This window comes from Clostridium cavendishii DSM 21758, from assembly GCF_900141845.1.
Taxonomy (GTDB): domain Bacteria; phylum Bacillota; class Clostridia; order Clostridiales; family Clostridiaceae; genus Clostridium_AG; species Clostridium_AG cavendishii.
In genome coordinates this window covers 1-57,671 of sequence record NZ_FQZB01000024.1, presented here as the reverse complement: position 1 = coordinate 57,671, position 57,671 = coordinate 1, and the positions used below count along the sequence as shown (strand labels likewise).

The 57,671-nt window shown below is 27.7% G+C and carries 52 protein-coding genes and 1 tRNA gene (1 of these 53 running past the window's edge); 11 read left to right on the top strand and 42 right to left on the bottom strand.

The genetic code is table 11. From position 1 onward, the window contains the following. Window positions 1-985 carry the start of a sigma-54-dependent transcriptional regulator gene (locus BUB01_RS21315; protein WP_072993368.1) on the bottom strand. Its footprint begins 1,721 nt before the window's first position, so the window shows 985 of its 2,706 coding nt (coding positions 1-985); its start codon is at window positions 983-985; its stop codon lies beyond the left edge, outside the window. Window positions 986-1,345: 360 nt separating this feature from the next. Between BUB01_RS21315 and BUB01_RS21310 the strand changes: the two genes are divergently transcribed. The 3 genes from BUB01_RS21310 to BUB01_RS21300 all read left to right on the top strand — a co-directional run bounded on the left by BUB01_RS21310 (window position 1,346) and on the right by BUB01_RS21300 (window position 4,548). Then, window positions 1,346-1,984: a lactate utilization protein gene (locus BUB01_RS21310; RefSeq protein WP_072993365.1), complete on the top strand. Its 639-nt coding sequence runs from the start codon at window positions 1,346-1,348 to the stop codon at window positions 1,982-1,984. Window positions 1,985-2,083: 99 nt separating this feature from the next. Then, window positions 2,084-3,847, top strand: coding sequence for a glycoside hydrolase family 35 protein (locus tag BUB01_RS21305; RefSeq protein WP_072993361.1), 1,764 nt, complete (start codon window positions 2,084-2,086; stop codon window positions 3,845-3,847). 251 nt (window positions 3,848-4,098) lie between these two features. Further along, window positions 4,099-4,548, top strand: a complete 450-nt coding sequence (locus BUB01_RS21300; protein WP_072993358.1) for a DUF1097 domain-containing protein — start codon at window positions 4,099-4,101, stop codon at window positions 4,546-4,548. Window positions 4,549-4,743: 195 nt separating this feature from the next. Here the strand turns inward: BUB01_RS21300 and BUB01_RS21295 are convergent, their stop codons facing one another. The 4 genes from BUB01_RS21295 to BUB01_RS21280 all read right to left on the bottom strand — a co-directional run bounded on the left by BUB01_RS21295 (window position 4,744) and on the right by BUB01_RS21280 (window position 10,345). Beyond that, window positions 4,744-6,783, bottom strand: a complete 2,040-nt coding sequence (locus BUB01_RS21295) for an HD domain-containing phosphohydrolase (protein ID WP_072993355.1) — start codon at window positions 6,781-6,783, stop codon at window positions 4,744-4,746. A gap of 375 nt (window positions 6,784-7,158) precedes the next feature. Further along, window positions 7,159-8,223 (bottom strand): AI-2E family transporter, encoded by a 1,065-nt coding sequence (locus BUB01_RS21290; RefSeq protein ID WP_072993352.1) that lies wholly within the window; start codon window positions 8,221-8,223, stop codon window positions 7,159-7,161. Window positions 8,224-8,492: 269 nt separating this feature from the next. Then, window positions 8,493-9,125 (bottom strand): DUF5105 domain-containing protein, encoded by a 633-nt coding sequence (locus BUB01_RS21285; protein WP_072993349.1) that lies wholly within the window; start codon window positions 9,123-9,125, stop codon window positions 8,493-8,495. Between the two features lie 44 nt (window positions 9,126-9,169). After that, complete coding sequence (locus BUB01_RS21280) at window positions 9,170-10,345, bottom strand: M20 metallopeptidase family protein (protein WP_072993346.1); 1,176 nt, start codon at window positions 10,343-10,345, stop codon at window positions 9,170-9,172. Between the two features lie 482 nt (window positions 10,346-10,827). Here BUB01_RS21280 and BUB01_RS21275 point away from each other — a divergent pair, with 482 nt between their 5' ends. Further along, a complete protein-coding gene (locus BUB01_RS21275) occupies window positions 10,828-11,661 on the top strand; it encodes a diguanylate cyclase domain-containing protein (protein ID WP_159433288.1) in 834 nt (277 codons plus the stop codon). Between the two features lie 231 nt (window positions 11,662-11,892). Continuing rightward, window positions 11,893-12,432 carry an MORN repeat-containing protein gene (locus tag BUB01_RS21270; RefSeq protein ID WP_072993339.1) on the top strand — a complete coding sequence of 180 codons (540 nt, stop codon included), beginning with the start codon at window positions 11,893-11,895 and terminating at the stop codon, window positions 12,430-12,432. A gap of 56 nt (window positions 12,433-12,488) precedes the next feature. Here the strand turns inward: BUB01_RS21270 and BUB01_RS21265 are convergent, their stop codons facing one another. Further along, window positions 12,489-13,943 (bottom strand): aminoacyl-histidine dipeptidase, encoded by a 1,455-nt coding sequence (locus BUB01_RS21265; protein WP_072993336.1) that lies wholly within the window; start codon window positions 13,941-13,943, stop codon window positions 12,489-12,491. A gap of 158 nt (window positions 13,944-14,101) precedes the next feature. On the opposite strand from BUB01_RS21265, the gene pyk reads away from it, so the two are divergent. Continuing rightward, complete coding sequence (gene pyk, locus BUB01_RS21260; RefSeq protein WP_072993332.1) at window positions 14,102-15,520, top strand: pyruvate kinase; 1,419 nt, start codon at window positions 14,102-14,104, stop codon at window positions 15,518-15,520. A gap of 268 nt (window positions 15,521-15,788) precedes the next feature. Here the strand turns inward: pyk and rpsA are convergent, their stop codons facing one another. After that, window positions 15,789-16,958: a 30S ribosomal protein S1 gene (gene rpsA / locus BUB01_RS21255; RefSeq protein WP_072993329.1), complete on the bottom strand. Its 1,170-nt coding sequence runs from the start codon at window positions 16,956-16,958 to the stop codon at window positions 15,789-15,791. 400 nt (window positions 16,959-17,358) lie between these two features. On the opposite strand from rpsA, the gene BUB01_RS21250 reads away from it, so the two are divergent. From BUB01_RS21250 to BUB01_RS21240, 3 genes are read left to right on the top strand one after another with little or no spacing between them, the layout of a single operon-like run. Continuing rightward, window positions 17,359-18,282 carry a hypothetical protein gene (locus tag BUB01_RS21250; protein ID WP_143152549.1) on the top strand — a complete coding sequence of 308 codons (924 nt, stop codon included), beginning with the start codon at window positions 17,359-17,361 and terminating at the stop codon, window positions 18,280-18,282. 37 nt (window positions 18,283-18,319) lie between these two features. Beyond that, window positions 18,320-18,973, top strand: a complete 654-nt coding sequence (locus BUB01_RS21245; RefSeq protein ID WP_072993324.1) for a PspA/IM30 family protein — start codon at window positions 18,320-18,322, stop codon at window positions 18,971-18,973. A gap of 8 nt (window positions 18,974-18,981) precedes the next feature. Then, window positions 18,982-19,635, top strand: a complete 654-nt coding sequence (locus BUB01_RS21240) for a DUF1292 domain-containing protein (RefSeq protein ID WP_072993320.1) — start codon at window positions 18,982-18,984, stop codon at window positions 19,633-19,635. 112 nt (window positions 19,636-19,747) lie between these two features. Here the strand turns inward: BUB01_RS21240 and BUB01_RS21235 are convergent, their stop codons facing one another. The 29 genes from BUB01_RS21235 to BUB01_RS21095 all read right to left on the bottom strand — a co-directional run bounded on the left by BUB01_RS21235 (window position 19,748) and on the right by BUB01_RS21095 (window position 49,446). Beyond that, the gene (locus BUB01_RS21235) at window positions 19,748-20,206 is read right to left on the bottom strand and encodes a GNAT family N-acetyltransferase (protein WP_072993317.1); all 459 of its coding nucleotides are present in this window, start codon (window positions 20,204-20,206) and stop codon (window positions 19,748-19,750) included. 446 nt (window positions 20,207-20,652) lie between these two features. Then, window positions 20,653-20,726: transfer RNA gene (locus BUB01_RS21230), tRNA-Gly, on the bottom strand. Window positions 20,727-20,998: 272 nt separating this feature from the next. Next, complete coding sequence (locus BUB01_RS21225; RefSeq protein WP_072993314.1) at window positions 20,999-21,844, bottom strand: MurR/RpiR family transcriptional regulator; 846 nt, start codon at window positions 21,842-21,844, stop codon at window positions 20,999-21,001. A gap of 24 nt (window positions 21,845-21,868) precedes the next feature. Continuing rightward, complete coding sequence (locus tag BUB01_RS21220; RefSeq protein ID WP_072993311.1) at window positions 21,869-22,957, bottom strand: DUF871 domain-containing protein; 1,089 nt, start codon at window positions 22,955-22,957, stop codon at window positions 21,869-21,871. A gap of 14 nt (window positions 22,958-22,971) precedes the next feature. Further along, window positions 22,972-24,129, bottom strand: coding sequence for an anhydro-N-acetylmuramic acid kinase AnmK (gene anmK, locus BUB01_RS21215; RefSeq protein ID WP_072993308.1), 1,158 nt, complete (start codon window positions 24,127-24,129; stop codon window positions 22,972-22,974). Window positions 24,130-24,143: 14 nt separating this feature from the next. Continuing rightward, entirely contained in the window at window positions 24,144-25,043 is a 900-nt protein-coding gene (locus BUB01_RS21210) for a BadF/BadG/BcrA/BcrD ATPase family protein (protein WP_072993305.1), read from the bottom strand. A 32-nt stretch (window positions 25,044-25,075) separates the two neighbouring features. Beyond that, window positions 25,076-25,372, bottom strand: a complete 297-nt coding sequence (locus BUB01_RS21205) for a hypothetical protein (RefSeq protein WP_072993301.1) — start codon at window positions 25,370-25,372, stop codon at window positions 25,076-25,078. 20 nt (window positions 25,373-25,392) lie between these two features. Next, window positions 25,393-25,698, bottom strand: coding sequence for a PTS lactose/cellobiose transporter subunit IIA (locus tag BUB01_RS21200; protein WP_072993298.1), 306 nt, complete (start codon window positions 25,696-25,698; stop codon window positions 25,393-25,395). Window positions 25,699-25,730: 32 nt separating this feature from the next. After that, a complete protein-coding gene (locus BUB01_RS21195) occupies window positions 25,731-27,044 on the bottom strand; it encodes a 6-phospho-beta-glucosidase (protein WP_072993295.1) in 1,314 nt (437 codons plus the stop codon). A gap of 95 nt (window positions 27,045-27,139) precedes the next feature. Continuing rightward, on the bottom strand, window positions 27,140-28,393 hold the full coding sequence (locus BUB01_RS21190) for a PTS sugar transporter subunit IIC (RefSeq protein ID WP_072993292.1): 1,254 nt from the start codon (window positions 28,391-28,393) through the stop codon (window positions 27,140-27,142). Between the two features lie 46 nt (window positions 28,394-28,439). After that, window positions 28,440-28,748: a PTS sugar transporter subunit IIB gene (locus BUB01_RS21185; RefSeq protein WP_072993289.1), complete on the bottom strand. Its 309-nt coding sequence runs from the start codon at window positions 28,746-28,748 to the stop codon at window positions 28,440-28,442. Window positions 28,749-28,820: 72 nt separating this feature from the next. Beyond that, window positions 28,821-29,726: an N-acetylmuramic acid 6-phosphate etherase gene (murQ, locus tag BUB01_RS21180; RefSeq protein WP_072993286.1), complete on the bottom strand. Its 906-nt coding sequence runs from the start codon at window positions 29,724-29,726 to the stop codon at window positions 28,821-28,823. 184 nt (window positions 29,727-29,910) lie between these two features. Further along, on the bottom strand, window positions 29,911-31,944 hold the full coding sequence (locus BUB01_RS21175) for a methyl-accepting chemotaxis protein (RefSeq protein WP_072993283.1): 2,034 nt from the start codon (window positions 31,942-31,944) through the stop codon (window positions 29,911-29,913). 283 nt (window positions 31,945-32,227) lie between these two features. Beyond that, window positions 32,228-33,643, bottom strand: a complete 1,416-nt coding sequence (locus tag BUB01_RS21170) for a sensor histidine kinase (RefSeq protein WP_072993280.1) — start codon at window positions 33,641-33,643, stop codon at window positions 32,228-32,230. Beyond that, complete coding sequence (locus BUB01_RS21165) at window positions 33,633-34,325, bottom strand: response regulator transcription factor (RefSeq protein ID WP_072993277.1); 693 nt, start codon at window positions 34,323-34,325, stop codon at window positions 33,633-33,635. The genes BUB01_RS21170 and BUB01_RS21165 overlap by 11 nt, the downstream gene beginning before the upstream one ends. A gap of 382 nt (window positions 34,326-34,707) precedes the next feature. After that, window positions 34,708-35,031, bottom strand: coding sequence for a DMT family transporter (locus BUB01_RS21160; protein ID WP_143152548.1), 324 nt, complete (start codon window positions 35,029-35,031; stop codon window positions 34,708-34,710). After that, the gene (locus tag BUB01_RS21155; protein WP_072993273.1) at window positions 35,021-35,344 is read right to left on the bottom strand and encodes an EamA family transporter; all 324 of its coding nucleotides are present in this window, start codon (window positions 35,342-35,344) and stop codon (window positions 35,021-35,023) included. Before BUB01_RS21155 ends, BUB01_RS21160 begins: the two co-directional genes overlap by 11 nt. Then, window positions 35,338-35,955 carry an HAD-IB family hydrolase gene (locus tag BUB01_RS21150; protein ID WP_072993270.1) on the bottom strand — a complete coding sequence of 206 codons (618 nt, stop codon included), beginning with the start codon at window positions 35,953-35,955 and terminating at the stop codon, window positions 35,338-35,340. The genes BUB01_RS21155 and BUB01_RS21150 overlap by 7 nt, the downstream gene beginning before the upstream one ends. A 9-nt stretch (window positions 35,956-35,964) precedes the next feature. Then, entirely contained in the window at window positions 35,965-36,828 is an 864-nt protein-coding gene (locus BUB01_RS21145; RefSeq protein ID WP_072993267.1) for a decaprenyl-phosphate phosphoribosyltransferase, read from the bottom strand. Further along, window positions 36,818-38,320 carry a glycosyltransferase family 39 protein gene (locus BUB01_RS21140; RefSeq protein ID WP_242958460.1) on the bottom strand — a complete coding sequence of 501 codons (1,503 nt, stop codon included), beginning with the start codon at window positions 38,318-38,320 and terminating at the stop codon, window positions 36,818-36,820. The genes BUB01_RS21145 and BUB01_RS21140 overlap by 11 nt, the downstream gene beginning before the upstream one ends. A gap of 473 nt (window positions 38,321-38,793) precedes the next feature. Continuing rightward, window positions 38,794-39,618 carry a UbiA prenyltransferase family protein gene (locus BUB01_RS21135; protein ID WP_242958459.1) on the bottom strand — a complete coding sequence of 275 codons (825 nt, stop codon included), beginning with the start codon at window positions 39,616-39,618 and terminating at the stop codon, window positions 38,794-38,796. Beyond that, entirely contained in the window at window positions 39,608-41,110 is a 1,503-nt protein-coding gene (locus BUB01_RS21130; protein WP_242958458.1) for a glycosyltransferase family 39 protein, read from the bottom strand. Before BUB01_RS21130 ends, BUB01_RS21135 begins: the two co-directional genes overlap by 11 nt. 416 nt (window positions 41,111-41,526) lie before the next feature. After that, the gene (locus BUB01_RS21125) at window positions 41,527-43,962 is read right to left on the bottom strand and encodes a heavy metal translocating P-type ATPase (RefSeq protein ID WP_278337165.1); all 2,436 of its coding nucleotides are present in this window, start codon (window positions 43,960-43,962) and stop codon (window positions 41,527-41,529) included. 217 nt (window positions 43,963-44,179) lie between these two features. After that, complete coding sequence (gene yaaA / locus BUB01_RS21120) at window positions 44,180-44,938, bottom strand: peroxide stress protein YaaA (RefSeq protein WP_072993262.1); 759 nt, start codon at window positions 44,936-44,938, stop codon at window positions 44,180-44,182. Window positions 44,939-45,168: 230 nt separating this feature from the next. Next, window positions 45,169-45,351: a hypothetical protein gene (locus BUB01_RS21115; RefSeq protein WP_072993259.1), complete on the bottom strand. Its 183-nt coding sequence runs from the start codon at window positions 45,349-45,351 to the stop codon at window positions 45,169-45,171. Between the two features lie 386 nt (window positions 45,352-45,737). Next, window positions 45,738-46,673 (bottom strand): siderophore ABC transporter substrate-binding protein, encoded by a 936-nt coding sequence (locus tag BUB01_RS21110; RefSeq protein ID WP_072993256.1) that lies wholly within the window; start codon window positions 46,671-46,673, stop codon window positions 45,738-45,740. Window positions 46,674-46,800: 127 nt separating this feature from the next. Continuing rightward, window positions 46,801-47,556 (bottom strand): iron ABC transporter ATP-binding protein, encoded by a 756-nt coding sequence (locus BUB01_RS21105; protein WP_072993253.1) that lies wholly within the window; start codon window positions 47,554-47,556, stop codon window positions 46,801-46,803. Continuing rightward, window positions 47,553-48,503 (bottom strand): iron chelate uptake ABC transporter family permease subunit, encoded by a 951-nt coding sequence (locus BUB01_RS21100; protein WP_072993250.1) that lies wholly within the window; start codon window positions 48,501-48,503, stop codon window positions 47,553-47,555. Before BUB01_RS21100 ends, BUB01_RS21105 begins: the two co-directional genes overlap by 4 nt. Beyond that, the gene (locus tag BUB01_RS21095) at window positions 48,493-49,446 is read right to left on the bottom strand and encodes an ABC transporter permease (RefSeq protein ID WP_072993247.1); all 954 of its coding nucleotides are present in this window, start codon (window positions 49,444-49,446) and stop codon (window positions 48,493-48,495) included. The genes BUB01_RS21100 and BUB01_RS21095 overlap by 11 nt, the downstream gene beginning before the upstream one ends. 178 nt (window positions 49,447-49,624) lie before the next feature. Here BUB01_RS21095 and BUB01_RS21090 point away from each other — a divergent pair, with 178 nt between their 5' ends. Together BUB01_RS21090 and BUB01_RS21085 are read left to right on the top strand one after the other, a co-directional pair. Beyond that, window positions 49,625-50,374, top strand: a complete 750-nt coding sequence (locus BUB01_RS21090) for a helix-turn-helix transcriptional regulator (protein ID WP_072993244.1) — start codon at window positions 49,625-49,627, stop codon at window positions 50,372-50,374. A gap of 252 nt (window positions 50,375-50,626) precedes the next feature. Further along, window positions 50,627-51,973 carry an MATE family efflux transporter gene (locus BUB01_RS21085; protein WP_072993241.1) on the top strand — a complete coding sequence of 449 codons (1,347 nt, stop codon included), beginning with the start codon at window positions 50,627-50,629 and terminating at the stop codon, window positions 51,971-51,973. Window positions 51,974-52,028: 55 nt separating this feature from the next. On the opposite strand, the gene BUB01_RS21080 is transcribed toward BUB01_RS21085, so the two are convergent. From BUB01_RS21080 to BUB01_RS21055, 6 genes are read right to left on the bottom strand one after another with little or no spacing between them, the layout of a single operon-like run. After that, window positions 52,029-52,964 carry a thiamine pyrophosphate-dependent enzyme gene (locus BUB01_RS21080; RefSeq protein WP_072993238.1) on the bottom strand — a complete coding sequence of 312 codons (936 nt, stop codon included), beginning with the start codon at window positions 52,962-52,964 and terminating at the stop codon, window positions 52,029-52,031. Then, on the bottom strand, window positions 52,964-54,145 hold the full coding sequence (locus BUB01_RS21075) for a transketolase C-terminal domain-containing protein (RefSeq protein WP_072993235.1): 1,182 nt from the start codon (window positions 54,143-54,145) through the stop codon (window positions 52,964-52,966). Before BUB01_RS21075 ends, BUB01_RS21080 begins: the two co-directional genes overlap by 1 nt. Window positions 54,146-54,148: 3 nt before the next feature. Continuing rightward, window positions 54,149-54,445 carry a 4Fe-4S binding protein gene (locus BUB01_RS21070; RefSeq protein WP_072993231.1) on the bottom strand — a complete coding sequence of 99 codons (297 nt, stop codon included), beginning with the start codon at window positions 54,443-54,445 and terminating at the stop codon, window positions 54,149-54,151. Further along, on the bottom strand, window positions 54,438-54,986 hold the full coding sequence (locus BUB01_RS21065) for a 2-oxoacid:acceptor oxidoreductase family protein (RefSeq protein ID WP_072993228.1): 549 nt from the start codon (window positions 54,984-54,986) through the stop codon (window positions 54,438-54,440). Before BUB01_RS21065 ends, BUB01_RS21070 begins: the two co-directional genes overlap by 8 nt. Beyond that, a complete protein-coding gene (locus BUB01_RS21060) occupies window positions 54,983-56,155 on the bottom strand; it encodes a pyridoxal phosphate-dependent aminotransferase (protein ID WP_072993225.1) in 1,173 nt (390 codons plus the stop codon). The genes BUB01_RS21065 and BUB01_RS21060 overlap by 4 nt, the downstream gene beginning before the upstream one ends. 13 nt (window positions 56,156-56,168) lie before the next feature. Beyond that, window positions 56,169-57,479: a phenylacetate--CoA ligase family protein gene (locus BUB01_RS21055; RefSeq protein WP_072993222.1), complete on the bottom strand. Its 1,311-nt coding sequence runs from the start codon at window positions 57,477-57,479 to the stop codon at window positions 56,169-56,171. Window positions 57,480-57,671: the final 192 nt, after the last annotated feature.

The window sequence follows — 57,671 nt, the reverse complement described above, 5'->3', positions numbered from 1 at the left end:
TTCTATAAGCGTTAGCACAACTTGCTATTATTATATTTTTAAGTAATCCTATATTACCATTTCCCTTTATAGATAAAAGTGTGTTTATAACATTTTTACTTATTACCAAATCTTTATCTATTTTCTTAGCTTCATTTAAATAAAAAGAATGAACCATATGAACTCTTTCATTTATTCTTCTTTTTTCTAAGCTTGGTATTTCTACAAATATAGGTATTCTTCTTCTAAATGTATCTAACAGTACCTTATCTAAATCCTCTGTTGTTGCAAATATAAACCTTACCTTTGATTTTCTCCAACTTCCAGTTTCTCCAATTCTTCTAAACTCCCCCTTATCTAAAAATAAAAATAGTTTTTCTTGCCCTTCTGGACTTAATCTATGCACCTCATCTAAAAATAGATATCCTCCATTAGCTTCTTCTATTATTCCTATAGTATCTTTTTCAGCTCCAGTAAAGGCTCCTTTTTTATATCCAAAAAGATTAGCTGATAAAAGTTCAGGATTATTCGCATAATCTGCACAGTTAAAAGTCACAAAAGGAGCATCTTTTTCTATACAACCTTTTTCCACAGCATATTCATATATAAGGTTTGCTATAAAACTCTTACCAACTCCACTATTCCCTGTTAGTGTAATAGGTAAACCAGTAATAGGATAAACAGCTGCAGCTTTACACTGTTCCACTTGCTCTTTAAGACTTCCATTATACCCTATCAACTTTGTAAATGGATCATTACTACTTTTTACCTCTTGTCCATCTTTCTTCTTTTTAATATTTATATCTAAAAAATAAACTGGACGTGTATTAGTTTTATATGCTAGGCCTTCTCTTGCTAGCTCATTTAAATAGTGACTAATTACATTTCTTTGAAGCTTTAAAATCTCAGAAATTTCAATAGCTGTTACACCTTGATTAGTGTCATCTAATTCGACTTTTTTACTTAAAAGAATTAATTGTTCGTAAACTTTTTCCTTATTCGTCATATTTTTTATCCCCCAAATTTTTTTATCAAATGTTTCTTTAATTAAAGTAAACGTTTCATGAACTAATTATAATTTATTTCTACAATAAATTCTAATTTATTTATCTTTTTTGCAAAATAAATATTTTTTATATATATTAATGATAAATTTAAATTTTTTAAGAGCTTAAATTAACTTACTATTAATTTAGTGTAATAAATTTATTTAAAAAAACTATTACACTAATTATTTCCCCCTTAATTTTTGCAACCAAATTTACATTTAACACATTTTTTTCAAAAGATTTATGACACTAACTATTGGCATAAATATTGCTACTATATAAATATAACTAAATAAATTAATGAAAGGATAATTAATATGAATGATATAAAAAAATGGAAACTTCAATGTGATGGCAAAGAAATAGTCGATATATTAAATAACAAGAATTATAATGCTATTTATGTGAATACTTTAGATGAAGCAAAGGAAACTTTACTTTCTATGATACCAAATGGTTCAAGTATAGCTTTAGGAGGTTCTGTCACACTAAATGAAATGGATATAATTCCTCACTTTAGAGATGGAGACTATAAGCTATATGACAGATATCAAAACCTACCTTTTCCAGAAATAGTTGAAATAATGAGACAGTCAATGATTGCAGATTTTTTAATAACTAGTACAAATGCTATTACAAAAAAAGGTGAATTAGTAAATATGGACTGCTCAGGAAATAGAGCTGCTGGAATTATATTTGGCCCTAAAAAAGTAATCATTGTAACTGGCGCCAACAAAGTAGTTAAAGATTTAGATGCAGCTATGGAAAGAATTGAAAATGTTGCTATTATGAATGCTAAAAGAATAAGACACAAAACACCTTGTGCAAATACTGGCATATGTGAAGACTGTAATGTTAAGGATAGAGTTTGTAACTATGTATCAATAGTTAAACAAGGTGGTAAATTTGATGGTAGAATAACTGTAATAGTCATCGGAGATGAAATAGGCTATTGATAAATATACAAGAGACAATCGTAGAAAACAGATATGATTGACTAGAAAAAAACAGTACATCTTGTACTGACAAAATATAATGAAATGAGGTATTTAAATATGGGTAAATTTGAAATTAAAGATGATTTTTACATTAATGAAGATAAAATCAAAATAATTTCCGGAGCACTACATTACTTTAGGGTAGTTCCTGAATATTGGAGAGATAGACTCGAAAAGCTTAAAACTTTAGGTTGTAATACAGTTGAAACTTATATTCCTTGGAACATACATGAACCTAAAAAAGGAGAATTTGATTTTACCGGTTCTAAAGATGTTGTAAAATTCGTTAAGCTTGCTGAAGAATTAGGTTTTTTAGTAATTCTTAGACCATCTCCATATATTTGCGCAGAATGGGAATTTGGAGGACTTCCAGCTTGGCTTTTAAAAGATGACACTATGAGAGTTAGAAGTAATCATGAAGGTTATTTAAAGGCTGTAGATGATTACTACGCAGAATTATTTAAGCATATAGCTCCACTTCAAATAACTAATGGTGGACCAGTGATTATGATGCAGGTTGAAAATGAATATGGCTCTTTTGGCAATTCAAAAACATATCTTAAGACAATTAAAGATCTAATGATCAAACATGGTACTACAGTCCCTCTATTCACATCTGATGGAGCTTGGGAAGAAGCTTTAGAAGCAGGAACTATAATGAATGAGGGAGTATTCCCTACAGCAAATTTTGGATCTCGTTCGATAGAACAAATGGGAAACCTTAAAGAGTTTATAAAAAAAGGTCCTCTTATGTGTATGGAATTCTGGATAGGTTGGTTTGATAACTGGGGCGGAGAACATAAAAGAAGAGATCCCGAAGATGCTACTAAAGAATTTGATGATTTATTAAAACTAGGACATGCTAATGTATATATGTATCATGGCGGAACTAACTTCGGATTTATGAATGGCTGCAGCTTACACGGAGAAATAGATCCACAAACTACTTCTTATGATTATGATGCTTTACTTACTGAATGGGGAGATATAACTTCAAAATATGAAGGTTTTAAAAGTGTTATTTCTAAATATAGAGAAATTCCTGAAGTTCAATTCTCAACAACTATTAAAAAAGTGAATTTAGGGGAAGTTAAACTTACTAGAAAAGTTTCCTTATTTAATACCCTTGATACTTTATCTAAACCTGTTTATTCAGAAAACACTTTAAACATGGAAAAACTTGATCAAAATTATGGTTATATTTTATATAGATCTAACCTAGGTAAAAAGAGGGATTTAGAAAAATTCAAAATAGTCTCTGCTGATGATAGAGTTCAACTTTTTGTAAACCAAAATCATATAACTACTCAATATCAAACTACACTTGGAGAAAATATTCCTATTTCCCTAGATAAAGAAAATGATAACATAGTTGACATATTAGTTGAAAATGTAGGAAGAATAAACTACGGAGCAAAACTTGTATCAACTTCACAAAGAAAAGGAATTAAAGATGGCGTTATGGTAGATATTCACTATCATAGCGGATGGAATCATTATTCCTTAGAACTTAATAATATAGAAAATATTGATTTTTCTTTAGGCTATAAAGAAAATACACCTGCTTTTTATGAATATACTTTTAATATTTCTGAAGATAATATGGGTGATACCTTCCTTAACTTAGAAGGCTTTGGTAAAGGCTCAGCATTTATAAACAACTTTAACTTAGGTCGTTTTTGGGAAATAGGACCTGTTAATTATCTTTATATACCAGCACCTTTACTAAAGAAAGGTGAAAATAAAATAATTATATTTGAAACTGAAGGTAAATATGCAGATATTATTAAGCTTCAAGACACACCTTCATACTCCAAATAAAAAAACAGCAAAACTATAGGTATGTATCTTTTATATGCCTATAGTTTTTATTTTATTTAAACAATATATATAGGTTCTAATAAATAATCTACATTCAAAACTTTTAGAGCAGTCTACAATTTTGAATAATCTAAATGTATAAAGTTAATTAGAACTTATATATCTAAAAAATACTATTGAAATACCATTTGTAAACCTTTAAAATATCTATATACAATAACACGATAAATTTTAAAAAGGAGACTTACACAATGGACTTATTTACGTTAATTGCTATTTCAGTTGGTATTTATTCTGGCTTATGGGGATTTTTAAGTGTTAAAATTGGACTTATAACTTGGGTAGGCTTTATAGGTTGTACAAGCTACTTTGCTTCTGGAGGAAAAAGAATTGGTTTTAAAAAAAGTTTATTTGCAAATATAACTGGAGTCTTTTGGGCTGTATGTATAATATTCTTTTCTACGAAAGCGCTACCATTTAATATAGGTTATATATTTACAGGAATATTTTCTTTTGTTATGTGCTATCAAGCAAGGTTCAAAGCTCTTGATTTTATACCAGGAGCATTTCTAGGTGCCTGTTCTACCTTCGGAGTTAATGGAGACTTTAAAATAGTTATTCCTTCACTTATATGTGGAGCTATTATAGGCTTCGCTTCTGACTATACTGGAGAATTCATATATAAAACTATAAAAAAATAACTTTATAGTTCTCCTTTACAAAAGCAATATCCGTAGGTTTTAATTTTTAACCTACGGATATTATTTTAATGTCCTAAAAGCCCGCCACTCATTCTACATTTTTTTAATAACTACAAATATAAAGTCCTTCCTTAAAATTTTTTCTATATCTCTGAAATTTATATTAAAGTTAGACTTTATTGCTTAACTAATATACTAAATAAAGTTTTCTTCAATTAGAAGATCAATAAATACCTTTACAAGCGCTGGATCAAACTGTGTTCCTGAACATCTTTTTAATTCTTCAATAGCATTTTCAATGGTAGTAGCTTTTTTATAACATCTATTATTTGTCATAACATCGAAAGAATCTACAATATTTATAATCCTGGATAGAAGAGGTATTTCTTCTCCTTTAAGCCCCTTAGTATACCCTGTTCCATCGAACCTTTCATGATGACAAAGTATTTCATCAGCAACATGGGCAAGTCTTGGTGCTGCTTTAGCAATTCTATATCCGATTGCAGTATGCTCCTTCATTATCTCCCATTCTTCTTCCGTCAACTTTCCCTTTTTCATTAATATATTTCCAGGGATTCCTATTTTTCCAATATCATGAAGTATACTTAATAACTCTAATTCATCTAATTTATCTTGTGATAAACCAAGTTTTTTACCTAATTTTAAACTTAGTTTTTTAATTCTTTGAGTATGTTCTTCAGTTTCACTATGATTTTCATTTAAAGTCTTTAACAAAGAACTAATAGTAGAGTTACTTGCACTTCGTGTTTCAATAAGTTTATTTCTATACATTCTCTCTTCTGCTAATCCCAATGCTACTTCTATACTTGAATCTTTAACTTCACTTTTTTCTACACTTCCTAATGCTATACTAAGGTTAAACGTAAAATCATCAACTTTTAAACATTCATTCTTAATATTTTCAATTAAATTTGTTACATATGAAGAATCTTTATTTACAATTAATATCATAAATTCATCTCCTCCCCATCTAGCAACAATATCATCTTCTGAGCAAGTTCTCTTAAATATATTTGCCATTGTATAAAGTAGCCTATCACCTTCAATATGCCCAAAAGTATCATTCGTAAACTTTAATCCATTTAAATCTCCCATTATTATTGCATAATTAATATTATTTTCAGCATCTAGCTCGTTAAAGCATTTTTCAATATACGCTCTATTTCTCAAGCCAGTTAATTTATCTGAGTAACTCAAAAACAAAATTTCTTTATAAAGAGAATCTAATTCTGCTAACATTTTATTCGTAACATTACCTATCTCATAAATTTCATCTTTACCAGATATTTCTACACGAGCAGTTGTATCCTTTGTTATTGCAACATCATCAATAAATTCATAAAGTCTTCTAAGACGTTTTAATATTAGTTTATCCTTAATAAAAACCTCCATAGCTATAACCACAGTTACCGTTAATGAAAATATAATTATAAAAACTTTAAAATAATATAGTTTTTCAAAATTTGTATCCCGTTTTATAGAAAGTACTGAAAGTATATTACAATCCCCTATTATATCTTCTAATGGTTTACTTGCTATGATGTAACTATTATTCTTATTAACTGATATAAAAGTATTAGTTTGTTTTGAATCTATTATTTCTTGAAAACTAAGCTGAGCTTTAGTAACTTTATTAATATAATCTAATAATTCCTTATCCACCTGTTTTGCAATTATTAATATTCCATTATTCTTTAATTTTGTGTTAGATGTTGTTATTGGAGCGGCTGTAACAATTAATAATTTTTTATCAATAAGCACTATACCAGAATATATTTGAGAATTATTTTTAAACTCTCCTAATTTTCTTATATATTCATTCAATTTTTTTGTTAATAAATTTATTTTTTCATTTGGTAAATCATAATTTTCGCTATAAACTATATCACCTTTAGTATCTGTAAATATCATAAAATTCAAGTTAAGTTCTTTAATAGTATTATTGTTAAAATTATTTTTTATAAAATTACTATTTTTATCTGCCAAAAAATTATAAGTTTCATCCCATTGAGCCCAATCAATGGCTATTTTCCCCATATTATTTTCTTCTTTATTTATTATAGAATTTAATATTTCAAAAGAATCTTCTATATTATTATTTTCTAATTTATCGATATATCCTGAAATAATAAAATTAAATATACTAGAAGTCAAAACTATTATTAATATACAACTTATAAAAGATATCAATATGATTTTTATCTTAACACTCATAAGCACCACCTTATTATGAATACAAATTATTTTAAACTATATATTAATTATCGTTAATTCGACTTTTTTCTCTATATTATTTTTATTTTTTCAACATATTTATAATTAAACTTTTTTATTTTTAAATAATTAATACAAAAATAACTATAAAAAAATATATTTTTCAAAAACTTGTTTATGTATACTATATTTCTAAAATTTTAATTATTTATATATATTTTTTAAAATTTAAAATCTACATTTATACTAATACATGTGTTAAACACAAAATAAATATAATATGTATTTTGTAAAAAGCATATTAGGACATACATATATAAAATTGTATATAAAAAGAGTTCTTACAACCAAACTTTGCAAGAACTCTTATACAAATTAAGATTCTTCATCTTTTTCTTTATTAACCTTTTTTTTAAAATCACTAGAGGTAAATTTTACCCCAAGAAAATCTAATATAAATATGAATAGTGGAATCCCTATTAAAAGTCCCCATACTCCTAAAAGTTGCTCTGAAACTATAAGCACAATAAATGTAAGAAATATAGGCAATTCTGTTTTATCTGACATGAACTTAGGATTTAAAACATAACTTTCAAATCCATGAAGAACTATTACAAGTCCAATTACCCAGACTATATCTCTTACTCCACCTATCTGATACCCTATTAAAGATAATGGTATAAGTGATATTATAACTCCTGCAACTGGTATTAAACTTAATACAAATATCATCGCCCAAAGTGCTACCAATTGAGGGAAGCCCATAAACCATAATATTATAATTGATAATATGCTATTTACAAAGGCTATCAATATTTGAGCTTGCATAACCTTTCCAAAAGAATTTAAAAAACTATTTCCAAACTCTCTTACATAAACCCACATACCACTTATTTTACTTTCTTTAAATTTATCAGCAAAAATTTTAATTTTACGTTTTTCAAGCATAAAAAACATGCTTAACATGAATGCCATAAATACATTGATACTACCCTTTCCTACATGTGTTGCGAATGTTAATAGTGTATTTAGACTATCCTTAGTATAACCTTTTATATCTATTTGTCCTATAACTCTCTGCATATGATTTAATAAAGGATCATCTGTACGATCTATATTTATTTTTATGTTTGATACTTTGCTTAGCATTTCTATACTTTGAGAAACTAATAATGGTATATATCTATATATCAAAAACGCAAGAAAGAAAAACATTAAAATATATAAAACCAAAGTTAATATCTGATCTTTGATTTTAATATATTTAGATGTTTTATTTATTATAAAATTTTCTATTGTGTTACTTATATATATAAATATAAAAGTTAAAAGCAACATATTTATAACTGGTTTTAGAAACCAAATAATTATTCCTAGAACTACAAAAACGACTATTCTTTTCATAAAATCTTTTTTAAACAAGTTAATTAAATACTCCATATATTCTCCTCCAAGCTACCATCTTACACTTATAATAATTTAAAGAAATCCTTTTTTCAACAAAATATAAAATATATAAGATATATTTAAGAATAGTTGTTTAAAAATTAAGATTTTCTTAATAAACAAATCTTTCTATTTAAAACTTGTATTTAATAAATAAAGCTTTAATTTTGCCAATTTATCTACTAATAATTCACTTTTAAAAAACAAGAAAATAAAAAATAGGCAAACTAAACTTTATAAATTTAGTTTACCCATCTATTTAATTAATTAGCCATATCAATTGCATCTGCTAATATTTTATCTGCATTAGTTATTTCCCAATATTTAGAGTTTTGTTTGAATTCTAATGTTTTTGTGACTTTTTTAGTTGCTAATGGTGCCTTAGCTATTTCGTCAGCATATAAACTCATAAACATATTCATACCTTCTTCTTCAGTTTTTGGTGGATTTGTAGTTGCTTTTTCTAAATATACTTTTTCAGTTTCAGCTAGAACTTTTTCCATATTTAATTGTGTAAATTCTATATTAACTTCTGCAGTTTTATCTGTTATCTTCTCATCTTTAACTGTATATTCTACCTTAGCTAAAGCTTTTTTAAAAGAATCATTTAACTTATCAACTTCTTCTTTATTTACATTTACCCCACCTTTAGAAACTTCATTACTAAATGAACTTTTAAACTCTTTATCATAAGCTTCATTGAATTTTTTAATATCTTCATCTGTTATTCCAACTTTACTTACTTTAGCTTTATCTCCCTTTAAAATAAAGTCTAATGTAATTTGAGCAGTCTCTGTTGGCGTAGCTTCTATTTTCTCTTTGCAAGCTACCATACTTCCCCCCAATAAAAATGTTACCCCAAGTACTAATAATAATTTTTTCCTTCTGACCTTCATTTTTTATCCCCCCTAAAAATATTTAGTCAGTTATATAATAGCATTTAATGAATTATTTGTAAATTACTTTTCAATATTTTTTTCACAAATTCTACATATAAATTGGCTCCCATGTTTAAAACTTTTTCATCTACGACAAATTTATCACTATGATTGGGATATTTTCCTATATTTTTACTTCCACATCCCAAAAAACCATATATACTCCTAATATTTTCAGCATAAAATGCAAAATCCTCTGATGCCATTATTTTTCCCATCGTAGTAAGCTCTTCTTTTCCAAAAATATCAGTAACTATATTATTAACTAAATCTACTAATTCATTATCATTTATAAGTGGTGGTGGACAATACACATATTCTAAAGATGCTTTTGCCCCATAAGTTCTTGCTGTATTTTCAATAACATTTCTTAATCTATCTTCTACATTTTTTCTTACTTCATTTGAAAATGTTCTTACAGTCCCTTTAATCTCAACATATTTAGGAATTATATTTTCTCTATCTCCACCATTAATAGTTCCTAATGTTATGACTGCTGGCTCTACTGGAGCTATATTTCTACTTACTATAGATTGAATGTTTAATATTATAGCTGCAGCTGTAACAATTGCATCTATTCCATTTTCCGGACTAGCACCATGGCTCGCATTTCCATCTATTTTAATTGTAATAGTATCTGCTGATGCCATTACTGCACCCTTTTCAAAACTAAATTTTCCACTTTCTAATTCTCCCCATATATGCATTCCAAACATATACTTGACATCATCTAAAAACCCAGAATCAATTATAATTTTAGCTCCTAGACCTGTTTCCTCAGCTGGCTGAAACACTAATTTTATTTTACCTTTTAAACTGTGTCTAATATCAAAAATATACTTACTAGCTCCTAACAACATCGCCATATGACAATCATGCCCGCAAGCATGCATAAATTTATTTTTAGACTTATACTCAACATCTGTTTTCTCTTCTATTGGTAATGCATCCATATCTGCTCTTAAGCCTACTACATTCCCATCATTTCCTGTTTCTATAATTCCTACAACTCCAACATTTCCAATTCTTTCAGTTTTTATCCCTATATCCTTTAACTCTTTCTCTATCATTCTACTAGTGTTATACTCTTTCCACGATAATTCTGGATTCTGATGAAGATATCGTCTTACTTTTATAATATATTCCTCATACTTTTTATCTATATTATTTACTACCATCTTATCCACCCTTTCTTAAAACTAAATCTACTAAAAACTTTGAATATGCTATGCAGAGAGAGGTTTATTTATAATAACAATATATGAACTTTATATCCTTTTTGTATATTTTTAACACGCATTTTCTTTTTAATTCCTTTTATGCTATAATTAATATTAATTAAAGATTTATTACTATTAATTACTTTTTATCTACTAATATAGTACAAAGGATGGAAATTTGAATGACCTTAATAAAAAAAACTGAGCATAAAATTAAGAATATAGTATTCTTAATTAAAATAGCTTTTTTATTTTTTTCAACTGTTTGTATTTTTATATCAAAATATTATATAAATCCAAATTTATTAATATATCACATTTTACATTTAGTTTGTTTTTCCTTAATAATTTTAATGTTTGTTTATACATTTTTACGATATACTAATAAAAATAATATTTACAACAAACATTCAAAAACATTTACATTTTTTGAAGATTTAATGTTTTTTTTAATCTATATATTAACATTACTAAATTCAGGTGGACATGATAGTAATTTTAAATTGTTATTTCTATTTATTATCATAACCTCTAGTATAGAATTCAGAATGAAAACCAGCTTTTGTTATGCAATTCTATCAACAATATCACTATTAATTTTAGATTTATGGTATGGAATCAATTATCCTTTAAATATTTATTTTAAAAAAGAATTACTAATCAGTTGTTCTTTTTTCTTTAGTTCAATATTAATTGGATATTTTGTAAACTTTGCAAAATCAAACATAAATAATCTTGAAAATTTAATTGATACAGAACTTATAAGTTTTAAAAAAAATAATAAATTTTCTTTTAATGATTTAAAACTTTTACTAAACAAGAGTTTTAAAGATAATACTAATATTTGTGTAGCTTTAATAAGCGTTGATAATATTAATTTTGATGATTTTAATTCTAATAAATATAATCCATTAATAGATGATATATTTAAAATAATAAAATATCATTTGAATAATAATGATATTTTAGTTCCTTATAAAAAAAATATACTAATTCTAATTTTACCTTCAAAAAATGAAATAGATGCTTTGAATTTATGCCATAATATAGTAGCCACAGCTAACGATGCTCTTATTAGTGGTCCTATTATTAATTCAAAATACAATTTTAATTTTTCTATTGGTATATCATGTTCTAACCATACTGTATATAATGAATTCGATCTAATATCTTATGCTAGAATTGCGTTAAAACATGCTAAACTTTCAAAAAACAACAAAATAATTCCATACTCTTATATAGATGAATTTAATAAAAAGCAACAAATTTTTTAAAAAACTTGTTGTTTTTTTTATTTTAAGATAAACTAACCATGTTATGATTTATATGTATAAAAAATAATTTAGAGTAAATGGTTGAAAATCATTATTACTTTTTTTCTGAAAGCAAAAAACTTTCAGTTTTCATAATTAAACATGTCTAAAATAGCAAAGTAGTTAATTATCATAATACATAAAATTAGAGGAACACTAATTAAATAATTTATATTAAAAGGAGAAGTTATTATGTCTAAAATAAATATAAAAAATTTAAAAACTACAAATTTTAAAATATCAGAAAAAAAAGAACCTGAAGGTCATGTAACTTTTGGTAAATACGAAGGTGCTAGGCTAAATGATAAGAAACATGGATTTGGAGTATTTACATATAGCAATGGAACTCAATATATCGGCAATTGGAAAGAAAATGAAATGCACGGACAAGGTAACATGTATTGGGCTAATGGAGAAAAATATGTAGGTAGCTGGGTAAACGATGAGATGAGCGGGAATGGTTCTTACTCTTGGCCAGATGGTGAAAGTTATGTAGGTACTTGGGATAAAGGCTCAAAATCAGGATATGGTGTTTACACATGGGATAATGGAGATACTTATATAGGTAATTGGTTAAATGACGAAAGAAGCGGTTATGGTATACAAATTTTAAATGATGGTTCAAAATTTATGGGTGAATGGAAAAATGATGAAAGACACGGTCAAGGTATATTTATAGATAAAGATGGTGTTTCTCATATTGGAACCTATGAAAATGGTGTAAAACTATAAAAATATCAAATACAAAACTCCCCACAATAAATTTGTGGAGAGTTTTTGTATTTTAATTATTTAAGTTCAATTAATACTTGAACTAAGAAATCCCAAACATTCTTTACGGATGATATACTTACGTGCTCATTTGGTGTATGAACATCATACATATTAGGACCAAAGCTTATCATATCTATGTCTTTACCAAGTGTTTCACTAAATAAACCACATTCAAGACCTGCATGCATAGCTATAACTTCAGCTTCTTTTCCTGTTTGAGCTTTCATTACCTTTTGACATACTTCTCTAAGTTTTGAGTTTGGATTATATTCCCAAGCAGGGTAATCTGCATGTGTAGAGAAATTAGCTCCTATTAAGTTTGATATATTTCTAGTTCTTAATACTATTTCTTCTTTTAATGTTGCAACAGAACTTCTAGTTGCACTATCATATTCAACTGAATTTTCTGTAGTAGTTACTACTCCAAGGTTTGTTGAACTTTGTACTAAGTCCTTTATTACTCTACTCATAGTATCTACACCATTTGGTATAAGGTGTAATAACATAACTGCCTTATCAGTTGTTTCCTTTGAAAACATCTTTTTAGGCAAAGCTATATCTTCTATTTCTAACCTTACATTTTCATCTTGAACCTCTAATTCTTTTTTAAATATTCCATCAAAGTGAGCTACTATTTCTTTAACAACATCTACTTGAGAAGGTTTAACAAGAATTACAGCATCACATTCTCTTGGAATAGCATTGTTCTTAGAACCGCCATTTAATGAAGCTAGATTAAATTCTACATTATCTGCTATAGCATTTAAAACTCTTCCCATAAGCTTATTAGAATTTCCTCTTTCCTTATTTATTTCCATACCAGAATGACCACCCTTTAAGCCTCTCACTCTAATATCTAAAGCTTTTAATGTGTCATTAGCATCTTCCCATTCAATATCTAAGGCTACATTAGTTCTAACACCACCTGCACAACTAACTTGTAAGAACCCTTCTTCTTCTGAATCTATGTTAAGAAGTATTTTACCTGAAATATGTTCTTTTTTAAGAGCCATAGCTCCACCCATACCAGCTTCTTCATCTGAAGTTACAAGTAACTCTATTGGTGGATGAGCTAAATCTTTTGAAGCTAAAACAGCCATACCATAAGCTACAGCTATACCATTATCTGCTCCTAAAGTAGTTCCAGTTGCATATATATAGTCTCCTTCTATTCTAAGCTTTAATGGATCCTTTTCAAAATCATGCTCAGTATCTTTGTTTTTTTCACATACCATATCCATATGTCCTTGTATAATTACTGTAGGTGAATTCTCATATCCCTTAGTTCCTGGCTTCTTTATAATAACGTTTAAAGCTTCATCTTGAATAGCTTCAAGACCTAGTTCTTTACCAAAGTTAACTAAGTAATCACTTACTTGCTTCTCATTACCTGATCCTCTTGGTATCTGAGATAATTCCTCAAAATATTTAAATACGTCATGTGGTTGTAAATTTTGTAAAACTTTCATTTCTGTCGCATCCTTTCGAATAATTTGTGGTAGAATATATAATATAGTATTATATGTTTTCTTTATCAATATAATCTCATAATTCTTACTTTTATTCAACCTTACTGAGAAAATATGTATAAATTATATATATATTAACATTATAAAGAGGTGGTTATATGCAAAAAACAAAAATGATTTTCACAATAGGCCCAGCAAGTGAAAATGAAGAAGTATTAAGAGAATTTATCAAAATAGGTATGAGTGCTGCTAGATTAAACTTTTCACATGGTACTCATGAAACCCATAAAGAAAAAATAGAACTAATAAAAAAATTAAGAACCGAACTTAATTCTCCCACAGCTATATTATTAGACGTTAAGGGTCCTAAAATACGTACCCATAACTTTATTAATGATGGTGTTAATCTTAAAGAAGGTAATGAATTTACTTTTGTATGTGGAGAAGAGATTCTAGGTGATGAAACTAAATGCTCAATTTCCTATGATATTTTATATCAAGATATAAAAGTAGATGGTTCAATCTTAGTTGATGATGGACTTTTGGAATTTAAAGTTAAAGAAGTTAAAGGAAAAAACATAATTTGTGAAGTTATTGTAGGAGGTCTTATTAAAAATCATAAAGGTGTAAATGTACCTAATGTAGAAATTAAACTTCCTGCTATAACTGAAAAGGATATTTCTGATTTAATATTTGGCTGCGAAATGAAAGTAGACTTTGTAGCTGCTTCATTTATAAGAAAAGCCTCTGATGTTTCAGAAGTTAGAAAAGTCCTAAATAGCCACGGTGGCGAAAACATAAAAATAATTTCCAAAATAGAAAATCAAGAAGGTGTAGATAACATAGATTCAATCATTGAAGTTACTGATGGTGTTATGGTAGCTCGTGGAGACATGGGAGTTGAAATTCCTATAGAAAATGTTCCTATAATACAAAAACGTATAATTAAAAAATGTAATGAAGCTGGCAAAATAGTTATAACAGCAACTCAAATGTTAGATTCTATGATTAGAAACTCTAGACCTACAAGAGCTGAAGCTTGTGATATCTGTAATGCTATTTTTGATGGAACAGATGCTATAATGCTAAGTGGCGAAAGTGCTTCTGGTAGCTATCCTATTGAAGCAGCATCTACTATGTCTAGGATAGCTAAAGAAACTGAAGCTAATTTAGACTATGAGCATATGATAAATAATTTAAGAGAACCTAGCCTTTCAGCTTTTAGTGATGCTATAAGTTATTCTGCAGCAAAAACTGCTATAAAACTTCCAACTAAAGCAATAGTAGCAGCTACACAAAGTGGAGCTACTGCTAGGTTATTATCTAAATATAAACCTAGTTGCCCAATTATAGCTATAACTCCTTTTGATTGGGTAAGAAGAAGCCTTGCACTTAACTTTGGTGTTATGCCTGAAAAATGTGAGATGTTTAATTCTACTGATGAGATAATTTCTGAAGCTAAAAAAGTAGTTAAAAATATTGGAGTAGCTGAAACTAATGAAACAATTATAATAGCTGCTGGTATGCCAACCTCTCATATAGGTGGAACTAATATGTTTAAAATAGAAAAAGTTTAAATTTTATAATAAAGAATTGAGAGTTTATATGATTTTACTCTCAATTCTTTAATTTTAATTATACATACCACTGAAATTCATTTTATAGTACTATTCAATAATTGTAACTAACTTTATTGCTACACTAACACTTACTTTTCCAAAGCCATAATAATTATTCCTTCATTTAGTTCCTATATGTATTTGTATAAAAACTCCTAATTTTAATACAAAAAAATAGAGTGGTCCTAGTGCACCACCCTATCAAAAATAATTATAAAAATATATTCTATTCGAATTTAAAACCTTCCAATGCATTTTTAAACAAATCACCAATGGTAGCTTCTTCTTCAGTGTCATTATATTTTAAATATTCCTTTGAAGATTCTGTAGCTTCTTTTATACTTAAACTCATCTTATGAGCTTCTTCATCAATACTTAAAACTTTAACCTTAACTTCTTGGCCCATTTCTAATACATCTGAAGCCTTAGCTATGTTATCCTCTGATATTTCAGCTATATGAATAAGTCCTTCAACACCAGGTTCAACTTCTGCAAAAGCACCAAAATTTACAAATTTGACAATCTTAACTTTTATAACATCATTAACTTTATACTTTCCATTTAGTAATTGCCATGGATTTTTATTAACTTCCTTCATTGCTAAAGAAATTCTGTTTTTATCTCTATCAAATTCTTGAACATATACTGTAACTTCATCACCAACTGAAACAATTTCTGATGGATCAGTTATTCTTTTCCATGAAAGATCCGAATTATGAACTAATCCTTCTAATCCACCTATATTCACGAATGCTCCAAATTTCATAAGCTTAGTTACAGTACCAGTCCTCTTTTCTCCTTTTTTTAGAGAATTCCAAAGAACTGTTTGTTCTTTTTCTTTTATTTCTTCTTCTATTATTCTTCTTGATACAACTACTTTATTTCTATTCTTGTCAAATTCTATTATTCTTACTTCTAAACTTTTACCTATAAAAATGGTTAAATCATCTATTCTTCTAGCTGCTGATTGTGAAGCTGGCATAAATACTCTAACACCTTCAAAATATCCAACTAATCCACCTTTAACAACTTCTTTTATTATAATATTTATTTCACCATTATTTTTTGAAACTTCTTTTATTTTTTCCCATACCTTAATAGCATCTGCTCTCTTTTTAGATAAAAGTATACTCTCTTCACCCTTACCTACTCCTAAAACCATAACAAATACTTCATCATCAACTTTTAATATATCTGAAGGTTTAACATCTTTATCCTCTGAAAGTTCTTCTTTAGTTATTACTCCATCTTTATAAGAACCTATATTTATAAAAACTTCTTCCTCAGTAACATTTATTACCTTACCCTTTATTAAATCCCCTCTGTTTATTCTTTTTAAATCGTATTCTTGCATTGCATCTTCCATTGATAAAATTTCTTTTTGTTCTGTAGTCATATTAGTCATCTCCTTAAGTTTATTTCTTTCTATCATACTATTTATTTTACATAAGTATGATGATGAAAACAAGATTTTATAAAATTTTACATTCTTAAATTTATATAATAATTGTTTTATGTTATAATCTAAAATATACCGTAAGTTAATATTTTACACTCACTTACAAATACATTATTTTGCTTAAAAATTTTATTTATCCAACAAAAAGAGTTTTTAAAAACCATATATAATGGTAATAATTAAAGCAAAAAAGAGATAATATTAGCTTATAACATGAAAAATAAATATCTTTAACCATTTTTCTTTAAAAATAACCTAAAATGAGTTATTTTTAAAGTTGAAATACAGTATTTTATACTGTATAATAAACTCATGGTTAATAAATAAAGCGAGTGAGGTGAAAAAGATTCGTAAGTTTATTAAAAACCGTATTTTCGTAACATCAGTAATGGTCTTTATCTTTTCAATATCAAATCTTCTAATAGGTGGTATTGATTTAGTAAGACCACAAATTACAAATGATAATATTGCTTATGCAAGCACTATTGAAACTCCAAAGGAAGCTACAATAGATAATTTAAATATAACTGACTTGAGTAATGATAAACTTCTTGCATTAAAACCTTCTTCAGGTGGTTTTAAATCCTCTAGTGGTTTTTCAAGTGGTTCTAAGAGTTCTAACTCTTCATCAAAATCATCTTCAAGTGGTTTTAAATCTGGTAGTTTTTCAAGTGATTCTAAGAGTTCTAGCTCTTCACCAAAATCATCTTCAAGCGGATTTAAATCTGATGGTTTTTCAAGCTCTAATAGTTATAGCTCCAGTAAATCAAAAGATTCTAGCGATAATATAACTATTACAAGCTCTAAACCTTCTTCAGGTGGTTTCAAATCCTCTGGTGGTTTTTCAAGTGGTTCTAAGAGTTCTAGCTCTTCACCAAAATCGTCCTCAGGCGGTTTTAAATCTGGCGGTTTTTCAAACTCTGGAAGTTCTAGTTCTGGAAGTTCTAGTTCTAGTAACTCAAGCTCCTCTCCTAAATCCTCGTCTGGAGGTTTTAAGTCTGGTAGCTTTTCAAATTCAAAAGATACACCACCATCTAGCTCAAGTTCAAAGGATTCAAAAAGTTCAGGTGATTCAAGTAACTCTAGTGGTGGAAGTAGTAAAAGAAGCTTCATTCCAATACCTATACCATTCTTTGGAGGGGGAGGTGGACATTACTACAGTTCTCCAGCCTCTGTTATAGGCGGTATATTTAAATTAATAATATTTATAGTATTATTAGTTTTTATAATAAAATTTATTAAAAAACGTAGAAAAAAATAAAAAATATTAAAAAATAAAATTTTTGGAGGTAATACAAATGGGTGTATTTACAAGAGTATCAAACATGTTTAAGGCAAAGGTTAATAATACATTAGATGAAATGGAGAATCCAATAGAACTTTTAGATCAAAAAGTTCGAGATATGGAAGAAAACTTAAATAAAGCTAAACTAAGTTCAGCTCAAGTTTTAGGTAATGTTCATGAAACTGAAAAGAAAATGGCTGCTGCTCAAAAAGATTCAAAAGACTGGGAAGAAAAAGTAAAGCTTGCTGTAGCTAAAGGAAATGATGAATTAGCTAAGAGAGCTCTTGAAAGAAAATTAGATGCAGACAAGAGATACCAATCTCTTCAAGCTAGCTACAATGAAGCTAGTGCTAAAGCTGAAATGCTTAAGAAGAATCTTAGAAACTTAGAAGATGAAATTCAAAAGACTAGAAGTTACAGAGACGAAGCTGCTGCTAGAATGAATAACGCTGAAGCATCAAAACAAGTTAACGAAATACTTGCTAATGTTCAAACTAAAACTAACTCAATAAAAATTGATGATATTGAAAGAAAAATTCAAAGAAAAGAAGCTCTTGCTGATGGCTTAGGCGACTTAAAACAAGTTGATAGTTTAGAAAATGAATTTGAAGCTTTAGGTGCTACTAGCGACCTAGACGCTGAACTTGCAAAATATAAGAATCAATAGGTGAAAATATGAGTAGAGACTTAGACTTTATAAAGTCTGAGAAAGATAATTGGGGAAAGGTTTATGTAGACCTTAGCTACGCTATTGATAACGTAGCTCCTTTTCTTTCTGAACAGACACTTAAAATAAGAAAATATTATGGGCAAGTTGATGTTTTAAAAAAATATGTTTCTCTTTTAGATTCTGCTGAAGCAGATGTAAATAAGCAATCTAAATCATTTTTAGGTAAGTTTAAAGATAACAATTCTATTAATCTTGTTTCTTCTTACAAAAATGATAATAGAAAAACATTTAACCAATTAAATAATTGTGCGAAATGTGCTTGTCTAAATTGTCCTAAAGATTGTAACTTTAATACTTGTAGCGGTTGTAGAGAAAATTCTTTTATTAAGAAATGTGATCATGAAAAAATCAATATGACTATTCATGATAACTTTATATTAAATTTGACAAACAATAATACTGGTAGACCATCAAGATATATGGTTCTTGCCACTCTACAAGATTGTGAACTTGATAGACAATATATAATAATTGAAAATATTATGGATAAAGAAGATAAATTTGTTCTTTACTATTATCCAGGCATTAGTGAAGATAATTACGGTGAAATTTCGGATCCTAATGAATTTGATTTCATTGTAGATACTTTCCAAAACTAAAGCTATCTAAAGGCAGCCAAGTTATTTCATAATTTGGCTGTCTTTTTATTGTAAATAAAACTACAAGGTAAGAGAATAAAATTAAATAGCTTCACTTTGAATTAGATTCATTTTATAAGGTAATTTTCTTCTCAAACAGCACTACTCTAACATTCCCATCCATATATTCATCTACGATATTATATCCCATCTTTTTATAAAAATAATGATTTCTTTCCTTATCAGCAGGCGTTTCTAAAGTCCAAACAGTTGCTCTCTGGAATTGGCTCTCTATAAACTTAATGGCTTGTTGTCCAATTCCATGGTTCTCATAATCTGGTACCACACAAATACCCCCTAGAAAGTATGTGCTATCATTATTATCTTTAACAGCAATGTCACCTACTATTTGATTATTACAAATTATTTTATATGTTATTTTGTTTAGAATAATATTAGTCATACTTTCTTTAGAATGATTATATGCAGGACATTCTCCATATTTAATAAAATCAGAATAGAAGCTCTGATTTTGTACAACAATTAATTTATCAACATCATCAATTGTTGCTCTTTTAAATTCAATTTTCATTTTATAATCTCCTTTTAAAATCTATTTATAATTAGTATAAGACGTCTCTACTAAGAAATATTATATCATCTGCTGTTAACAATATTAAATTCCAAATTAGTTGGTATGATTCTTTCTAATGCATCACAATTAATATTTATTAATATAATAAATGTATCCATATAAATATTCATTATATCTTGTACATTTACTATTTTTGAGTTAAAATAAAATAAATAGTTAAAGAAGAATAATAAAAAGTTTTTAACTTTTTATTATATATCATTTTTTGAGATTTGTAAATATACTTTTTAAATTTAATTCCTATAAGATGTAATAAATCTATTACATCTGTTTTTTGTATTGAAAAAATTATGTAAAATCAATATATTTTCATATAAAATTACCTATAAACCTTTTATTTAATCAAAAATAAACCGCTAAGAATAATCTTAGCGGTTTTAATTTGGAGCGGGTGATGGGAATCGAACCCACGTAGCTAGCTTGGGAAGCTAGAACTCTACCATTGAGTTACACCCGCATATTTTATTAAATTTTAATAATTAAAATATTTTCATTTATTATTATAAACCCATTATACATATTTTTCAATATGTTTTAAAATTTATTTTTATATACTAAAAAAACCATCTTATTAATCATGAATTTTGTTCTTATAATTAAAATTATTTACAAATTTTAAAATAACTTATCTAAATAATAAAAAAATCATTTTTAATTCTGACTTCATTTAAGAAATCTTCATTAAAAAATGACCTCTTTCAATTTTAAATTTGTGTTTATATTTTTAACTTACTTTAACTTAAGATCTTCTACCATATTTCTTGTTTCTTTTAAATATTTATCAACCATAGGAAAATTATCTTTTGCTACTCCAATAAATAATATATCAATTATTGTAAGTTGTGCTATCCTAGATGATATAGCACCAACTCTTAAATCCTTTTCTACACCTGGAACTTGTATATTAATATCACCTAACGAAGCAACTGGATTATCTCCAAACTTCGTTATCGTAATACATTTTGCTCCTTTTTCTTTGGATTTGCTTAATGCATTATATACTTCTTTTGTTTTTCCTGAATAAGATATTCCAATAGCAACATCATCTTCAGACATATTAGCTGCAATTGAAATTTGTAAATGACTGTCTAAATTCATTAATGCATTTTTACGTATTCTACTTAATTTATATTGTAAGTCCATACCTATTAATGCAGATTGCCCAACACCAAAAATATATATATTTTTGGCATTTTGAATAGCCCTTACAGCTTCTTCAATTTTCTTTTCATCAAGTAAAACAACTGTATCATTTATACTCTTTATATTTTTATTACTAATTTTAACCATTACTTCTTTTATTGTATCATCAGTATTTATATATTCATAATCTACATCTTCAGTTGTTATATTATCATCTTTAGCTAAAGCAATCTTAAACTCTTGAAGCCCATCAAACCCTAGTTTCTTAGCAAATCTTACAACACTAGCAGCACTTGTTTCTGTAACCATTCCTAATTGATTTGCTGAAAATTTATAAACATCACCCGGATTATTCAATACATATTCAGCTATCTTTTTTTCTGACTCTGTCATTGATTCTTGAATTTGTTTTATTAAAAGTGAACAATTCATATAATTCTCCTTTACCTTTTATATTCATTCTCCTTCTATTAATTTGAATTTTCCCCATGGTTCTATATAATCTAATAAAAACAGTTCATCTTTATTTATCCTTCCTACTACATTTGATTTGCCTGAATTTTTCATATCACGCTTTGCTATTTGCATTTCACCTGCATAATGACCATAAAGTGAACTTTCAATTATAATATCTCCCTTTTTAATATCTGGAGTATTAAAAACTCTAAAATCATGTCCTTTATATTTAACCCTACTTTGAGTTGATCTAATTACATAATCTGACACATCGCCTCTATTAAAGTGAAATTCTTCAAGCACTATCCTTTTTTCAATCTCTGGTATTTCTTCATTTAATTCACATTTTAATGTTAAACAATATTGATCAATTTCACTTAATTGTTTTAATTCTTCTTCTGATGCAAAAGCATTTGCTATAATTATATCATCAATTAAGTTTGTTATCCATAAGTGTTTAGCTTGTACTACTATTGGAAGTTCTCTATGTACTTCAATTGTGCATAATCCTTCACTTACAGGCCAAGGTCCATATTGTGCATTAGAAGATGATATAAATGCAGCAGTTACAATACCTAACTTTTTAAATTGCTCACTAGTTTTTATAAAATGCTCATAGCTTAATCCCGTATATTTATGTGGATAAAAATTATGACATCCTAAAATATTATTTGTATTTGGCTTGTATGAAAAAATATTTTCTATATATTTTGTGCCACTACTCATATTAAATTCAATTTTTAAGTCTTCTTTATTAAATGTCATTATAGATTCTTCAATTCCAGTAAATCCTTGATCTAATCGTATTCCATAAACTCCAAGTTTTTTAAAATCCCTTAAATCTTTATAACTTATTCCTAGGTCTTTGAAAACTTTTGGACTTATGTCTGCTATAACCTCCATGCCATATTTATTTGCATGTTCTATAGTTTCCTTGAATTCTTTTAATATTATTTCTTTTTCACCTTCAACTGATAAAAGGCATGTAAACACTCTTTTAAAATTATATTTTGCTGCTAAATCTATATATTCCTTAATTTCATCAACAGAATTGTGCATAGGATAAATCGATATACCTAATTTTCTCATTTCTTCTTCCCCCTTTAATTAAACTTTTTAGGAGTTGGTGTTATATTTCCTAAAATAACATACTCTTTGGCTCCAGTAGCCGTAAGTACGTTACTAAAGCTACCATGTAATGTTTCATTAGCGAGTATAGCAAACGCAATTGCTTCTTTGCTATCTGATGAAAACCCTAAATCTTCTTGAGTTAAAACTTTACATTCTGGCATACATTCTCTAATCATATTTAATAAAGTTTTATTGTAACTTCCTCCGCCGCCAATTATAACTTCATCTATTTTCATTCTAGGCATAATAAAGTTGCGATAATTATACTCTATTGATTTTGCTGTAAACATAGTTACTGTACAAATTATATCTTCCTTACATTCACTTGAATACTGCTTTAAAATTTTATCAACAAATTGAGAACCAAATACTTCTCTTCCTGTTGATTTAGGAGGACATCTTAATATATACTCATGTTCCATAAGATCTTTTAACATAGGTTCAATTATTTTCCCTTTTAGTGATAATTGACCGCCTTTATCATAAGGCATTCCAGTCAATCTATATACAACTTCATCAATTATCATATTTCCCGGTCCTGTGTCAAAAGCAAAAACATCATTCAATTTGCACTTTTGAGGGATAATAGTAGCATTACCTATTCCTCCAATATTTTGCAAAACTCTGTTTTTACTAGACCTATATAGTATATACTCTGTAAAAGGTACTAGCGGCGCACCTTCTCCACCTGCTGCCATATCCATACTTCTAAAATTAGATACTACTTGACATCCTATTTCATATGCAATTATAGATGGTTCTCCAATTTGTAATGTAGATTTTTTCAACTCTTTTGTATCTTTAGGTATATGATATACAGTTTGACCATGACTTCCTATAAAATCAATTTTTGATAAATCAAAATTGAAATTATTGCAAGCAACTTTTACTGCATTACTAAATGCATATCCTAATTTAAAATTAAGACTACATATTAATTCTACATTTGATTTTTCTATAGACAAACTTCTTTTAATCTCCTCTCTTAAATCTTCTTCAAAAGGAATAGTTTCAAACCCAACAACATCAAGTTTTGTATTTATTCCTGAATCTTTGATTTTTACTAATGCTACATCAATTCCATCTAAAGAAGTTCCTGACATTATACCAACACTATATTTTATATCCATCTTAATCCACCATTCTATGAATTTATATATTTTATTACTTCATAATATGCGCCTATTGTCGGAGAAGCACATTCATCATATATTCTAAAATCCTTTACTTCTTTATGTAATACATTTACAAAACTCTCCTTAACTAAATTTATATTAGTTAAAATGCTTCCTGAAATCCCTATATTTACAGTTTCATTTATTTTCATTCTATTTATTGCTCTTGCAGTCATGATTCCTAATTCTCTTCCTGACTGCTTTAATATATCTATTGCTGTACTATCATTATTTTTAGAAAGTTCTACAATTACAGGAACTATAGCTGATATTTTACCTTTATCAGAATTATATACAAAATTTATAATATCAAATTCATCAGAAACTTCTAAATTATCTAATATCATCTTTGTAAAATTAGATTTTGTATATCCCATATCCTTTTCAAATATAATCTTTTTTAAAGCTTCAAGGGCAATATAATATCCACTTCCTTCATCACCTAGGATGTGTCCCCATCCTCCTACCCTGACTTTTTCATTATTATATTTACCTATACATATAGATCCAGTTCCTGAAATGGTAAGAAAACCATCTTTTCCTTTTAGGAGTGCAGAAAGTGCCAGTTCTGCATCATTAACTACTGTTGTTTCACAATGAAAACTTTCTATAATATACTTCATTACTTTTTGCTTATTATCACCAGCACTAACTCCTGCAATACCTAAGTATATATGAATACATTCTTTTATATTTAGTTCTTTAGTACAATTATCAATTGCTTCTCTAATATTTTCTAGAGCTTTTTCATTATTGACTAATAAATTTCCAAATTTAGAAACACCTTTTGATATTATATTACCTTTTAAATCATAAGCAATAGCTTCTGTCTTTGTTCCACCACCATCAACACCCAATATATATTTCATTGAATCATTCCTTTGCTCTTTATAGTTTACGTTTATCTAGTTTTTCTATAGTCCATAGTTTCCTTAATTCCTCTATTTTCAGATATGTTATTATTAATCTCAAAAAATAAAATACAAAAACCAATAAATATAGCAATTAATATTGACCATATTATAGGATTGATATCTTTAAAAAAAACTGAAGGAATAATAAGAATAAGTGGGGATGTAAAAGCAATAACCCACCTATTCAATTTGAATTTTTTTATTGCTTTTCTTGAAAAATATACTGATCCTAGTACAAATAGCATCATAGAAATTATATATATTCCATACATTAATATATTCATAGTTTAGCATCTCCTTATATTTATTTGCTATGAATAATTCTATACATTTCAATCATTTCTTCAACTAAAGTATTTTCAGAAATTGCATCCATTAATTGGTCTTGAGCATGAACCATAAGTAATGAAATTTTTATATCTTCTCCGTTTATTTCTGCTTGAATTAGTTTAGTTTGAGTGTTATGAGCTAATGTTAATTCTTCTTTTGCCTTAACTAAAAGTCCTTCAGCTTCTTTAAAATTATTCTTTCTTGCTTCTCTAAGCGCTTCAAAAGTATATCCTCTTGAATCTCCTGCATGTGCTATTATTTCAAATATTTCTTGTTCCATATTAATAAATCCCTCCTACGTTATCCTAAATTTTATCTAAATTGTGGTAAATATTCTTTGTTAATAACTAATATTTCATCAAATAATTTTATCGCCACATCTATTGATGGAATTAGCGGATTATTTGTTAATGCCATTATTGCCTTCTCTCTATTTCCAGTAACTGCTGATTCCACTGCTAATATTTCATATGATTTTACGATTTGTATAAGTCCTAGTACTTTTCCTTCTAATTCACCAGTTAATGATAATGGTGTTGCACCTTTACTACCTACTATACAATTAGTTTCAATTATACAATCATCTGGAATACCTTTTATTATTCCATTATTTTTAACATTTACTGTATGTATTTCTTTCTTATCATTGTAAATAGAACTTATAAGTGATACTGCCGCATCTGAATAATATGCTCCACCTCTCTTCTCAAGTTCAACAGGTTTTACATTTAAACTTTCATCTTTATAAAGTTCAAATAATTTTTCTTCAATTTTTTGTACCTGTTCTGCTCTTGTTCCTTTTCCATTAGCTTCTGCTGATTCCTTTTCTTCTTTTAAAAGTCTATCTGTCATATAATAATATCTATGATATGGACATGGTATCATTCCTAATGCATTTAAAAACTCTGCTGGCCATTTTAAATCAGATATATTTTTCATTGTAAGCGATGCACCATCTTGTAGACTTTTTATAATATTTTCAGTTACATCCTCATCTTTATGCCATACTCTTCTTCCCCATACTAAATGATTAAGTCCTACAAATTCTATAAATAATTCTTTACTTTCTACTTCTAACATTGAAGCTACATCCATTTTCATATGAATAGGAACATTACATAAGCCTATACATTTTATATTAGTATATTTTGTTACAGCTTCTGTAACAAGCCCTGATGGATTTGTAAAATTAATAAGCCATGCATCTGGACAAAGTTCTTTCATATCTTTGCAAATATCTAAAATTACAGGAATTGTTCTTAATGCTTTTGCAAATCCTCCTGGTCCTACTGTTTCTTGTCCTAAAACATTATATTTAAGTGGAAATCTCTCATCTCTTGCCCTTGCTTCTAAGCCACCAACTCTAAATTGAGTTGTAACGAAATCTGCATTTTTAAGTGCTTCTCTTCTATCTAACGTAAGTACAAGATTGATGTCTAATCCAGCTTTTTTTATCATTCTTCTTGCTAGATTTCCAACTATATTAAGTTTCTCTTCGCCTTCTTTTATATCAACTAAATAAATTTCATTTACTGGAAGTTCTGATTTTCTCTTTATAAAACCCTCTATAATCTCTGGAGTATAACTACTTCCTCCCCCAATTATTGCAATTTTTAATCCTTTCATCTTCTTATTCCTCCAATATTTTAAATACAGTACCGATAAAAATCGGTCCTGTATTTTTTATTTTACTTTTACTTATTAATATGTGAAATTATGTTTTAATTGCTATTTGTTAATCCTTCTTGAATTAACTTTTGTTCATACGCTTTAAGGAATGGGAAATATATTATTGTTGTAATTGCTATATTAACTAAAACTAATATTATTGCTCTCCAGTCTCCACCAGTAGCAAGATATGCTCCTATTGGTGCTGGCAATGTCCATGGTGCTAATATTACTGGTCTTGCAACTAAATTAAGTGCCATTGCAAAATAAGTTATACATCCACAAATTAAAGGTCCAACAACAAATGGAATCATTAATAATGGATTTAACATAATTGGTGCACCAAATATTACTGGTTCATTAATATTACAAACTCCTGGTATTAAACAAGCCCTTCCAATATCTTTTAAATATTTTGATTTAGAGAATAACATTAATAATACTAATCCTATTGTTGCCCCTGAACCTCCAATCCATATAAACCATTGAAAGAATGGCTCTGGTGCAATATTAGGAATAGGTTGTCCAGCTGCTTGTGCTGCAACATTAGCATCTAGCATTGCTAACCAAATTGGTCTTGCAACTGTACCAACAACCGAATCTCCGTGTATACCACAAGACCATAAAAGTGAAATAAGTAATATTGGAATTAATATACCTGGTAAAGAATTACCTGCTGTTACTAAAGGCATAAATAATTTTAATATATTTGCTTGAATGTCAAAATTGAATAAATCCCTAATTATCCAAATTGGAACAATTATAAATACAGCTGGTATTAATGCTGCAAAAGAATTAGCAACAGATGTTGGTACTTCTTTTGGCATCTTAATAGTTAAATTTCTTTCTTTACAAAATCTTAAAACTTCTACTGCAAAAATTGCCATTAAAATAGCTACGAACATACCTGCTCCACCTAAATTAGATAAAGGTAATACCCAACCTTGTGGTTCAACACTAATTGGTATACTTGTAAGTAAAAACGCTGCCATTCCCAAGCTTCCACCTGATAATGGATCTAATTTATATGATTTAGCTAAGTTATAAGCTATACCAAATGATGCATATAATGCCATTATTCCCATACTTAATCTATATGGAAACATTATTTGATTAATATATGGTTTTACAAGCTCTTTCAACCAATCATTTGGTGGAATTGCAATTACTAAGAAAAAACTACCGACTATTATTAACGGTATAGTAGATACGATACCATCTCTAATTGCTTTCAAATGTCTTTGTTCTGCTAATTTAGTCATTGGTGGCACTAAATATTTTTCTAACCAATCAAAAAATTTTTTCATTTTGTATTTCTCCTTTATATATTCTTATAATAAAATATTTTTTTACCTACTTAGCATATTTTTTTATTTGTTCAAGAACCTTAGCTCCTCCTAATGGTGTATATCCCATTGGAATAATAAGTTCTATTTCTACATTGAATTCAGCTGCTTGTTCTTTAAACGTACTTAATCTATGTCTTACTTGAGGAGCAACTAACGCCAATTCGTATTTCCCATCTTTTATTTCATCATAGAATTCTCCTGTGCCAACTGCTTTAATTTCTAAAGGAAATCCTTCTTTTATTGCTTCTTTTTTAATTGCATCCACTACTATAGCACTAGACATGCCACCTGAACAAACCATTAATACTTTCATAATTAACCCTCCATTATTTTTAATATTTTTTGCTTATAAGTTTTATAAATATTTCAATTATATTACTTGCACTTAAACGTTTTCTAAAGCTTTAAAAATATAGCCTTCATTTTTATTTAATACTTCCTTAGCTAATATTTTATCTAAACCACTTTCAATCATAAAAATAGCTAATTTCACATCATAATCAGTATCTTCTAAATATTTTTCTGCCACATCTCTAGAAACATTTGTAGCCAACATAACTATTCTTTTTGCTCTTTCAACAAGCTTAAGATTTGATGCTTTTAAATCTACCATTAAATTTTTATAAACTTTCCCCATTTTTATCATTGTAGCAGTAGATATCATATTTAATATCATTTTTTGAGCAGTTCCTGCTTTCATTCTAGTAGATCCTGTTATAACTTCTGCTCCTGTAACTGCTTCTATTGAAATATCTGCAACTTTGGACATCTCTGAGTTAGGATTACATGTAATTCCTATTGTTATTGCTCCCATTTTCTTTGCATATTGAAATCCACCTATAACATAAGGTGTTCTTCCACTAGCTGCTAATCCAACCAATACATCTTTGTTAGAAAAATTTATTAACCTTAAATCTGTTTCACAATATTCTTGGCTATCTTCGATACCTTCTTTAGCCCTGAACATAGCCTCTTTTCCACCAGCTATAATACCTTGTATCATATCCTCTGGTACCCCATAAGTTGGTAAACATTCTGAAGCATCTAAAATACCTAGCCTTCCACTAGTTCCAGCTCCTATGTATATTAAGCGCCCACCATTTTTTAAAGCCTTTGTTATTTCATCAACTGCTTTTCCTATCTTTGGTATCTGTTTTTCAACTGCATTAGCTACTTTTTTATCTTCTTCATTAATCATTGTTAATATTTCAAATGTAGACGCTTTGTCTATATTAACCGTATTTACATTAACACTTTCTGTAACTAAGCTCTCAAGATTTATTTTGTCCATAAAATCACCTCCCATTCATTATTTTAATATAAGTATATACTCCTTGAAATTATATGTCAACTTTTTTTATTTTTTGCGAAATATAATTTCATTAAAAAAATAACTATTAATCTAGTAATTTAAATCATTTTAGTAAAGAAAATAAAATAAACCTAAGACAAAATTGTCTTAGGTTTATTTAAAACTATAACTTAAACTTTGATATAATCTCTCTTAATTGTTCAGCACTTTCTTTATTCTTTTCTGTAGTTGCCTTTACATTTTCTAATTTATCATTAATATCTGTAGTTCTATTAGAGATTTCATTAACTCCTTTAGCACCATCACTTACTGTATTAGCTACCTCACCTATAGCATTAACTATTCCTGCAATAGATGCATTTAACTCTTCTGCTAATGCACTAAAATCAAGCATAAATGAATTTACTGAATTTGCATCTTCGTCATATTGGTTTCCTGTTTCAACAAGCTTTCTATAATCTTTTAAAACAGTTCCATCAATGAAATCTAGAAGCTTACCTGAATTACGTGACAATTCCTCTACTGATGAAGTAACTTGATAAACTATATTTTGTATATTTCCTGCTGTCTCAGCTGATTCCTCTGCTAGTTTACGAACTTCATTTGCTACTACTGCGAAACCTTTACCAGCTTCTCCAGCTCTAGCGGCTTCTATTGCAGCATTAAGAGCTAATAGATTAGTTTGTTCAGTAATGTCAAGTATTGATGTTGCAAGAGAATTTACTTTTTCAATAGCTTTAGAATTTTCAATAGCTTTTTCTAAATCTGCTTTTACAGTAACATATGTGTTATTTGCCATATTATTTGATTCAACTGCTGAAGATTTTAATTCATTTGCCCTTTCAGAAATATCAGTAGCATTTCCTGAACCTTCAGTTGCTTTTTCTGCCATTTCATTTACTGCTCTTCCCATCTCATCTGATGAAGCAGAAACTTCTTCAACAGTGGCAGCATTTTCTTCCATTCCAGCTGAAAGATTTTGACTTTCTATAGCTGCTTCTTCTGCATAACCCTTTAATTCAAAAGTCAAGTTTTCAACTAATTCTGCATTTGAACTTATAGTTTCTGAAGCAGTATTTAAACTTCCAACCATTTCTCTTAATATTTCTCTCATTCTTCCAATTGAACGACCTATATCACCAACTTCATCTTTGGACTTTAATAAGTCATCATAACTATTGTCATCCTTTAAATCCAAGTTAGCTGTTTTATCCACAATTTCAGTTACTCTTATAATAGGTTTAGTGATTTTTAAGGAGAACATATATCCTATAACTATAGCTAGTACTGATAATATTACAGCTATTAATATAGTTATATACATCATATTATTTACGTCCTGCATAACTTCTGTTTTATTAGCTGTTAAAACTAAAATCCAATTTGTTTCAGGTATAACATGATAATATGCCATTTTATCAACTTTATTGAATGTATATTGTATATTAGATCCTTCTATCTTTTGTCCACTGTTTAATTTGTCAGCAATAGCCTTTATCTCTGGGACTTCAGTAACTTTTCCTATTTTTTCTTTTGTAGGATGATATATCATTGTTCCTTTATAATCAGTTAAAAAGGCATAACTAGAAGAATAATTACTTACTTTTATATTTCCTAAATATTTAGAAATACTTTCTCCAAGTACAGCTGTTCCAACGTAACCAACAACCTTGTTATCAACTGTTATTGGACTAGTAAATACTACTATTGGATTATTCGTTACCTTTGATAAAACAACTTCGCTTATAGACGCTTTTCCTTCTAAGCTCGGTTTATTGTAAGATCTATCATTTAAACTTTTTCCTATATAATCCTTATTACTATCTGAGACTATAGTTCCAGTAGCATCTACTAAGAATATATGCTCAATATTCTTAGTATCTTTTGCATAAGCTTCTAATATTGAATTTAGGTTTTGTTGTGACTTAACAAAAGCATCACTATTTAATGCTTCATTTGCAGTCTTCATAAAATCCATAACTGTATTTTTTTGTGCAAAAATTTTAATTACTGATTGCTCTTTTTCGATTACAGTACTTATGCCTTCAGAAGTACGAGTACCTACTCCCTTCATCTCACTCTCAGTCTTACTACTAATAATATTACTAGAACGATTACTAATAAATACTGTTGTTATAGTCATTAAAATAATAATTATAATTGCTATTAATGCAGGTATTTTCTTTCTTATTGACATATAAATTTCCTCCTTTTTTATATCGCTTCTCTTAAGCTTATTTAATTGTCGTAATACTAAAATATTTCTTTATAAAAATTCATTTTAATTTTAAATGGTTAAAATAAAATAAATTATCAAAAATAAAAAAATAAAAAAAAATGATAAATAAATTTTAATTTATCTATCCTTTTTAAAACGAATTTATATGTTTATCTTTTTTTATAAATATTATATTTATAAAAAAATAATGAAACACATACTCACATGCTTCATTATTTTCAAAAGTATTATTGAACTATATTTAAACTTTATTCAGAATAACAGTTATAGTAAACATTTCATCCTTTACATCAACATCAATATAGCCATTATGCAAGTTTATTATACTTTTAGCAATAGCTAAACCTAAACCTGATCCTTTAATCTTTGAATTTCTAGATATATCACCTCTATAAAATCTTTCAAAAAGTAAATCTATATTTTCGTTTATTAGGTTGTCAGTTTTATTTTTAAAGCTTATATTAATTTCATTTTTTCTTTCAAAAGCTGAAACTATTATTTTGGAATTATGCATTCCATATTTAACAGCATTATTTAAAAGATTTTGAAAGACCCTCCCTATTTGCATAGGATCAACATTTGCCATAATAGATTTATCCTCAAAATTCTTTTCTATACTAATTTCTTTATTAGCTATGTCAAGACTAGCTTCCCCTATAGTCTGTTCCAATATTTCAATAATATTTACATCAAATTTTTCTAGAGTTATTCCACCGCTCTCAAGCTTTGAATAATTAAATAAATCTTCTATTAAGCCACTTAAATTTTTAGCTTTATCTAAAGAAACATTAGCATATTTTGCTTTATCTTCTTCTTTTATATTATCATCATTTAAAAGCTGTAAATATCCTATAAGAGAAGTCAAAGGAGTCCTAAGATCATGAGACACATTAGTTATAAGATCTGTTTTTAACCTCTGCACCCTTTGCTCCTCTTCTATCATAGCTTTCAAATTTTGTGCCATTATATTTGAATTCTTAGCTAATAGATATAATTCATCATTTCCTTTTTCTTTAATTGAATAATCCAAATTTCCTTCAGAAAATTCTTCCAAGCCCTTAGATATTTTTTCTATATATTTAACCTTTTTATTAGTAAATATATATATTAAACTCAACATTATTATTATTATTATTAAAAAAGGGCTCCAGGTTCTTATATAAATTTCCCTAATATTAAGTTCCTCGTACTTACTTTCCTTCCATACGATAAACTTGTATTCTTTCTCATCAAGTCTAATATCATATCTTTGATAAAACTTATCTTTAACCTCTATTTTCCCCTTATAAATATTCTTTAGTTCTTCCAAATCTATCTTAGTCACAGAAACATCCTTTGACTTCATTAATATATTTCCCTCATTATCTGTTATAGCAGCATTTACATCATATAATTTGGCAAGCTTTTGTAAGTATTCTTCACATCCATTATCAAGCCTAGTAACAAATCTAATACTATCAACATAAAAAGCATTAAAGTTGTCAGATAAACCCTTTCTATTATTAATATCATTCATTCTATTTCTATTATTAATAGCATTAATTTCATTCATAATGCCATTATTAGCAAAAGATATTGTAAGTAATATTATAATTACACTAATTATAATGACTACTAAAAATTGTGAATTTAAACTTTTAAATAATTTATTTTTCAATTTTATAACCTACTCCCCATACTAATTTTATGTATTTAGGGTCTTTTGGATTTATCTCAATCTTCTCTCTTATATTTCTTATATGAACAGCTACAGTATTGTCTGAGTTACAAAAGTCTTCCTTCCATACTCTTTCATATATTTGCTCTGTACTTAAAACCCTTCCAATATTTATAAGTAAAACTTCTAATATATCAAACTCTCTAGGAGTAAGTCTTACAAACTTGCCTTCAACAAATACTTCTCTTGTTTCAGAATTTAAAGTAAGTGCTCCAACACTATATTCATCTTTTTCATTTGTTTCAGTAAATACCTTAGTTCTTCTAATCTGTGAATTTACTCTAGCTACTAGCTCTAACGGATTAAATGGCTTTGTTATATAATCATCAGCCCCTATATTTAATCCTAATATTTTATCACTATCCTCTGTCTTTGCTGATAGCATTATAATTGGTATTTGCTGAGTTTCTCTTATCTTCATACACGCTCTTACACCATCTAATCTTGGCATCATTATATCTAAAATTATTAAATCTATTTTTTCATTCTTTAAAACTTCCAATGCTTCTATACCATCTTCAGCAGTTATAACATTAAAGCCTCCATTTATTAAATAAATCTCTACTACATCTCTTATATCCTTTTCATCATCTACAACTAAAATATTATATTTTACTTCCATAACTCGCACCCCTTACTGTATAACATTTAATTTTTGATTTTTATAATTCACTTTATTTTATCATAAAACTATACACTAATTATCATAAACTAATATCCAAATTTTCAACTTGCAAAATCCTACATTATGGAACATTTTAAATTTTAATTTAGTTAATAAAACTCTCTCTAAAAGAATACCTATACAAATAATAGTGGTTAAAAGTTTCCTTTATTAATTACAACTCTATAATTTAACATTAATATATAAAATAAAAGATATTATTATTAAAATTATGAAGATATTATGAAGAAAAAATATTAAACCAAAAACAACCTGTAGCCATCTGACTACAAGTTATCCTAAAATACAATTTAAATTTTTTATTTATCAAGTTATTTACCTATATTACTAGTAACACTAATCCACTTGATATAAAAGCTAGGCCTATTACATTATATATACCTACTTTTTCCTTAAACATAAGCTTTGCAAATATAGTTGACCAAATATAAGTAATAGCATTACATGGGAAAACTATAGTAAGGGGAATAAATCTAAGAAGTATTATATTTAAAATAGCTCCCGTTCCATAAAAGCCTAAACCTATAATTAAAGATATATTTATCTTTTTATTTAATGCTGTTGATTTTTTTAAATATACACCACCTAAAGCACCACATAAAGTCATAATTAAAATTGTTAAAACTACTAAACTATTTTCCACGGCTACAAAAACTCACTCCTATAATTATTAATAAAACTGCTACTAGCTTTTTTATGGTTATTACTTCATTTAAAAAAACATATCCATAAAAAAGAGCTAATAGATAACTAATACACATAACAGGATAAGCTACTGAAAGCTTTTCTAGTTTTAATGACTTTATCATAAATATAGCTCCTAGTCCATAAAAAGCAAGGCCAATAAATATGAAAATAAAATTATCCTTTCCAATTTTCCACATAAGCTGTCCTGTAGCACTTAATAGCGCTGATATCAGCATGAATACAATTCCTATTCTTATTCTTTTTAACATGAAAACTCCTCCAGACTTCCGCCTCTTACCCTATACCTGTTTTTAACTAAATTCATCATATAAGAATCCGAATTCGAGTCCCCATAACAATAAGAATTTTCAAAATCTATCTCAAAATTATTTTCTTTTAAAAACGTATTTATTCGCTTTACCTTTTCATAGTCTTTACAATTTTCTCCTTGTATTTTGTTTATATATCTACCATTAACATTTAAAAGCTTGGTTCCTATTACTTCATCTATATAATCCTTATTTTTGAAGTACTTCAAATACTCTTCTGGTGAAGCTGAAACTAGTATAGTATAACTTCCTGACTTTTTATGCTCTTTTAAAACATTTAATACTTCTCCATAAGATTTTTTTAACAGTACTTTTTCATAAAATTCTTGTATTTCCTCTTCTTTTAAGTGTTTAATAGGAATATACAAGCTTTCCTTTGCTTTTTTCACATCTAATATTCCAGCTTTAAATAATATCACTTTTATTGTTATAATTGGCAAATAAATTACAAGCCATGGTTTTTTAGATATTCCATATAGTAAAAAGTAAAACATAGAATCACCTTTAATTATAGTTTTATCAACATCAAATATAGCAAAAGCCTTTTTCATAAGAACCTCCTAAAAATTCATAATACCAGCTGAACATATAATCCAAAATATTACACAAAAACTTAATTGCTTATCTCTAATTACTAATTCTGTAGGATTGCCACCTTGTCCCTTAGAATACATTAAATAATAATATCTAAGTATCCCAAATAACACTAGAATAGTAGTCCAAATAAAGTTTTGATCTCCTGTCCCTACTACACAATAAATAGCATAAAATACTATAGTACATGCAAGAACTATATTTATTATTTGATCTAATAATTTTTCATTATATTGTGATAAATTTTTTCTATGTTCTTTAGCATCTTCACCTAAAACAATAACTTCATTTCTTCTTTTTCCAAAACCTAAGAATAATGATAAAAATAATGTACATAATAATATCCAACTAGAAGTTTTAACACCTATGGCAAAAGAACCAGCAAGTACTCTTAAAATAAATCCTATTCCGATAGAAAAAACATCTAAAAGCACTACATTTTTAATTTTAAAAGAATATAAAACATTATTTACTAGATATAAAAGTATTATTAAAACTAAATACTTATTTATAGAAAAGGCTATAATAAATGATTCACCTGCTAATATTACAGCTAATATAATAGCTTCAAAAACTTGAACCTTTCCACTAGCAATGGGTCTATTGCACTTTTTAGGATGTTTTCTGTCTTTTTCTCTATCAACAATATCATTCATTATATATACACAAGATGAAATAAAACAAAATGCTATAAAAGCTGTAAAACTTTTTTCTATCATACCGCTATTAAAAATATTATTTGAAAACAATATAGGTCCAAAAACAAACATATTCTTAATCCATTGTTCTATTCTTAAAAGCTTTATTACACTCAAAAATTTATCCTTCATTCTTTATCTCTCCCTTTTTACTAAATAATTTATTTCTATCATCAAAAAAGTTGATTGCAAGTAATATAAATATCCATGAAACTATGTAGGTATATCTATCCTGTGCTTCTGTTATCAAGCACTGTATAGAAAAACCACAAAATAATATATACATCAAATCTAATTTGTAATTTCTTTCTTTTTTATAAAGTCCAATATATGTTAGTAAAATTATAATAATATAAACTATCTGTACAGCTGATTCTCCGTCTTTACTTAACTTTATCAGTTCTTTTCCATCATTCTGGCCTAGTATCTTTAAATACTTTTCTCTATTCATTTCAGTCTCTAAACCATCTTCAACCCAACATATACCTCCATATTCTCCTGTTCTCCACTGTAATGCATATTTAACAACATAATGCTTTAAAAGGTCTGTCTTTTTAGAATTTAATAATCTATCCTTTATTATCTCTTTTGCTCTTTTATCTGCTTTCTCATAATCTTCATCACACTGACCAAAAACCTTTGCATCTTCTTCATTCCAATGACCATAACTTTCAAAATTTGTTCCCTTTAATATAGAAATACTAGGTGGCTCTGTTGGCTGCCAAAGAGGTCTTTCTAATACATTTAAAAAAATTAGACTATAACTTACTATAAAAGTTGGTATTACAAAACCTAAAACAATACCAGTAAATAAAATTAGTTTACTTTTTAACTTATCCTTAAAATAAATTGAAACATATAATAAGTAAGCTACAATAACTATATATCCTATTGGTCTAAAAAGATTAGCTAAGCTTAAAGCTATAGAAGATAATATTAATAACCTTAATTTTTTTTCACTATTTATAGCTCTTAAGAATAAATAAATACTTAATAAAAATATTGGCATTGCTATATTTTCCGAAGCATATGCATTATTATAAATAATCATAGGCGGATAAATTGATGCTACAAAAGATGCCAATAATACATTTTTCTTATCTTTAAAAATTTCCTTTGAAATAAAATATAAAATAACTATATTTAACATTGAAAAAACTATATTAAAACTTCTTATAGCTATTAACGGATTTAAATAAAATATTTTCTGAATTAACGCAAAATATAAAACTGTAATACTCATATGAGGAAATCTAGCCATGTAGCCTGTACCTTTAAACATATATGTAGTCCCTTGCAAGAAATCCTCTGCACATATATACATTCTATTAAAATCACTTGTTGGTATACTATCTATTGAATAAAGCCATATTAGTCTTATAATTAAGCCCATAATCAAAATAACAATAAATATTATTTTTTCACTATACTTCTTTCTCATTAGATAAAATAAAATAAATGCCATTAAACCTATACTTATGGAAAACGCTAATGAGAAAGCTCCAAATTCACTTGATTTAAAATCTTTTGTAAGTTTATATATGCTTCCTACTATTACGAATAAAAATAAAAATTTTAATGCATTATTAAGAAAAATACTAAATTTATAATTTGTTCCTTTCATATTTACCTCTCACTCTCTATCCAAGTCTTTCCCTTTGGATTTCATTTATATCATAACAAATCTTTCTTTCAAACTTATTAATTACTCTCTTCCTCTTCTTTAAATTTTCTTTCTAAATTCTTTCAATTTTCTTACTTATGACAAATAAAAAAACTGATTTTGTATAAATATTATCTTTTGCTCTATACTCTATAGACTTTTTATATTAAATATAAGTTCCAACATTTAATAAACTTTTCTATAATAAAATCTTAAAAGGTAAAATAAAAGATATTATTATTAAAATTATGAAGATATTATGAAGATATTATTTTCATGAAAAAAAACAACATATAAGCTAAACTTATATGTTGTTAAAATGTATATTGTTCTTATTTAAACTTCTTTTAATAATTTAACTATTACTATTCACATACTAAATATTAATAGTTAACATATATCTTATAACCTACATTTTTTATTTCGAAGTTTTTTTATATTTTGATACTAACATATACAGTAATCCAAAAAATTATACAAAATGCAAGTTGTCTATCCTTAAGAATTAAATCCATAGTGTTACCACCTTCATCTTTTGAATATATTAAATAGTAATATCTTAATATTCCAAATAAGACCAAAATGGTTGTCCATATAAAATTACCATCACTAATTCCTATAACAGAATAAATAGCATAGAATATTATAGTACATGTTAGTATTATATTTATTATTTGATCTAATAATTTCTCATTGTATTTTAATAAATTTTCACTTAGTTCTTTTGAATATCTTTCCTTGATAATAAGTTCATTTCTCTCCTTGCAAAAACCTAAAAATAATGCTAAAAATAATATGCACAATATCATCCAGCTAGAAATCTCACTACCTATAGCAAATGAACCTGTTAAAATTCTTAATATAAAGTCTATAGCTTTCGAAAATACATCTAAAATAATCATATGTTTAATTTTAAAAGAATAAAAAAGATTATTTAATAAATATAAAATTATAATTAAAAGAATATAGTTATTTAGTGAAAATGCTATAATAAAAGATATAGTTGCTAATATTAAAGCTAAAACTATAGTTTTAAAAAGTTTAACTTTCATATTTGTACCCCAAATCTTACCTTTATCCACAATATCATTTAATACACATGCACAAGATGAAATAAAACAAAATGAAGTAAATGCGATAATACTTTTTTCTATATTGGAAATATTATCAAAAAATAATATTGGCACAAAAATAAACATATTTTTAATCCATTGTTCTACTCGTAAAAGTTTTATTACATTCAAAAATTTATCTTTCACTTGATTCTTCTCCATTTCTAATAAACACTTTACTTTCACTTTCAAAAAAGTTCATTGCTAGTAATATAAATATCCATGAAACTACATATGTGTATCTATCTTGTGATTCTGTTATTAAGCATTGTATAGAAAAACCACAAAACAATATATACATTAAATCTAGCTTATAATTTCTTTTCTTTTTATAAAGCGCCAAATATGTAATTAAAATCATAATAGTATAAATTAATTGAACTAAAGATTCTCCATCTTTGCTTAATTTTATTAACTCTTTTCCATCATTTTTTTCCATTATCTTTAAATATTTTTCTCTATTACTTTCAGTTTCTAATCCAGCTTCAGCCCAGCATATACCTCCAAAATCACCAGTGTTCCATTGAAACGCATATTTAGTAGCATAATGCCTTAAAATATCTGTCTTTTTAGAACCTAATAATCTTTCTCTTATTATTTCTTTTGCTCTTTTATCAGCTTTTTCATAATTCTCATCACACTCTCCAAAAACTTTTGCATCCTCTTCATTCCAACGTCCATTACTTTCAAAATTTGTCCCTTTTAATATAGAGATACTTGCAGGCTCAGTTGGTTTCCAAAGAGGTCTTTCTAATATATTTAAATAGATTAACCCATAGCTTACTAATAATGTTGGTATTATAAAACTCATAATACTAGTAGAAACTAAAATTACTTTTCTCTTTATTCCTTCTTTAAAGTAAATTAAAATATACAATATATAAGCTACTATAACTACATAAGCTATTGGCCTAAAAAGATTTGCTAATGCTAATATAAAGAAGGCTCCTATTAATAATTTGATTTTTCTATCTTTATTTATAGACTTTAAAAATAGGTATATACTTAATAAAAATATTGGCATTGCAATATTCTCTGATGCATATGCATTGTTGTAAATAATCATAGGTGGATAAATCGCAGCTAAAAATAAGGACCATATTACATTTTTCTTATCTTTAAATACTTCTTTTGCAATAAAATATAAAATCACCATATTTAACATAGAAAATAATATATTTAAAAGCCTTATAGCTATTAATGGATTCTTATAAAATATCTTTTGAACAAATGAAAAATATAATACTGTAATACTCATATGTGGAAATCTAGCCATATAGCCTGTCCCCTCAAACATATAAGTAAAACCCTTTAAAAAGTCCTCAGCACATATATACATTCTATTAAAATCACTTGTTGGTATACTATCTATAGAATAAAACCAAATTAATCTTATAATTAATCCTACAGATAAAATACTGATAAATATTATTTTAGTATTAAATTTCTTCTTCATTAAATAATTCAAAATAATGCCAAGTAAAATTATAATTATAAAAAAAACTACTGAAAATTTACTAAACTTAACTGATGCAAAATCTCTTGTCAATCTATACTTACTTCCTATAACTACAAATATAAATAGAAACTTTAATGCATTATTGATGAAACTACTAAATTTATAACTTATTTTTCTCATCTTTAATATATCCTCCATAATTAATATTTTTAAATACTATGTATTATAGTACCAAACATATCTTTCTAAATTACTAATTAAATCTTTCAAAATTCTTTCATTTAAGTAAGAATCCAAATTTAAAATTTGCTTATTCGAAGTTAAGTAAAATTCTAAATCTTTGATTTTAAGTGAAAATCTAAATTTTTAATTTAGTAATTTGAACTTACTCCTATGAACGTTAGTGAATAGGAGTTTCATTTTTATGATTGAACTTAATAAACAAATAAATTATTCTATATATAAGCAAAAAAGTAACCTGCAATTCTAAGCTTGCAGGTTACTTTTATATTTATTTAACTTGTAATATATTAAAGATTTCTTAAGCTATTACAAACACTAAAGTTATATATTTCTTATATATTTTATAAACTTCATTAATATTTAGGTTTAAACTTTCTAAGTCTTAAAGCATTTAAAACAACTGATACCGAACTAAAACTCATAGCTAATGCCCCTATCATGGGATTTAATAATGGTCCTCCAAAAATATATAAAACCCCCATAGCTACTGGTATTCCTAAGATGTTATATCCAAACGCCCAGAATAAATTTTCTTTTATATTTTTTATGGTCGCTTTACTAAGCTGTATAGCTGTTATTACTTGTAACAAATCACTTTGCATAAGAACTATATCAGCAGATTCTATAGCTACATCAGTCCCGGAACCTATAGCTATTCCTACATCTGCTACTGCAAGTGCTGGTGCATCATTTATACCGTCACCTACCATTGCAACTATTTTTCCCTTACCTTGTAATTTTTTAACCTCTAAAGCTTTATCTCCTGGCATTACTTCATATATTACATTATCTATTCCAACTTGTTTTGCTATGGCCTCAGCAGTATTTTTATTATCTCCTGTTAACATAACTACTTTTATTCCCATATTTTTAAGAGTTGTTACAGCTCTTTTAGAATTTTCTTTCAAAATATCTGCAACAGCTATAATTCCTACACAAACATTATCTATTACTACAAACATAGGTGTTTTACCTTTCATAGATATATTGTTAGCTTCTCTTTTTATTTCACCCAGTTTTATTTCTTTTCCCAACATAAATCTAAAATTTCCAAGTAAAACTTCTTTACCTTCAATGCTAGCCCTTATTCCACAACCTGGAATAGCCTCAAAGTTATCTACTTTCTTTAAATCTAAATTTCTTTTTTCGGCTTCTTTTACTATAGCATCTCCTAAAGGATGTTCTGAACCTTTTTCCGCCGAAGCTGCAAATAAAAGCAACTCATCTTCATCTACTTCTTCAGCTATTATATCTGTAACTCTTGGTTTTCCCTTAGTTATAGTTCCTGTTTTATCAAAAACTACAGTATTTAACTTATGACTAGCTTCTAAGACTCTACCACTTTTTATTAAAACTCCATTTTCAGCCCCTTTACCTGTACCAACCATTATAGCTGTAGGCGTTGCAAGGCCTAATGCACAAGGGCAAGCTATAACTAAAACTGATATAAATATAGTTAAAGAAAAAACGGCCCCCTTTCCATAAATGAACCATAAAGCACTAGCTATTATAGCAAGCATCATTACTATAGGTACAAAATGTGAAGATATAGTATCTGCAAGCTTTGCAATAGGCATCTTTGAACCTTGTGCCTCCTCTACAAGCTTTATTATTTGAGATATTACAGTATTATCTAAAGTCTTCTCCGCCCTATATTTTATAATACCATTTTTATTTATTGTAGCTCCAAAAACTTTTGACCCAACTGTTTTCTCCACTGGAATACTTTCACCCGTTATCATACTCTCATCTATTGACGTTAATCCTTCAATAACAACTCCATCTACAGGTAATTTTTCACCAGGGCCAACTACTACAATATCATAAACTGCTACTTCATCTATATTAATTTGAGTTTTTTTACCATCTTTTAATATTGTAGCTGTTTTAGGTGCTAAACCTATTAATTTTTTTATTGCCTCTGAAGTCTTTCCTTTGGATATTGACTCTAAATACTTTCCTAACGTAATTAATGTAAGTATTGTTGCTGATGATTCAAAATACATATCCATAATATAGCTCATATCACCTTGTATTATTTGATATATTGCAAAAAGGCCATATATATAAGCTGAACCTGAACCAATTGCTATAAGTGAATCCATATTGGGACTTCCTTTTAAAATATTCTTAATTCCTATAGAAAAGAAACTAAATCCTTCAATTATAACAATTGTAGCTAAAATCAACTGAATAATAGAAAAGTTTATTGGATTTTTTATAGGATCTATTATATTAGGTAATACCAACCCTACCATATATCCCATAGCTATTATCAGAAGAGGTATTGTAAATATAGTAGAAACTATCAATCTTTTCTTCAATTTTTTTCTCTCTTCTCTTTTTCTGTCAATTCCTTCATCCAAAGTTTCTTCTTCTAAAACCTCATAGCCTGCTTTTTCTATAGTTTTCTTAATTTCACTCACTCTAACTTCATTTGAATCAAAAATCACATTAAGTGTCTCTGTAGTAAAATTAACCTCTGAACTTGAAACACCATAAAGCTTTCCTACTACCCTCTCAACATCTCTTACACAAGCAGCACAAGTCATTCTACCTATTTTCAGTGTAACCCTTTTCTCATTTAAAACTACATTATATCCTGCTTTATCTATAGCATTTTTTATAATATTAAAATCTAAGTTATCATCGAATTTTACCATCAATGTTTCTGTTGCAAAATTCACATTAGCCTCTATTACACCATCTAATTTATTAACAGCTCTTTCAACGCGCCTTACACATGCTACACAAGTCATTCCCTCTATCTTAACTAGTTTTTCTTTCAAAAGTCTCACTCCTTCTAAAGATTTATAAATTAACCTGACTGAAACCCTATAAAGAAAAGTAATAGCTTGTCTATCTATAATTTATTTCAGTAAACATAATTATACCATATATTTAACAACTAAATAGATTATTTATTTTCACATAAAAATAAAGGCTTAAATTTTAATCATTTAAACCTTTATTTTGGACTAATGTTATCGTATGCGTTTATTATTATTACCTAATAAATACAAAATTATTCATATTAGAATATTCTTCTGAAAATTCATAGCCTTCTTCATTAAATTTCTTTAAAGCTTCTAAACTATCAATTCTATTTTTTATTATATAATTACACATAAGTCCCCTAGCCTTTTTAGCATATACACTTACTACTTTCAATTCAAGTCCTTTTCTTTCTTTAAAAATAGGTGTTACTACATTATAACCACTATTAAGTCCTACAGCTTTAAAATATTCTTCTGATGCGAGATTTATTATATTATTATCTTTATGAAATTCTAATTCTTCTAATAAGCTATTACTTAAAGTATCGCCCCAATATTCATATAAATTTTTATTAACTCCTACTTTAAGCTTAATTCCCATTTCTAATCTATACGGTTTTATTCCATCTAAAGGTTTTAAAACACCATAAAGTCCTGATAAAATTCTTAAATGCTTATTTGCAAATTCTAAATCTTCTTTAAAAAAATCATCTGCTTTAAGACCTCTATAAGCTTCCCCCTTAAAGGCTAATATAGCTTGCTTCTCCTCTCCTGATTTTTCTTTCTTCCATTCTTTATATCTCATAAAATTTAAAACAGATAAGTCTTCGCTAATTTTCATAAGCTTAGATATATCATGCACTTCAAGTTCTCTTAATTCTTCTATTAATTCCTCTGCATTATCTAAAAACCTAGGAATCGTCTTCTCTAAATCCAACTCAACTTTATTCATATCTAAAGTCTTAGCTGGAGACAGTACTGTAATCACAATTATCACCTCTAATTTAATTATACACTAATATTAATTATTATTAAATAAAGTTTTTCTCGCATTTAACTCTGTAATTGTAGTTTTATAAAAAAGTTTAATCGTTTATAAACATCATATCAACATTCTTTTAATTTCTAACTAAAAATACCGTAAAATCCATTTCTGAATACTACGGTATTTTGAAAATTTATTTATTTTTATAGTTAGGTATTACAATAAGAATGTACTTATTTACCTTGCAATCCGTTCATAAACCCTCTTATAAAATCAGGTGATATTTCTATACCTAAACAAACCACAATAATTATTACTCCTATAATCTTTAAATACTTATAGGTTTGTGATTTCTTACCTACAATAAACAGAACAACACCAATTATTACTCCTAAAATTATTATAATATCTTTCATATTTTCCTTCCCCCTTTATTGCTATAATAATTCACCTGTCAAAGCCAATTACTAGTAATTATAGCATATAGTTTCAATAAATTCATTATTGTTCTTAAATATCTAAAAATCTCTATTTTATTTTTTTCACCGTATTATTAATTTTTAAAGAACATTACCAGCCTCTCTAATTTCAGTAGTTCCTTCGTAATATTTTAATCAATCCTTATTACAAAGTTGCAATAACCCAGTATAAAAATATATACTCAAAAAGCGCATACCTAGCCTATACTAAGCATGCACTTTCTGCAATTGTGAATAGGGGTAAGTTTATTAATTTTTGGTGACTTGGAGCGTAGCGACGGAACAAGAAAATTAATAAACTTGCCCCGTCACCTTGCACTACTCTACTTCATAGCACTTTCTATTTCATCTATCATTTTGTTTGTAGCTTCTAAACCACCTGTTGATATGTACCAGATTTCTGGTGTAAGGTAAGTTATTTTATTTTCTTTATAAGCTTTAGTAGTTTTTACAAGATCATTTTCTAAAGCTTGTTTAGCAGAAACTTTTCCTCCAGCAATAGCTGTCCTATCTATAACTAACATATTATCAGGATTTTTTTCTACTAGGTATTCAAATGATATTTTTTGTCCATGATTTGATGACTCTACTTTCTTATCTGCTGCTGGGACACCAAATTCTTTATGAATCATTCCAAATCTTGAACCTTCTCCATAAGCACTTAAAGCTCCATCACTCGCCATTACAACAAGAGCATTTTTTCCACTCTCTTTTACTTTTTTATTTAAATTCTCAATTTTATCATTTATTTGTTTTAATTCTTTTTCTACAACATCTTGCTTATCAAAAATTTCTCCTAAAGTCTTCACATTTTTAGAGAATGAACCTATATAATCATTATCTTCTGTATTCATTAATATTGTTGGTGCAATCTTCTTAAATTCTTCACTTAATTTCTTTTGTCTTCCACCAATTATTATAAGCTCAGGTTTTAATTCGCTAATTTTTTCAAAGTTTGGTTCAAATAATGCTCCTGCATCTGTATACTCAGACCCTTTAAACTTTGAAAGATATGAAGGTAAACTTGATTTAGGCATTGCCTTTACGTCTACTCCCATTTTATTTAAAGCATCTAGTACTCCATAATCAAAAACTACTACATTTTTGGGTTTCTTATTTACTGTCACTTCTCCTAATTCATTAGCTATTTTTATTCCTTGAGGTTTGTCTTCTTTTTTATTATTTAACTTTGTAAAAGCAAAACTTCCTACAATGGCTATAAGTACTACTACTGCTATTGATATAATTTTTTTGTTCATTTTCTTTACCTCTCTTTAAATCTTATTTTTTGTGTAAATATTTATCTATAAAACTATTTAACTATATAAATATTTAAATAGTTATTCCTATAATGACACTTTCAGCATATATCCTTATATAAAGTTTTTAAAAATATATACATATTTTATTATCATTTATATTTTGAATTTTAAAATCCATATCATATATTTCTTTTAATACAGATTCATCAATTATTCTATTAGTTAATCCCTCTTTAACTAATCTTCCGTCCTTTAAAGCCACTATAGTATCTGAATAACAAGAAGCAAAATTTATATCATGTATAACTATAATAACTGTTTTACCCAATTCATCTACTAACTGCCTTAAAGTTCTCATTATTTCAACAGAATGTTTCATATCTAGATTGTTAAGTGGCTCATCTAATAAAATGTACTCAGTGTTTTGAGCTAATATCATAGCTATGAACGCTCTTTGCTTTTGTCCACCACTTAATTCATCTATATATTTATTTTGTATATCTGTAAGTTTCATAAACTCTATAGCTTCTTCAATATACTTTATATCTTCTTTTTTTAAATTTCCTTGAGAATATGGAAATCTACCAAAACAAACTAACTCTCTCACAGTTAATCTTAAATTTATATTATTTGATTGTTTTAATATTGAAATCTTTTTAGCTAAATCTTTACTTTTCCATTTTGAAAGCTCTATATCATCTATAATTATCTCTCCTGAATCTGCTTTTATAAGTCTACTTATTATTGATAGTAGTGTGCTCTTTCCAGCTCCATTAGGTCCTATAAATGATGTTATCTTTCCTTTATGTATTTTTAATGAAACACCTTCTACCACTTTCTTACTACCATAACTTTTAACTATATTTTTCACTTCAATCATGCTCTACTCTCCTTTAACAGCAAATATAGAAAATATACTCCACCTATGAAGTTTATTATTACGCTAAGGGTTGTCTTAAAGTTTAATAATCTTTCCACAATAAATTGTCCAAGCACTAAAGCTATTATGCTTAAGAATATTGAACCAACTAAAATGTGTCTATGCTTATAAGTTTTCATAACTTGATAAGTTAAATTTGAAGCAATAATTCCAAAAAACGTTATACTCCCGACCAAAGCTGTTGATATTGAAACCAATATTGAAATTACTATAAGTATAACTTTTATGTTTTTATCATAATCAACACCTAGATTAATAGCTTGGTCTTTTCCTAATGCTAAAACATCTAAAATATCAACATAATCATAAATACAGATTATTATTATAAGGATAACTATAAGTGAAATTATAATAAGGTTTGTATTTACATTATTAAAGCTTGCAAACATCTTATCTTGAACTGTTTGAAATGCTTTTGGATCGATTAAAGTCTGCATAAAGGAAGAAAGTGATTGAAATAAACTCCCACATATAAGCCCTACTAAAAGAAGTAAAAATATATTATTATTCTCTCTTCTAAATAAAAGCTTAAATAATAAAAATGAGAAAGCAATCATTAAAGATGTAGATATACCAAAATTAATATTATTATTTGTTATTACCTTACTATTAGCTCCAAATAAAAACACAACTAGAGTTTGTATAAACATATATACTGCATCTAACCCTAATATGCTAGGTGTTAGTATTCTATTATTAGTTATTGTTTGAAACATAATAGATGATACTGCAATAGTTCCCCCTGTTAGACATATCACTAATATTTTAACTAATCTTTTTGATAGTACGTAGTTTAAATTACTGATATTTAAACCACTAAAACTATATATAGCTATAGATATAAGTGCCAATATTAACAGAAGGCTTATCCTTTTTTTAGCTACCATAAACTTCCCTCCTGCTTATCAAATATAAGAATATTATGCTACCTATTATTCCAACTGTTAGACCTATAGATACTTCATATGGATATATAACAATCCTGCCTAAAATATCACAAGCCATTAAAAATATAGCACCTAAGAGAGCTATGTATGGTATATTTTTCTTAGTATCATCTCCTAAATATAATGTAACTATATTAGGAATTATTATTCCTAAAAAAGGTATCTTACCAACAGTTATCACAACTACCGCCGATACTAACGCTACAATACAAATGCCTATATTTACAATTCTTTCATAATTCATTCCTAAATTAGTTGAAAAATCTTCGCCCATTCCTACAATAGTAAACTTATTTGCATATAAATAAGCTATTATTACAAGAGGAATGCTAATATAAAGTAATTCATATCTACCTTTTATAACTCTTGAAAAATCTCCATCTAGCCAAGCTGAAATATTTTGAACTAAATCATATTTGTAAGCAAAAAATGTTGTTACTGAATCTATTATATTTCCAAACATTATTCCTACCAACGGTATAAATACAGCATTTTTAAACTTTATCTTTTTAAGTATCTTCATAAATATAAAAGTACCTGCAAGAGCAAAGACAAATGAAATTATCATCTTTTGAATTGATGTAGCTCCTGTAAACATCATCAAAGCAACTAAAATTCCTAATTTTGCTGAATCTATGGTAGCTGCTGTACTTGGTGATACAAATTTATTTTTTGTTATTTGTTGCATTATAAGTCCTGTAATACTCATACTTATCCCAGCTACTATAATACTTATCAATCTTGGAATTCTACTTATTAATAATATTTTAAACTTTTCGGTCCTCGTATTTAAAACATCAAAAATAGATATATCACTTACTCCAATAAATATAGATGCTACTGATAGAATAACAAGAATCAATACCAGATAAATTTTCTTCATATATCCTCCTCTGTAAATAAATCTTATTTGACACTTATAAATTTTCAATGCTATAATTTATTTTCCACTAATGATTTTCATTCTCAATTAATTTTAACAATTATACTCTTTAAAATCTTAAGTATATTTATATTTTTATAACTATATTTTTATAATCTTTAAATTTGGAGGGATTTTTTTGTTATTAAAACCTACTATCTGTGAAACTATAGAAAAATTTTTTTCATGTACCCATATTCCTATTGTAGCAATTGATAATAATGGGAATTTAATTAATGCTATTGGCTATAATACTGATTCACTAAAATTATTCAACAATAATAATATATATTTAAAAGCAAAAGACAGATTTTCTTCTACTAATAATGAATTCATAACTATATCTATTTTATCTGAAATAAATTTTACAGCTTGTTTTATTGATAAAACAAAGCCTGAACTTGGTATGTTTATTTTAGGACCCTATAATATAAAAAAATCAAACAGTTATAATATATTATATAAACCTAAAACTTGCATTCCTCATATGATAACCTTATTAAGAAGTATCTTTTATGATACATCTTCAAAGTTTAATCTTTTAGATATTAAAGATGTAAACCATAGTTTTTATGTTAACAAAGCTATTAAATACATAAATGACAATTATAACAAGCCAATAACATTAGAGGATGTTTCTAGTTTTTTAAAAATAAATAAATGTTATTTCTGTACTTTATTTAAAAAGGAGACTAAAAAGACCTTTTCTCAATTTTTGAATGAAGTCAGAATAGAAAAAAGTAAAGAAATGCTTCTACAAGATAATATGACTATTTTAGATATAGCTTTATCTGTAGGTTTTAACAATCAAAACTATTATAATATGACATTTAAAAAACTAACAAAGCAAACACCTTTGAGCTTTAGAAATATGAACTATACTACTTAAGCTTAATATTTTACCATAAAACCACTTACATTTAATGTTGAAATTTAATATAATAAAAAAGTGGGCTTATAGAATTTTCTTATGACCTGGACAAACTCCTAGTCATTAAAATTTCTATAAGCCCACTTAAAGTGCTAGATATGAGAAAACTACAAATTATATTATTATTCTTTTATAATGATATAACTAAATTTATGATCTATAAATAATTTTTTTTAAACTTAGACTTATTAACAAAAGAGGGGGATAACAATGAAGTTACGAAAAGATACTGTTATAGATGTTTTAAAACTTGCCCTACCAGCTGTAGGTGAAATGACTTTATATATGATGATTTGGGTTTTTGATACTATGATGGTTGGTAAATATGGAGGAAATATAGCTGTAAGTAGCGTTGGATTAAGTTCCGAAATAGTCTATACCTTTTCAAATATACTTATAGCTTGTGGTATATCTATCGGAATAACATCTTTAGTTGCTAGAAACATAGGTGCTAAAAGAATTGATTTAGCTGAAGAATATGCCACCTTGGGATTTATAGTTGCAGTATTTGTAGCTTTAATTTTAAGTTTTATATTTTTCTTCTTTTCACATGAAATCTTTAAACTAGCTGGTGCTCAAGAAAATGTTATAACTCTTGGTTCTTCATTTATGAGAATAGCAGCTATAGGAATAGGCTTTAACATGGCTATGAATGCACTAAATGCTTGTTTAAGAGGATCAGGAAATACTAAAACACCTTTAATTGCTTCAATAATAATAAATATTATAAATATAGGTTTAGATTACTCTCTTATATTTGGAAAATTCGGTTTTCCTGAGCTTGGAATAAAAGGAGCTGCTATAGCTACTTGTACAGCTCAAATTGTAGGTTTTATATTTATAGCATTTTATATTGCTAAATACTCTAAGATTAAGATTCGTTTAAAGTATATAAAAGATTTTAACTTAGACATGCTTAAAGGCCTATTTAAACTTTCAATACCATCATCTATGCAAGAAGGTGCTTTTAGTATAAGTAGACTTCTTGGCGCTTTCTTTATAGTAAGCCTTGGTACAATAGCTTTTGCTGCAAATCAAATAACTACAACTATAGAATCTATAAGTTTTATGCCTGGTTGGGGCTTTGCTGTAGCTGCAACTACACTAGTTGGACATAAAATAGGAGAAAAAGATTATAAAAAAGCGAAAGAATATGCCTTTACGTCTATATTTTTAGGAACTGTTATAATGAGTGCTTGCGCTTTATTATTCTTAATAATACCTCATATACTTATAACCGCCTTTATAACCTCTTCAGAAGCTGAAGTTATACGACTTGGTACTTACTGCCTTATGATAGCAGCTATAGAACAACCTTTTATGGCTGTTTCCATGATAGTAGGTGGCGTACTTAAAGGCTCTGGGGATACAAAAACTCCATTTAAGGTTTCTCTTATAAGTTCATGGGTTATAAGAATGCCATTAATGATTATTATTATCTTTATCTTAAAACTTTCGGTAATCTATGTATGGATAATAACTTCTATACAATGGGCATTTGATGGAATACTTATATATACATTATTTAAGAAAAAACTACGCGAAAAATTACAATGAATAAAAGAGTAATAGATAGACTTCAAAGTATATTTATTGCTCTTTAATTCTATTTTTATTTATCACAGCAAGTAGAATTTTCATTTAAAACTATTAGCTTATCTTCATTAACTTTAAAGTTATTTAAAGTTTTGCCCCATTTCTCATCCCTTTCTTTAATTATACTTTCAATATCACTTTCATCCAAATGTTTAAATCTTCCTTGATTTTTTAGATAATTTTTAACAGATGAAAACTCTTCTATTTTTCTATTTAATATGAACTCTCCATTTTCATACTCAGCTAAATACCATAGACCACATTCTACAACTTCCTTTGCAATAGAAACTGTTTCACTTGTGCTAATCCCCCACCCTGTTGGACATGGTGCAAAAACATGAATATATGAGGTTCCATCTACCTCTTTTGCTTTTGACACCTTATTTATAAAATCCTTAGGATAACCTATACTTGCTGTAGCTGCATATTTTATCTTATGAGCTGCTACTATCTCAAACATATCTTTCTTTCTATTAGCTGAACCATGAATATTATCTCCTGCTGGTGAAGTTGTAGTCCTTGCTCCATAAGGAGTTAGTCCACTTTGTTGAACTCCAGTATTCATATAAGCCTCGTTATCATAACAAATATAAATTATCTTATCATTTCTATCTATAGCCCCAGATAATGCTTGTAATCCTATATCTGCAGTTCCCCCATCTCCTGCAAATCCAACTACATTAAAATTTTCTAAGCCTAATGCCTTTGCTCCTGCATAAACACCAGATAACATAGCCCCAGTACTAGCAAATTGAGAAATCATTGCATTTACTGAAAAGCATAGCTGTGGATAAATAAAACCTACAGCCGACATGCATCCTGCTGGAATAACTACAAAAGTATTTTTACCAAGTGCTTTTAATGCTAGTCTTACAGCTAGACTTCCGCCACATCCTGAACAAGCTTTATGCCCATAAAAATATTCATCTTTACTTATTTTTAATTCTTTCATTACACTTCAACCCCTATATTAACGAAATTTACCCTTTGTAACTCTCCTCCATTTTTTATTTCTATTAATTTAAGAAAAATATTTCTAATATCATTTTTAGATACATTTTTTCCTCCTAAACCACCTATAAAATCAAACACTTTTATAGAATTATCTGTAGATTTAAGTGTTGATGCTACATTAGTAAATACAGTTCCTTCATAACCAAATGAAATATCTTTTTCAAAAACTCCAACTATCTTTACCCCTCTTAAACTTTCTAAAAGTGCTTCCGCTGGAAATGGTCTCATATATCTTAGTTTTACTATTCCTACTTTTTTTCCCGTTTCTCTTAATTCATCAACTACTTCTCTTGCTGTTCCTGTTATACTCCCTAAAGTAATTAATACAATCTCTGCATCTTCTACCAAATAACCTTTAAGTAATCCTCCATAGGATCTATGAAATATATTTTCAAATTCAGTATCTAATTCTTTTATTACCTCTTTGGCCTTTATCATTGCTAAATGTTGAGCATACTTAAAGGCTATATTGTGCTCAGGCGATGATGAAAAAAATATATTTTTTGGTTTTTCAAAATCCATCTTATAAGGAAAGTTAAAGAAAGGTAGGAAATTATCAACCTCTTCTTTTGAAGGTATATCAATTCCCTCGTAGGTATGCGTTAATACAAATCCATCTAAATTCACCATAACTGGTGTTAAAACTCTATTGTCTTCTGCTAATTTGTAAGCTTCTATTATGGTATCTAAAGCTTCTTGTGCATCTTCTACATATACTTGAATCCAACCTGAATCTAAAAGTGATAAAGAATCTCTTTGATCATCAAAAATACTCCAAGGCAAAGCAACAGATCTATTGGCATTCATCATAACTAAAGGCACTCTTCCTCCACTAGCATAATGCAAAACCTCTGCCATATATAACAACCCTTGAGAAGAAGTAGCTGTAAAAGTCCTTACTCCAAGAGCAGCTGCTCCCATTACGGCTGAAAGTGCTGAATGTTCTGATTCTACATATATATACTTAGAGTTTAACTCCTTATTTTCTACCATTTCTGCAAGTCTTTCCACTACTATTGTTTGAGGTGTTATTGGGTATGCTGCTATAACTTTAGGTTTACAAAGTTTTACTCCTATAGCTATAGCCTCATCTCCAGATGCAAATACTTTATTCCCCATAAATCATTCCTCTCTTTCCATAGTTATTGCTTTCATGCCACAGGATTTTGCACAAATGCCACAACCTTTACAAAAATCATAATCTATTTTCATCTCAAAATTATCTAAATAAATAACTCCATCTGGGCATGTCAAATAGCATTCTTCACATTGAACACATAAATCTTCATTTATTATTGGTTTTACACTTCTCCATGAAGAATTTTTTTCTACTAAATTAAAAGCACTTCCATAAGTTCCAACAGGCAAATCTTTAATGGTTTTTATAGCTTTAACTTCACTTACTTTAGGTCTAGTCATTTAATTCACCTTCTTTTAATTTTTCAACTATATATCTTATTAATCTTTTATTTTTTTCTGCTTTACTACCTTTCATTTCATAATCTATAGCTTTAAGCGTTGATTCTAAAGATATTATTTCTGTACTTGCAACTAAAGCTGCAAGCATAGCAGTATTCGTAATAGCATTATTTAAAAACTCCACTGCTAGGCTACTTGCATCTATCATTACGACCCTATCCTTAATATGTCTAAACTTATCCTCATTTACTGTATTAATAATTAACTTTCCATTACTAGATATATTATCTAAAAATTCTTCCTTATAAAGACTATCATCTAGAATAACAAAATAGTCACAGGTTAAACTTTGACTCCTATCTTGTATTCTTTTATCATCTATTTTAGTAAAAGCATTTACTGGCGCTCCTCTCCTCTCAGGGCCAAAGGATGGAAAGGCAATAGAGTTTTTTCCTTCATAAATAGTTGCCCCTATACCTAATAATCTTGAAGACGTAAATGCTCCCTGGCCACCTCTACCAAGCCATCTGATTTCTATCATTTAATCCCCTCCATCGCTTTTATTTTTAAAGTTTTAAGTCTATTTATAGCCTCTATCAATGTTTCCTCCTTTTTCGCAAAGTGAAATCTTATATAATTATTCACATCCTCTCTAAAAAAACTAGATCCTGGTACAGCAGCAACCCCAACTTCTCTTGCCATCCATTGACAGAATTTATAATCATCTCTTTCCCCAAATTCAGATATATCTACTAAAACATAATAAGCACCTTGTGGCTCATAAAATTTAAAACCACACTCCCTTAGACCATTTAAAAATAATTCTTTTTTCTTTTCATAAAGTTTTCCTAAATCAGCATAATACTTATCAGTAAATCTTAACCCCTCTAAAGCCGCTTTCTGTAGTGGTGCAGCTGCGCCAACTGTAAGGAAATCATGAACCTTTTTACAATTATCAATAACTTCCTTACTCCCTATTACATACCCTAATCTCCAGCCTGTTATTGAATAAGTTTTTGAAAGTGAACTACAAGCTACTGTTCTTTCAAACATTCCAGGCAAAGATGATATATAAGTATGCTTATATGGAGGAAATACTATATGCTCATAAACCTCATCAGTTATAACAAAAGCATCATATTTATTAGCAAGCTTTGCAATAAAACCCAATTCCTCTAAAGTAAATACCTTTCCCACTGGATTTGATGGATTACAAAGTATTAGTGCTTTTGCACCCTGCTTAAAAGCATTTTCTAAAACTTCTTTATCAAAATTAAACTTTGGTGGAATTAATGGAACATAAATAGGCTTTGCGCCTGACAATATAGTATCTGCCACATAATTTTCATAAAATGGTGAAAACACTATAACTTTATCTCCTATATCACATACTGCCATCATTGCAACCATCATTGCCTCTGTACTCCCACAAGTAACTACTATATTTTCTTCTGGATTTATACCAATCCCCATAAAATGCTCTTGTTTTCTTGCCAATTCTTTTCTGAATTCATTTGATCCCCAAGTTATTTCATACTGATGTGGTCCCCCCTTTGCCACATCAATAAGTGAATTTGTTATTTCTTCTGGAGGATCAAAATCTGGAAAGCCCTGTGATAAATTAATTGCATTATATTTATTAGCAACTCTTGTCATCTTCCTTATAACAGACTCTGTAAACCAATCTAACCTTGAACTTAACTGTGCCAAAACTTTCTTCCCCCTACCTTCTTAAATCAATTACCCTTTTTGCTTTATGAGTAGCACGTGGCAACTCTCCTGATATTAGAACATTGATTTCTGTTGGTTTTACACCTATATGAGCTTTTATTTCAGAAGATACAGTATCTTGAATTTCTCTTATTGTCTTTTTAATATTTTCATTTACCTCAACTTCTAACGAAAATTTAGTCATATGATTTTTAGTAAATAAAGTTATCCTATATTCTCCTGTTAACCCCTCAATATTTCTTACAATATATTCAATATCACTTGGAAATACATTTACGCCACTACTAATAAACATATCATCTAACCTCCCTATTATATTTATTCTTTTATGTGTTCTACCACATACACACTTTTCATCTGTATAAGTTACAATATCACCAGTTCTAAATCTAATCATTGGTCTTGCTTCTTTTCTTAAAGTTGTTAATATAAGTTCCCCTCTTTCTCCGGGCCCTACAGGTTCTAAAGTATCCGTATTTATAACCTCCACTAATAACTGATCTTCAGCCACATGTAATCCATTTTTATATTCACATACTCCCGCACAAGCTCCAAATATATCTGAAATACCATAAAAATCATATACCTCTGCTCCCCATAAATCCTCTATAGCATTTTTAGTAGCCTCTATAGAGCCACCTGGTTCACCTGCAACAATTATCTTCTTTATTGCCAATTCTTCTCTAATATTTATTCCTTTTTGCCTTGCTGTTTCTCCTAAATACCAAGCATAAGAGGGTGTAGTCCAAATTATAGTTGGTTTATATTCTTTTAATATAAATAAAAGTCTATCTGATGGAAGAGTTCCAGCCCATATACATAAAGCTCCTAAATTTTGTGCTCCTATTACATCTGGTCCCCCAACAAAAAGTGAAAAGTTTAAAGCATGCACATACCTATCATTAGGTCTCATTCCAGTTCCCCAAAATAATCTACTTTCAATATTTTGAAATTCATCAAAATCCTTTTTAGTAAAAGGGCTTACCGTTGGAATACCTGTAGAACCACTTGAAGATGAAACAAATACTACCCTTTCTTCTTCAACAGCCACTAAATCCCCTAGTAATGGCTTACTCTGTTGTCTTTTTCTCACGATACTTTTATTGATAAATGGAAACTTTCTTATATCTTCTAAAGCCTGTATATCCTCTGATGTAACACCAACGTCATTAAAACTTTTTTTATAATATGCTGAATTATTATAAGCAAATTTTATTTGCTCCTTAAGATTCTTTAATTGATATTCTTCTAATTTTTCTCTATCTATTGTTTCAATCTCTTCATTCCAATATTTTTTACTCATAATTATGTTCCCCTTTAAATTGTTTATTTTTAAATTACATTTTTAAATTTTTTTACATTTTAATTTTAATAACATCCAAGGATATTCTTTAATATTATTAAGGAAACTCCTACTCATTACATTCGTATGAGTAAGTTCCATTAACTAAATTAAAATTTAGAATGTCACTTAAGGAAACTCCTACTCATTACA

Bases quoted from the DNA above. Each gene is read 5' to 3' on its own strand.
- BUB01_RS21295 (WP_072993355.1), bottom strand. From the start codon at position 6,783: ATGAGTGTTAAGATAAAAATCATATTGATATCTTTTATAAGTTGTATA.
- BUB01_RS21145 (WP_072993267.1), bottom strand. From the start codon at position 36,828: ATGAAGGATAAATTTTTGAGTGTAATAAAGCTTTTAAGAATAGAACAA.
- BUB01_RS21210 (WP_072993305.1), bottom strand. From the start codon at position 25,043: ATGAAATATATATTGGGTGTTGATGGTGGTGGAACAAAGACAGAAGCT.
- BUB01_RS21065 (WP_072993228.1), bottom strand. From the start codon at position 54,986: ATGATAGAAATCAGATGGCTTGGTAGAGGTGGCCAGGGAGCATTTACG.
- BUB01_RS21245 (WP_072993324.1), top strand. From the start codon at position 18,320: ATGGGTGTATTTACAAGAGTATCAAACATGTTTAAGGCAAAGGTTAAT.
- BUB01_RS21310 (WP_072993365.1), top strand. From the start codon at position 1,346: ATGAATGATATAAAAAAATGGAAACTTCAATGTGATGGCAAAGAAATA.
- BUB01_RS21225 (WP_072993314.1), bottom strand. From the start codon at position 21,844: ATGAATTGTTCACTTTTAATAAAACAAATTCAAGAATCAATGACAGAG.
- BUB01_RS21195 (WP_072993295.1), bottom strand. From the start codon at position 27,044: ATGAAAGGATTAAAAATTGCAATAATTGGGGGAGGAAGTAGTTATACT.
- BUB01_RS21220 (WP_072993311.1), bottom strand. From the start codon at position 22,957: ATGAGAAAATTAGGTATATCGATTTATCCTATGCACAATTCTGTTGAT.
- BUB01_RS21290 (WP_072993352.1), bottom strand. From the start codon at position 8,223: ATGGAGTATTTAATTAACTTGTTTAAAAAAGATTTTATGAAAAGAATA.
- BUB01_RS21150 (WP_072993270.1), bottom strand. From the start codon at position 35,955: ATGAAAAAGGCTTTTGCTATATTTGATGTTGATAAAACTATAATTAAA.
- anmK (WP_072993308.1), bottom strand. From the start codon at position 24,129: ATGGATATAAAATATAGTGTTGGTATAATGTCAGGAACTTCTTTAGAT.
- BUB01_RS21100 (WP_072993250.1), bottom strand. From the start codon at position 48,503: ATGGTAGCTAAAAAAAGGATAAGCCTTCTGTTAATATTGGCACTTATA.
- BUB01_RS21130 (WP_242958458.1), bottom strand. From the start codon at position 41,110: ATGAGAAAAATAAGTTATAAATTTAGTAGTTTCATCAATAATGCATTA.
- BUB01_RS21110 (WP_072993256.1), bottom strand. From the start codon at position 46,673: ATGAACAAAAAAATTATATCAATAGCAGTAGTAGTACTTATAGCCATT.
- BUB01_RS21285 (WP_072993349.1), bottom strand. From the start codon at position 9,125: ATGAAGGTCAGAAGGAAAAAATTATTATTAGTACTTGGGGTAACATTT.
- BUB01_RS21155 (WP_072993273.1), bottom strand. From the start codon at position 35,344: ATGTTAAAAAGAATAAGAATAGGAATTGTATTCATGCTGATATCAGCG.
- BUB01_RS21275 (WP_159433288.1), top strand. From the start codon at position 10,828: ATGTTTTTTTTAATCTATATATTAACATTACTAAATTCAGGTGGACAT.
- BUB01_RS21055 (WP_072993222.1), bottom strand. From the start codon at position 57,479: ATGAGTAAAAAATATTGGAATGAAGAGATTGAAACAATAGATAGAGAA.
- BUB01_RS21305 (WP_072993361.1), top strand. From the start codon at position 2,084: ATGGGTAAATTTGAAATTAAAGATGATTTTTACATTAATGAAGATAAA.
- BUB01_RS21115 (WP_072993259.1), bottom strand. From the start codon at position 45,351: ATGAAAGATATTATAATAATTTTAGGAGTAATAATTGGTGTTGTTCTG.
- murQ (WP_072993286.1), bottom strand. From the start codon at position 29,726: ATGGACAAAATAAATCTTGAGAGCTTAGTTACAGAAAGTGTTAATGTA.
- BUB01_RS21265 (WP_072993336.1), bottom strand. From the start codon at position 13,943: ATGAAAGTTTTACAAAATTTACAACCACATGACGTATTTAAATATTTT.
- BUB01_RS21205 (WP_072993301.1), bottom strand. From the start codon at position 25,372: ATGAATATATTAATGTATGGAATATATATAATTTCTATGATGCTATTT.
- BUB01_RS21190 (WP_072993292.1), bottom strand. From the start codon at position 28,393: ATGAAAAAATTTTTTGATTGGTTAGAAAAATATTTAGTGCCACCAATG.
- BUB01_RS21270 (WP_072993339.1), top strand. From the start codon at position 11,893: ATGTCTAAAATAAATATAAAAAATTTAAAAACTACAAATTTTAAAATA.
- BUB01_RS21075 (WP_072993235.1), bottom strand. From the start codon at position 54,145: ATGGGGAATAAAGTATTTGCATCTGGAGATGAGGCTATAGCTATAGGA.
- BUB01_RS21095 (WP_072993247.1), bottom strand. From the start codon at position 49,446: ATGAAGAAAATTTATCTGGTATTGATTCTTGTTATTCTATCAGTAGCA.
- BUB01_RS21105 (WP_072993253.1), bottom strand. From the start codon at position 47,556: ATGATTGAAGTGAAAAATATAGTTAAAAGTTATGGTAGTAAGAAAGTG.
- BUB01_RS21280 (WP_072993346.1), bottom strand. From the start codon at position 10,345: ATGGTAGTAAATAATATAGATAAAAAGTATGAGGAATATATTATAAAA.
- BUB01_RS21185 (WP_072993289.1), bottom strand. From the start codon at position 28,748: ATGAAAGTATTAATGGTTTGTTCAGGTGGCATGTCTAGTGCTATAGTA.
- BUB01_RS21070 (WP_072993231.1), bottom strand. From the start codon at position 54,445: ATGACTAGACCTAAAGTAAGTGAAGTTAAAGCTATAAAAACCATTAAA.
- BUB01_RS21080 (WP_072993238.1), bottom strand. From the start codon at position 52,964: ATGAAAGAATTAAAAATAAGTAAAGATGAATATTTTTATGGGCATAAA.
- BUB01_RS21200 (WP_072993298.1), bottom strand. From the start codon at position 25,698: ATGGAACAAGAAATATTTGAAATAATAGCACATGCAGGAGATTCAAGA.
- BUB01_RS21235 (WP_072993317.1), bottom strand. From the start codon at position 20,206: ATGAAAATTGAATTTAAAAGAGCAACAATTGATGATGTTGATAAATTA.
- BUB01_RS21240 (WP_072993320.1), top strand. From the start codon at position 18,982: ATGAGTAGAGACTTAGACTTTATAAAGTCTGAGAAAGATAATTGGGGA.
- BUB01_RS21175 (WP_072993283.1), bottom strand. From the start codon at position 31,944: ATGTCAATAAGAAAGAAAATACCTGCATTAATAGCAATTATAATTATT.
- BUB01_RS21140 (WP_242958460.1), bottom strand. From the start codon at position 38,320: ATGAAAGGAACAAATTATAAATTTAGTATTTTTCTTAATAATGCATTA.
- BUB01_RS21085 (WP_072993241.1), top strand. From the start codon at position 50,627: ATGAAGTTACGAAAAGATACTGTTATAGATGTTTTAAAACTTGCCCTA.
- BUB01_RS21300 (WP_072993358.1), top strand. From the start codon at position 4,099: ATGGACTTATTTACGTTAATTGCTATTTCAGTTGGTATTTATTCTGGC.
- pyk (WP_072993332.1), top strand. From the start codon at position 14,102: ATGCAAAAAACAAAAATGATTTTCACAATAGGCCCAGCAAGTGAAAAT.
- rpsA (WP_072993329.1), bottom strand. From the start codon at position 16,958: ATGACTACAGAACAAAAAGAAATTTTATCAATGGAAGATGCAATGCAA.
- BUB01_RS21165 (WP_072993277.1), bottom strand. From the start codon at position 34,325: ATGGAAGTAAAATATAATATTTTAGTTGTAGATGATGAAAAGGATATA.